At 67.3% G+C, this 57671-nt stretch carries 42 protein-coding genes and 2 pseudogenes (1 of these 44 running past the window's edge); 20 read left to right on the forward strand and 24 right to left on the reverse strand.

Features of this window, described 5'->3' with window-relative positions; all coding sequences use genetic code 11:
- Positions 1-599: 599 nt before the first annotated feature.
- On the forward strand, positions 600-2024 hold the full coding sequence (locus tag DIE12_RS07420; RefSeq protein WP_124488700.1) for a DHA2 family efflux MFS transporter permease subunit: 1425 nt from the start codon (positions 600-602) through the stop codon (positions 2022-2024).
- A gap of 255 nt (positions 2025-2279) precedes the next feature.
- On the opposite strand, the gene DIE12_RS07425 is transcribed toward DIE12_RS07420, so the two are convergent.
- The 3 genes from DIE12_RS07425 to DIE12_RS07435 form a co-directional block, all read right to left on the reverse strand.
- Positions 2280-3023, reverse strand: a complete 744-nt coding sequence (locus DIE12_RS07425; protein ID WP_185500328.1) for a 2OG-Fe(II) oxygenase — start codon at positions 3021-3023, stop codon at positions 2280-2282.
- Between the two features lie 317 nt (positions 3024-3340).
- Positions 3341-4933 (reverse strand): inorganic phosphate transporter, encoded by a 1593-nt coding sequence (locus DIE12_RS07430; protein ID WP_124488698.1) that lies wholly within the window; start codon positions 4931-4933, stop codon positions 3341-3343.
- 220 nt (positions 4934-5153) lie between these two features.
- A complete protein-coding gene (locus DIE12_RS07435) occupies positions 5154-6062 on the reverse strand; it encodes a LysR family transcriptional regulator (RefSeq protein ID WP_124488697.1) in 909 nt (302 codons plus the stop codon).
- A gap of 127 nt (positions 6063-6189) precedes the next feature.
- Between DIE12_RS07435 and metE the strand changes: the two genes are divergently transcribed.
- The gene (gene metE / locus DIE12_RS07440; protein WP_124488696.1) at positions 6190-8484 is read left to right on the forward strand and encodes a 5-methyltetrahydropteroyltriglutamate--homocysteine S-methyltransferase; all 2295 of its coding nucleotides are present in this window, start codon (positions 6190-6192) and stop codon (positions 8482-8484) included.
- Between the two features lie 174 nt (positions 8485-8658).
- Here metE and DIE12_RS07445 read toward each other — a convergent pair whose 3' ends face one another.
- Both DIE12_RS07445 and speB read right to left on the reverse strand, forming a co-directional pair.
- On the reverse strand, positions 8659-9984 hold the full coding sequence (locus DIE12_RS07445; RefSeq protein ID WP_124488695.1) for an MFS transporter: 1326 nt from the start codon (positions 9982-9984) through the stop codon (positions 8659-8661).
- 53 nt (positions 9985-10037) lie between these two features.
- Positions 10038-10994, reverse strand: coding sequence for an agmatinase (speB, locus tag DIE12_RS07450; protein WP_124488694.1), 957 nt, complete (start codon positions 10992-10994; stop codon positions 10038-10040).
- Positions 10995-11144: 150 nt separating this feature from the next.
- Here speB and DIE12_RS07455 point away from each other — a divergent pair, with 150 nt between their 5' ends.
- Positions 11145-12056, forward strand: coding sequence for a LysR family transcriptional regulator (locus DIE12_RS07455; protein ID WP_124488693.1), 912 nt, complete (start codon positions 11145-11147; stop codon positions 12054-12056).
- A 68-nt stretch (positions 12057-12124) separates the two neighbouring features.
- Here the strand turns inward: DIE12_RS07455 and DIE12_RS07460 are convergent, their stop codons facing one another.
- Complete coding sequence (locus DIE12_RS07460) at positions 12125-12589, reverse strand: Lrp/AsnC family transcriptional regulator (RefSeq protein ID WP_044848788.1); 465 nt, start codon at positions 12587-12589, stop codon at positions 12125-12127.
- A 134-nt stretch (positions 12590-12723) separates the two neighbouring features.
- Between DIE12_RS07460 and DIE12_RS07465 the strand changes: the two genes are divergently transcribed.
- The 3 genes from DIE12_RS07465 to DIE12_RS07475 all read left to right on the forward strand — a co-directional run bounded on the left by DIE12_RS07465 (position 12724) and on the right by DIE12_RS07475 (position 16982).
- The gene (locus tag DIE12_RS07465) at positions 12724-13347 is read left to right on the forward strand and encodes a LysE family translocator (RefSeq protein ID WP_124488692.1); all 624 of its coding nucleotides are present in this window, start codon (positions 12724-12726) and stop codon (positions 13345-13347) included.
- Positions 13348-13606: 259 nt separating this feature from the next.
- Positions 13607-15232: a protease pro-enzyme activation domain-containing protein gene (locus DIE12_RS07470; RefSeq protein ID WP_124488691.1), complete on the forward strand. Its 1626-nt coding sequence runs from the start codon at positions 13607-13609 to the stop codon at positions 15230-15232.
- A 73-nt stretch (positions 15233-15305) separates the two neighbouring features.
- On the forward strand, positions 15306-16982 hold the full coding sequence (locus DIE12_RS07475) for a S10 family peptidase (protein ID WP_124488690.1): 1677 nt from the start codon (positions 15306-15308) through the stop codon (positions 16980-16982).
- Positions 16983-17057: 75 nt separating this feature from the next.
- On the opposite strand, the gene nadE is transcribed toward DIE12_RS07475, so the two are convergent.
- The 3 genes from nadE to DIE12_RS07490 all read right to left on the reverse strand — a co-directional run bounded on the left by nadE (position 17058) and on the right by DIE12_RS07490 (position 19493).
- Positions 17058-17906, reverse strand: coding sequence for an ammonia-dependent NAD(+) synthetase (nadE, locus tag DIE12_RS07480; RefSeq protein WP_124488689.1), 849 nt, complete (start codon positions 17904-17906; stop codon positions 17058-17060).
- A 279-nt stretch (positions 17907-18185) separates the two neighbouring features.
- A complete protein-coding gene (locus tag DIE12_RS07485; RefSeq protein ID WP_124488688.1) occupies positions 18186-19055 on the reverse strand; it encodes a DMT family transporter in 870 nt (289 codons plus the stop codon).
- 252 nt (positions 19056-19307) lie between these two features.
- Entirely contained in the window at positions 19308-19493 is a 186-nt protein-coding gene (locus DIE12_RS07490) for a hypothetical protein (protein ID WP_006752380.1), read from the reverse strand.
- Between the two features lie 205 nt (positions 19494-19698).
- Between DIE12_RS07490 and DIE12_RS07495 the strand changes: the two genes are divergently transcribed.
- Together DIE12_RS07495 and DIE12_RS07500 are read left to right on the forward strand one after the other, a co-directional pair.
- Positions 19699-20457 (forward strand): DeoR/GlpR family DNA-binding transcription regulator, encoded by a 759-nt coding sequence (locus DIE12_RS07495; RefSeq protein WP_044848782.1) that lies wholly within the window; start codon positions 19699-19701, stop codon positions 20455-20457.
- Between the two features lie 104 nt (positions 20458-20561).
- A complete protein-coding gene (locus DIE12_RS07500; protein WP_124488687.1) occupies positions 20562-22385 on the forward strand; it encodes a phospholipase D-like domain-containing protein in 1824 nt (607 codons plus the stop codon).
- 139 nt (positions 22386-22524) lie between these two features.
- Here DIE12_RS07500 and DIE12_RS07505 read toward each other — a convergent pair whose 3' ends face one another.
- The 3 genes from DIE12_RS07505 to DIE12_RS07515 form a co-directional block, all read right to left on the reverse strand.
- Entirely contained in the window at positions 22525-23199 is a 675-nt protein-coding gene (locus tag DIE12_RS07505; RefSeq protein ID WP_044848780.1) for a TetR family transcriptional regulator, read from the reverse strand.
- A gap of 115 nt (positions 23200-23314) precedes the next feature.
- Positions 23315-24583 carry an FAD-binding oxidoreductase gene (locus DIE12_RS07510; RefSeq protein WP_124488686.1) on the reverse strand — a complete coding sequence of 423 codons (1269 nt, stop codon included), beginning with the start codon at positions 24581-24583 and terminating at the stop codon, positions 23315-23317.
- Between the two features lie 135 nt (positions 24584-24718).
- On the reverse strand, positions 24719-26299 hold the full coding sequence (locus tag DIE12_RS07515; protein ID WP_124488685.1) for an amino acid permease: 1581 nt from the start codon (positions 26297-26299) through the stop codon (positions 24719-24721).
- Between the two features lie 642 nt (positions 26300-26941).
- Here DIE12_RS07515 and DIE12_RS07520 point away from each other — a divergent pair.
- Positions 26942-28453 (forward strand): aldehyde dehydrogenase family protein, encoded by a 1512-nt coding sequence (locus DIE12_RS07520; protein ID WP_044848776.1) that lies wholly within the window; start codon positions 26942-26944, stop codon positions 28451-28453.
- A gap of 142 nt (positions 28454-28595) precedes the next feature.
- Here DIE12_RS07520 and DIE12_RS07525 read toward each other — a convergent pair whose 3' ends face one another.
- Positions 28596-31055, reverse strand: a complete 2460-nt coding sequence (locus tag DIE12_RS07525; RefSeq protein ID WP_124488684.1) for a DUF3772 domain-containing protein — start codon at positions 31053-31055, stop codon at positions 28596-28598.
- Positions 31056-31477: 422 nt separating this feature from the next.
- Here DIE12_RS07525 and DIE12_RS07530 point away from each other — a divergent pair, with 422 nt between their 5' ends.
- A complete protein-coding gene (locus tag DIE12_RS07530; RefSeq protein WP_124488683.1) occupies positions 31478-32896 on the forward strand; it encodes an MFS transporter in 1419 nt (472 codons plus the stop codon).
- Positions 32897-33230: 334 nt separating this feature from the next.
- Positions 33231-34601 carry a hypothetical protein gene (locus DIE12_RS07535; protein WP_185641005.1) on the forward strand — a complete coding sequence of 457 codons (1371 nt, stop codon included), beginning with the start codon at positions 33231-33233 and terminating at the stop codon, positions 34599-34601.
- Between the two features lie 120 nt (positions 34602-34721).
- Here the strand turns inward: DIE12_RS07535 and DIE12_RS07540 are convergent, their stop codons facing one another.
- From DIE12_RS07540 to DIE12_RS07550, 3 genes are all read right to left on the reverse strand, one after another.
- Positions 34722-35168, reverse strand: a complete 447-nt coding sequence (locus DIE12_RS07540) for a nuclear transport factor 2 family protein (protein WP_124488682.1) — start codon at positions 35166-35168, stop codon at positions 34722-34724.
- Between the two features lie 98 nt (positions 35169-35266).
- A complete protein-coding gene (locus tag DIE12_RS07545; RefSeq protein ID WP_124488681.1) occupies positions 35267-37465 on the reverse strand; it encodes a penicillin-binding protein 1A in 2199 nt (732 codons plus the stop codon).
- Positions 37466-37562: 97 nt separating this feature from the next.
- Positions 37563-39116, reverse strand: a complete 1554-nt coding sequence (locus tag DIE12_RS07550) for a PLP-dependent aminotransferase family protein (RefSeq protein WP_124488680.1) — start codon at positions 39114-39116, stop codon at positions 37563-37565.
- A gap of 126 nt (positions 39117-39242) precedes the next feature.
- On the opposite strand from DIE12_RS07550, the gene DIE12_RS07555 reads away from it, so the two are divergent.
- Positions 39243-39881 carry an FMN-binding negative transcriptional regulator gene (locus tag DIE12_RS07555; protein ID WP_124488679.1) on the forward strand — a complete coding sequence of 213 codons (639 nt, stop codon included), beginning with the start codon at positions 39243-39245 and terminating at the stop codon, positions 39879-39881.
- 49 nt (positions 39882-39930) lie between these two features.
- On the opposite strand, the gene DIE12_RS07560 is transcribed toward DIE12_RS07555, so the two are convergent.
- Positions 39931-40512: a thioredoxin family protein gene (locus tag DIE12_RS07560; protein WP_124488678.1), complete on the reverse strand. Its 582-nt coding sequence runs from the start codon at positions 40510-40512 to the stop codon at positions 39931-39933.
- A 227-nt stretch (positions 40513-40739) separates the two neighbouring features.
- Here DIE12_RS07560 and DIE12_RS07570 point away from each other — a divergent pair, with 227 nt between their 5' ends.
- Both DIE12_RS07570 and DIE12_RS07575 read left to right on the forward strand, forming a co-directional pair.
- Positions 40740-41480, forward strand: coding sequence for a response regulator (locus DIE12_RS07570; RefSeq protein ID WP_044847429.1), 741 nt, complete (start codon positions 40740-40742; stop codon positions 41478-41480).
- Positions 41477-42799, forward strand: coding sequence for an ATP-binding protein (locus DIE12_RS07575; protein WP_124488676.1), 1323 nt, complete (start codon positions 41477-41479; stop codon positions 42797-42799). Before DIE12_RS07570 ends, DIE12_RS07575 begins: the two co-directional genes overlap by 4 nt.
- 61 nt (positions 42800-42860) lie before the next feature.
- On the opposite strand, the gene DIE12_RS07580 is transcribed toward DIE12_RS07575, so the two are convergent.
- From DIE12_RS07580 to DIE12_RS07595, 4 genes are all read right to left on the reverse strand, one after another.
- Complete coding sequence (locus tag DIE12_RS07580; protein WP_044847427.1) at positions 42861-43472, reverse strand: alpha/beta fold hydrolase; 612 nt, start codon at positions 43470-43472, stop codon at positions 42861-42863.
- A 52-nt stretch (positions 43473-43524) separates the two neighbouring features.
- On the reverse strand, positions 43525-44259 hold the full coding sequence (locus DIE12_RS07585) for a metallophosphoesterase (RefSeq protein WP_124488675.1): 735 nt from the start codon (positions 44257-44259) through the stop codon (positions 43525-43527).
- A 106-nt stretch (positions 44260-44365) separates the two neighbouring features.
- Positions 44366-44902, reverse strand: a complete 537-nt coding sequence (locus DIE12_RS07590; RefSeq protein ID WP_124488674.1) for a GNAT family N-acetyltransferase — start codon at positions 44900-44902, stop codon at positions 44366-44368.
- 114 nt (positions 44903-45016) lie between these two features.
- A complete protein-coding gene (locus DIE12_RS07595) occupies positions 45017-45649 on the reverse strand; it encodes a LysE family translocator (RefSeq protein ID WP_124488673.1) in 633 nt (210 codons plus the stop codon).
- A 317-nt stretch (positions 45650-45966) separates the two neighbouring features.
- Here DIE12_RS07595 and DIE12_RS07600 point away from each other — a divergent pair, with 317 nt between their 5' ends.
- From DIE12_RS07600 to DIE12_RS07610, 3 genes and pseudogenes are all read left to right on the forward strand, one after another.
- Positions 45967-47160 (forward strand): porin, encoded by a 1194-nt coding sequence (locus DIE12_RS07600; protein WP_124488672.1) that lies wholly within the window; start codon positions 45967-45969, stop codon positions 47158-47160.
- 53 nt (positions 47161-47213) lie between these two features.
- Positions 47214-47312 (forward strand): annotated as a pseudogene (locus DIE12_RS07605) (aldehyde-activating protein); the annotation flags it as partial.
- Positions 47313-47825: 513 nt separating this feature from the next.
- Positions 47826-49748, forward strand: a complete 1923-nt coding sequence (locus DIE12_RS07610) for an SMP-30/gluconolactonase/LRE family protein (RefSeq protein WP_124488671.1) — start codon at positions 47826-47828, stop codon at positions 49746-49748.
- 34 nt (positions 49749-49782) lie between these two features.
- Here the strand turns inward: DIE12_RS07610 and DIE12_RS07615 are convergent, their stop codons facing one another.
- The 3 genes and pseudogenes from DIE12_RS07615 to DIE12_RS07625 all read right to left on the reverse strand — a co-directional run.
- Entirely contained in the window at positions 49783-50748 is a 966-nt protein-coding gene (locus DIE12_RS07615) for a c-type cytochrome (RefSeq protein WP_124488670.1), read from the reverse strand.
- Positions 50745-51431, reverse strand: a complete 687-nt coding sequence (locus DIE12_RS07620; protein WP_185641004.1) for a c-type cytochrome — start codon at positions 51429-51431, stop codon at positions 50745-50747. The genes DIE12_RS07615 and DIE12_RS07620 overlap by 4 nt, the downstream gene beginning before the upstream one ends.
- Before the next feature lie 46 nt (positions 51432-51477).
- Positions 51478-52218 (reverse strand): annotated as a pseudogene (locus tag DIE12_RS07625) (substrate-binding domain-containing protein); the annotation flags it as partial.
- Positions 52219-52665: 447 nt separating this feature from the next.
- Here DIE12_RS07625 and DIE12_RS07630 point away from each other — a divergent pair.
- The 3 genes in view from DIE12_RS07630 to DIE12_RS07640 are tightly spaced (at most 30 nt apart) and all read left to right on the forward strand, a layout consistent with a single transcriptional unit that may run on beyond the window.
- The gene (locus DIE12_RS07630; protein ID WP_124488668.1) at positions 52666-55218 is read left to right on the forward strand and encodes a type VI secretion system Vgr family protein; all 2553 of its coding nucleotides are present in this window, start codon (positions 52666-52668) and stop codon (positions 55216-55218) included.
- A gap of 10 nt (positions 55219-55228) precedes the next feature.
- The gene (locus DIE12_RS07635; RefSeq protein ID WP_124488667.1) at positions 55229-56032 is read left to right on the forward strand and encodes a DUF4123 domain-containing protein; all 804 of its coding nucleotides are present in this window, start codon (positions 55229-55231) and stop codon (positions 56030-56032) included.
- A gap of 30 nt (positions 56033-56062) precedes the next feature.
- A protein-coding gene (locus DIE12_RS07640) for a T6SS effector BTH_I2691 family protein (RefSeq protein ID WP_124488666.1) crosses the window boundary here: on the forward strand, positions 56063-57671 show its 5' portion. The gene runs 953 nt beyond the window's last position; 1609 of the gene's 2562 nt are visible here — the first part of the coding sequence; it begins with the start codon at positions 56063-56065; its stop codon lies beyond the right edge, outside the window.

The following is a 57671-nucleotide window of genomic DNA, read 5'->3' on the forward strand; positions in this document are numbered from 1 at the left end:
ACGCCGATGATAGTGCGGATTCCCGTGTGAAAGTAGGTAATCGTCAGGCTCCCTAAGCCAGAAACCCCCGCCCGAAAAGGCGGGGGTTTTTGCATTTGCGGCAAAGAAACGCGCGCGCAATGGCGAAGTGCAACGTGGCTGGAACTGGGGCGCCGATGGCGTTAATCCATGTACCCACGGTTCTCGAACCCCCCACCACTTTGCCCACCGAGATCTACCCGGTACATCCTTCTCCAGATCACACCAATCCGCCGTCTGTCAGCACCAGTCAATGTCGCGGCGTATGACGATGACGTCATACTGGCCGACGATGCGTGACGTTGGTCCGCAATTGTCTGGAAATGCCACTTTGCAGCGGAATCCCCCGGCTTGATCCATCCGTCCCTCGAAGTGTCACGTCGACCTGCTTGTGTGCACCATTCGGCCAACGCGGCGCAATATCGTCATAAAAATCTATGCGCATAAAGTCCATTCGCGCGACATGCCCGACAGAGCGGAAAATCAATCCTTCAGGGTAATATCGCCACTCGTCCCGATTACCGGCCTCGTCTGCACCTGCCGGAACTCGGCATCCTCGCATTCCGTCTCCTGTACCGTTCATGACTGACAGCCCTGCCCAAGGTGGTCGGACGACCGACTTCCTGCCGTACCTCGTCGCGGCAACGTTCTTCATGGAGTATCTCGACACGACCGTGATCGCGACCGCGTTGCCGCAGATGGCGCGCTCGTTCGGCGTCGGGCCGAACGCGTTGAGCCTCGGGATGACAGCCTACATGCTGGCGCTCGCGGTGTTCATCCCGATCAGCGGCTGGATCGCGGATCGCTATGGCTCGCGTACGGTGTTCGCCACGGCCATCTTCGTCTTTACCGGTGCGTCGGTGCTGTGCGGGCTGTCCGAGGGCGTGGTGACGTTCACGGCCGCGCGACTGCTGCAGGGTGTCGGCGGGGCGATGATGGTGCCGGTCGGACGGATGATCGTCGTGCGCAGCACTGAGAAGGCCAGGCTGATGCGTGCGATCGCGACGATTACGTGGCCGGGCATCGTCGCGCCGGTCGTCGGGCCGCCGATCGGTGGCTTCATCACGACCTACGCGTCATGGCGATGGATCTTCCTGTTGAATGTCCCGTTCGGCATCGCTGCGCTCGTCTGTACCTGGCTGATCGTCCGGAATACACGGGCCGATGAGCAACGGCCGCTTGACTGGGTCGGGTTCGTGCTGGCCGGCGGAGCGTTGACCTGTCTGCTGATCGGTACCGAAGCGGCCGGCCAGCAGGACGTCGACTTCACGCGCGCGGGCATTCTGGTGGGGGCGAGCGTGCTGTTCGGCATCGCCGCGTGGATGCACGCGCAACGCTGCGCGCACCCGCTGCTCGATTTCACGACGCTGAAGGTGCCGACGTTCTCGGTGACGGTGATCACCGGCTCGATCACGCGGATGGCGATCAACGCCGTGCCTTATCTGCTGCCGCTGCTGTTCCAGATCGGTTTCGGGCTGTCGCCGTTCCAGTCCGGCCTGCTGCTGCTCGCGAGCGCGCTCGGCAATCTCGGGATGAAGGCGGGAACGTCGTGGATCCTCGACCGCTTCGGTTTCCGGCGCGTTGCGCTCGTCGACGTGACGATCGTCGGAATCTTCACGATCGCGTGCGGCTGGCTGACCGCGTCGACGCCGCTGGCGATCACGCTGTTCGTCGTATTCGTCTACGGGCTCACGCGGTCGATGCAGTTCACGACGCTCGCGACGCTGGCGTATGCGGATATCCCGGCCCGGCAGACGAGCGCGGCCAGCACGCTGTGGAGCGCCGCGCAGCAGATGACGATCGGGATGGGGATCGCATTCGGTGCGTTGTCGCTGCGGCTCGCGGCGTTGGTACGTGGCGACGCGGCCGGCATGCACTACGTACTCGACGATTTTCGCTGGGCGTTCGTTGCGGCGGGCGTGCTCGCGCTGCTGACGCTGCCGGGCTATGCGCGGCTGGCTTCCGATGCTGGCGACCGCCTGCGGGCAAATGTGGCCCGAGGGTAGGCCGGATCTCGCGTTGCCTTGGCGTCGCGACAGGTGAGGGCGGCGGCTTTTCGTTGCTCACCTGAAACATCGATCGGTCGAGGCGACGATGGTCCGACGGGCGGCACAACCCGTTATCCGTTACCACGGCCGATGAGCGGACCGTACGGCGACGCCAGGGTACAACGAGCATCGAGCACCGACGTGCGGTGCCGGTTGCACGACCCTGCCCGCGTGCCGAATGGCGCGACAGCGTCATGTTTGTTCCGCGGGCCGTCACTGTGCGTCATGGAAGATGATGCCGACCGTGTGGCGGTGGCCGCTTCGAATTCTGCTCACACCATGGCGCAAGTTGACGCGGTAGACGCCGCGCGTTCCCTGCACGGGCCTGCCGTGCACGGCGAAGATCACCGCGTCGCCTTGCATGAGCGGCACCACTTCCGCGCGTGACTGCATGCGTGGCCGCTGTTCCGTCAGCACGAACTCGCCGCCCGTGAAATCCCGCCCGGGTGCCGACAACAGGATCGCGACCTGGAGCGGAAAGACATGCTCGCCATACAGGTCTTGATGGAGACAGTTGTAGTCGTCCGGCCCGTATTGCAGGATCAGCGGCGTCGGGCGTGTCTGCCCCGCCGCGTGGCAGCGATCGAGGAAGGTCCGGTGCTCTTTCGGATAGCGGACGTCGCTCCCGAGTGCCTGGTTCCAGCGATTCGCGATCGGCGCGAGATGCGGATAGAGCGTCGCACGCAACTCGGCGACGACCGCGGGCAGCGGGTACGCGAAGTATTTGTATTCGCCGCGCCCGAACCCGTGCCGTGCCATCACGACGCGTGAACGGTAGAGTGCATCCCGCGCATAGAGCGAGGCGAGCGCATCGCACTCGCTTGTGGAGATCAGGCCTGGTACCCGCGCACATCCGTAGCGATCGAGCTCGACATCGACGGTCGACCAGTCGATTGCGTCGACGCGTTGCGCGATGTCCGGCGATTCGACGGCAGGTTGCAGATCGGCGATATTCACGGGCATCCCTCGGTTCGTCAGCAGTGTGGCGCCGTACGGTCGCGCGAAATACTCGCCAGCGTCGCGTGCACGGTTGAAGCCACGATGAAAGTCGATGAACCCAGTCTAGCGGCGTCCGCGTGCTGGCGCGCTCCAGATCTTGCGCTTCAATTCGGAAGGGGGAGGGAAAGGTTGGGAATGCGGCACGGGCACATCGGTTGCCGCGATGTGTCGGAGCGCAGAAGCGCAGAAGCGCAGAAGCGCAGAAGCGGAGAAGCGACTGAGGAACCTTCCACGGCAGGCGACCGGTTTTCACCGGCCACGCGCCGCTTCCCCGATCAAGCCACCGACCGGAACAACCAGTAGAGCCCGCCAGCCAGTACGATCGACGCGGGCAGCGTCAGCACCCACGCGAGCGCGAGGCTGCGCACCGTGCTCCACTGCAACCCGGATCCGTTCGCCGCCATCGTGCCCGCGACACCCGACGACAGCACGTGCGTCGTCGACACGGGCAGCCCGTACACGTCGGCGGCGCCGATCGTCAGCATCGCGACGACTTCGGCCGACGCGCCCTGCCCATACGTCAAATGCTGCTTGCCGATTTTCTCGCCGACGGTCACGACGATCCGTTTCCAGCCGACCATCGTGCCGAGGCCCAGTGCGATCGCGACAGCCACCTTCACCCAGGTCGGAATGAACTTGGTCGCGTGGTCGAGCTGCTTGCGATAGTTGTCGATCGCGAGCTTGTCGTCGGCGGCGAACGCGGGCTGCCCCGACTTCTCGATCAGGCGAATGGCTTCGGACACCAGATACATCGTGTTGCGCACGTTGTCGACGTCGCGTTGCGGCACCGCCGCCATCGACCCCGACGCGCCGACCGCGTTCGCGAGCGACGCGGACAACTGCTGCACGGCCGGCAGCACCGCGGGCGTCAGTTCACGATGCTGCACGTAGTGTTCGACGTCGGCACGCGGGTTCGCGGACGGCGCGACGCCGTTCGTGTACTTCCCGAACGTCGCGGCAGCCTGGTTCGCGACGGCGACGAAGGTCTGCGTTTCGGCCGGCGTGACGGCCTTGTTCAGCGCATACGCGGTCGGCACCGTGCCGATCAGTATCAGCATGATGAGGCCCATCCCTTTCTGCCCGTCGTTCGACCCGTGCGCGAACGACACGCCCGTGCAGGTCAGGATCAGCAGGCAGCGAATCCAGAACGGCGGCGGCTGATCCTTCGGCGGCTCCTTGTACAACTCCGGAACCCGCACGAGCGCCTTCAGCACGAGCAGCAGCAGTGCCGCGCACAGGAAGCCGACGATCGGCGAGAACAGCAGCGACTTGCCGACGCCGAGCGCCTGGGCCCAGTCGACACCGCTCGTGCCCGACGGCCCGTGCATCAGCTGGTTCATCAGACCGACGCCGATGATCGACCCGATCAGCGTATGCGAGCTCGACGACGGCAATCCGAAATACCAGGTCGCGAGGTTCCACACGATCGCGGCGATCAGCAGCGCGAACACCATCGCGAAGCCTGCGCCGCTGCCGACCTGCAGGATCAGCTCGACCGGCAGCAACTGCAGGATGCCGAACGCGACGGCGCCGCTCGAGACCATCACGCCGAGGAAGTTCCACATGCCGGACCAGATCACCGCGACGTTCGGCGTCAGCGAGTGCGTATAGATCACGGTGGCGACCGCGTTTGCAGTGTCGTGGAAGCCGTTGACGAATTCGAAGCCGAGCGCGATCAGCAGCGCGGCGCCGAGCATCAGGTACGGAAACAGCGAGCCTTCGCGGACCGGCGACAGGTCGGCGATCAGGTGCGTGGCGATATAGAGGGCGCCGAACGCGAGCACCAGCAGAAAGACGGCATAGCCGACCTGCCTGGTGCGTTCGACGGAACCCGAATTGTTCGGTGCGGACGAAGCAGGTTGATTCATGACGGCATCTCGTAAGGGAACCGCGTCCGATCCTAGCTTTCGCTACCAGTCAGTTTGATGACAGTCGGGACGTCGAATCATCGTCTTACGGATGTGTAAGGGGAGGGCGCCGTGACGTCGAATTGCGACATGTCGTGCCAGCTCGCATCGTCATCCATTTCGTGAACAGGCCCGCGCACCGGCATGCGGGCCGCGGGAAGCGCGCACGGCGCGAGCGCCGCTAGCGCAGCATGCGCGGCGCGCTCCATGTCGATTCGCGCGCCAGCGCGACGAATGCGGCCAGATAGTCGATCGACGCATCCGCCTCGCGGATGCCGAGGAAGATCTGTTTCGCGATCCCTTTCTTGCCGAGCTTGACCGGCACGACCGGCATCCGGTCCGCGTATTCGTCTGCAAGCCATCTTGGCAGCGCGGCCACGCCGCGCCCGCTCGCCACCATCTGCAGCATGATGTCGGTCGTCTCGATCGACTTGTGACGCCGCGGCACGATGCCGGCCGGCGTCAGGAACTGGTTGTAGATGTCGAGCCGGTCGGTCTCGACCGGGTAGGTGATCAGGATCTCGTCGGTCAGCTGCTCGGGCGTCACGTAGTCGGCGTTCGCGAAACGGTGCGCGTCCGCGACCACCAGCACCTGTTCGTAATCGAACACGGGATCGAAGCGCAGGCCCGGCTTGTTCAGCGGGTCGGGCGTCACGAGCACGTCGATGTCATGGCCGAACAGCGCTCCGATGCCGCCGAACTGGAAGCGCTGCTTCACGTCGACGTCGACGTCCGGCCAGCGCGACAGGTACGGCGACACGACCTTCAGCAGCCACTGGTAGCACGGATGGCACTCCATCCCGATGCGCAGCGTGCCGCGCTCGCCCTTCGCGTACTGCTTCATGCGCTCCTCGGCGAGCTCGAACTGCGGCAGCAGCCGGTTCGCCAGCTTCAGCAGATACTGCCCGCCCTGCGTGAGCCGCAGGCCGCGGCCTTCGCGGTCCCAGATCGGCGTGCCGAGTTGCTGCTCGATTTTCCGGACGGTATGGCTGAGCGCCGATTGCGTGAGATGCAGCGCGTTGGCGGCCGCGGTCAACGAGCCCTGGCGCTCGACTTCGCGGATCACGACGAGATGGAATCGTTCCAGCATGGGTATCGCTTGCCCGACAGATACATGAACAGATTTAATGGATGAATGAAATAATGCCATTTTATTTCATGGGATGAAATCCCTATGATGGCTGCCGGATCGACTATTTCTTCAGGACGGCAGCTTCATGGTTACGACCCACAACCTCGGTTTTCCGCGCATCGGCGCGAAGCGCGAACTCAAATTCGGTCTCGAACGCTACTGGAAGGGCGAGTCGTCGCGCGACGCGCTGAAGGCGCTCGGCGCCGAACTCCGCCAGCGCCACTGGAACGACCAGCGCGACCTCGATCTCGTGCCGATCGGCGATTTCGCGTTCTACGACCAGGTGCTCGACATGAGCTTCACGCTCGGCAACCTGCCGAAACGCGTGCAGGACTTCCATGGCGATGCGCTCGACAACTATTTCCGCGTCGCGCGCGGCCGCTCGGCGCAGTCGGCGGAAGAACACGCGGCATGCTGCGGCGGAGTCGCGGCCGGTGAAATGACGAAGTGGTTCGACACGAACTATCACTACATCGTCCCGGAATTCCATGCGGATACGAACTTCTCGCTCGATCCGTCGCGCCTGCTCCAGCAACTGGCGGAATCGCAGGCGCAGGGCGTCGCCGCGAAGCCGGTGATCCTCGGCCCCGTCACGTATCTGTGGCTCGGCAAGGCGAAGGACGATTCCGATCGCCTCGCGCTGCTGCCGAAGCTGCTGCCGGTATATGGCGCGCTGCTCGACACGCTGACCGCGCAAGGCGTCGAATGGGTGCAGCTCGACGAGCCGATCCTCGTGACCGAGCTCGACGCCGCATGGCGCCAGGCGCTGCGCACGGCATACGACGCGCTCGAGACGCGCCGCATCAAGCTACTGCTCGCGACGTATTTCGGCCAGCTGCAGGACAACCTGGCGCTCGCGGCTTCGCTGCCGGTCGACGGGCTGCATGTCGACGCGATCAACGCCCGCGACGAAATCGACGCACTCGTGCGCGAACTGCCGCCCGGGCGCGTGCTGTCGGTCGGCGCGATCAACGGACGCAACATCTGGAAGACGGACCTGAACGCGGCGCTCGATTGGCTCGAGCCGCTCGCGAAGCAACTGGGCGAGCGCCTGTGGCTCGCACCATCGTGCTCGCTGCTGCACGTGCCGGTCGATCTCGCGAGCGAGCAGACGCTCGACGAGGAGATCCGCTCGTGGCTCGCATTCGCGCTGCAGAAGCTCGACGAACTGAAGGTGCTCGCGACCGCGCTGAACGAAGGCCGCGACGAGGTGGCCGACGCGCTCGCCGCGAACGCGGCCGCGATCGGCTCGCGCCGCCGCTCGCCGCGCGTGAACAACCCGGCGGTGAAGGCCGCGATCGCGCGCATCGACGCGCAGCTCGGCAACCGTGCGAGCCCGTACCCGCAGCGTGCGCCGAAGCAGTCGGCGCGCCTGAACCTGCCGGCCTTCCCGACGACGACGATCGGCTCGTTCCCGCAGACTGCCGAGATCCGTCAGGCGCGCAGCCGGTTCAAGGCCGGCGCGCTGGATGAAGCCGGCTACCGCGCGGCGATGCAGGCGGAAATCGCGCGCAGCGTGCGTGAACAGGAATCGCTCGAGCTCGACGTGCTCGTGCACGGCGAAGCCGAACGCAACGACATGGTCGAATACTTCGGCGAGCAGCTCGACGGCTACGCATTCAGCCAGTTCGGCTGGGTGCAGTCGTACGGTTCGCGCTGCGTGAAGCCGCCGATCCTGTTCGGCGACATCAGCCGCCCGAAGGCGATGACGGTCGAATGGATCACGTACGCGCAGTCGCTGACGAACAAGCCGATGAAGGGCATGCTGACCGGCCCGGTGACGATCCTGAACTGGTCGTTCGTGCGCGACGACCAGCCGCGTTCGGTGTCGTGCCATCAGCTCGCGCTCGCGATCCGGGACGAAGTGCTGGATCTCGAGCAGGCCGGCGTGCGCGTGATCCAGATCGACGAGGCCGCGCTGCGCGAAGGGCTGCCGCTGCGTCGCGCGCAATGGGGCGCGTACCTGAAGTGGGCGGTCGAGTCGTTCCGCATCGCCGCGAACGGTGTGCGGGACGATACGCAGATTCATACGCACATGTGCTATTCGGAGTTCAACGACATCATCGCGTCGATCGCCGACATGGATGCGGACGTGATCACGATCGAGACGTCGCGCTCGGACATGGAGCTGCTCGACGCGTTCGACAGCTTCAGGTATCCGAACGAGATCGGGCCGGGCGTGTACGACATCCATTCGCCGAACATCCCGACGCAGGATCACATCGTCGGCCTGATGAAGAAGGCGGCGGAGCGGATTCCGGCGGAGCGCCTGTGGGTGAACCCGGACTGCGGGCTGAAGACGCGTCAGTGGGCGGAAGTGCTTCCGGCGCTGACGAACATGGTCGCCGCGGCGAAGACGCTGCGCAGCCAGGTGCAATGACGCGTGAACGCTGCGCGCCGGCCGTCCCGATCGACGATCGGGCGGCAAGCAAGCGGCCCGCATGTGCGGGCCGTTTGTCGTAATGAATGTTCGGGGCGAGGCGGGGCGTTGCGGCGTACCGCCCGACGCCCGACGCAAACGGGCAGGCGAGGTCGCCTGCCCGTTTGCGTGAGGTTACGCGGTACGCGCACCGCGCGGCAGCGCTTCGTCCGCCCTGCCGGGCGCGCCGGCATCGTCGATGCTGACGCGGCGCGAGATCAGCCACACGCACACCGACGACAGCACGGCGGCGCTCGTGTACTGGATCGCGAGCGGCCACCATTGCGGCGCGGTGTTCTGCGCGATCAGCGTGGCGACGAGTGGCGTGAGACCGCCGGCGAGCGCGCCGCACACCTGGTACGCGATCGAAATCGCCGTGTAGCGGATGCGCGCGATGAAGATGCCGCTGACGAAACCCGCGACCACCGAGTAGTAGCCCGATTCCGCGAGCGTCGCGAGGCCGACGCCGACCGTGATCGACAGCGGCGTGCCCAGGTGCACGAGCGGCAGCATCACGAACGGCACGATCGCGGCCCATGCGCCGGTGATCAGCAGCACGCGCGTCGTGCCGAAGCGCTGCGCGAGGAAAGCGGCGGCGAGTTGCACGACGAACTGCAGCACCGCGACGATCGTCATGCAATGCAGCACCATCGACCGGTCGAGCGACAGGAATTGCGTTGCATAGCTGATCATGAAGATGTTGCTGAAATACACGCCGGCGATGCCGTACACGTTCGCGCCGATCGCGAGCAGCAGCAGCGGCCAGTACTTGAGTGCTTCACGCAGCGGCTTTTGCGCGATGTTGCCGCTCTTCCTGACTTCCTCGAACTCGGGCGACTCGGACACGCTCGCGCGGATCACGAAGCCGACCGCCAGCAGCACGGTGCTCGCGAGGAACGGTACGCGCCAGCCCCAGCTCATCATGTCGTCCTTCGACAGCGTGCTGATCGCCCCGAACGCGAGCATCGACAGGATCAGGCCGCTCGCGCTGCCGAGCTGCGCGAACGACGCGAAGAACGTGCGCTTGCCTTCGGGCGCATGCTCGCCGGCGAGCAGCACCGCGCCGCCCCATTCGCCGCCGACGGCGATGCCTTGCAGCACGCGCATCAGCACCAGCAGGATCGGCGCGATCACGCCGGCCTGCGCATGGGTCGGCAGCAGGCCGATCGCGACCGTCGACACGGCCATCAGCATCAGCGTCGCGAGCAGCGAGCGCTTGCGGCCGAAGCGGTCGCCGAGATAGCCGAACATCACGCCGCCGAGCGGCCGCGCGAAGAAGCCGACCGCGAACGAGCCGAACGACGCGAGCAGGCTGACGAAACGGCTTTCACCGGGGAAGAACAGCGGCCCGAACACGATGGCGGCGGCGGTCGCGTAGCTATAGAAGTCGTACCACTCGATCGTGGTGCCGACGAACGAAGCGAGCGCCGCCCGCTTCGGTTGCTTGATGGCAGTCCCCATCTGTTATGTGCTCCTCTGTAATTCTCTGATTTGGAATGGGTCGCGTGCCGGGATCAGTCGCGATAGGCGACGCCGGGCAGCACGCACAGCAGCTCGTACGCGAGGTTCGCGCCGAGCAGGGCCGTGGTGCCGAACGGGTCGTACGGCGGCGCCACTTCGACGAGATCGCAGCCGACGATGTTCAGCCCCTTCGCGCCGCGGATGATCTCGAGCGCCTGCGGCACCGTGAGGCCCGCGATTTCCGGCGTGCCGGTGCCCGGTGCGTAGGCCGGGTCGATGCCGTCGATGTCGAAGCTGATGTAGACGGGCGTGTCGCCGATGCGCGCGCGCACTTCTTCCATCAGCGGCGCGAGCGACTTGTTCCAGCATTCCTCGGCCTGGACCACGCGGAAGCCCTGCTCGCGGCACCAGTCGAAATCCTCGGCCGCGTAGCCGGTGCCGCGCAGGCCGATTTGCGTGACCTTGTCGCCGTGCAGCAGGCCTTCCTCGACCGCGCGGCGGAACGGCGTGCCGTGCGCGATCTTTTCGCCCATCATCGTGTCGTTCACGTCGGCGTGTGCATCGACGTGGATCAATGCGACCTTGCCGTGCTTGCGGTGGATCGCGCGCAGGATCGGCAGCGCGATCGTATGGTCGCCGCCGAGTGTGACCGGCTTGCAGTCGTGCTCGAGAATCGCGTCGTATGCAGCCTCGATGCGCGCGATCGAATCGTGCAGGTTGTACGGGTTGATCGCGACGTCGCCGATATCGGCAACCTGCAGCGAATCGAAGGGCGCGGCGCGCGTGGCCATGTTGTACGGGCGCAGCAGCACGGATTCCGTGCGGATCTGGCGCGGGCCGAAGCGCGCGCCGGTGCGGTTGGAGGTGCCGAGGTCGAACGGCACGCCGACGAAACAGGCGTCGAGGCCGGCTGCGCTCGCCACGTGCGGCAGGCGCATCATCGTCGCGATGCCGCCGCTGCGCGGCATTTCATTGCCGCCGAGCGGCTGGAAATGGGTGTGGTCGTTCATGGGCTTGTCTCTTCCGATGTGGGGTTGCCGTATCATTCGACGCGGCCTGGCACATAGTTTTACGCGTCCGGCCGGAAAGAAGAATGCGAAGATATCGACGTAAACATCGATTTTCATCGATGTATGGAAGGGGAACAAAAGGGGAATAGCGTGCTGGGGAATCTGTCGACCCTCGATCTGCGGTTGATCCGCGTGTTTCTCGCGGTCACGGACGCGGGCGGCGTGTCGGCCGCGCAAGCGATCCTGAACGTCGGCCAGTCGACGATCAGCGCGCAGCTGTCGTCGCTCGAGACACGGCTCGGCTACCGGCTCTGCGAGCGCGGCCGCAGCGGCTTCCGGCTCACGCCGAAAGGCGAGCGGTTCCACGCGATGAGCCGCAAGCTGCTCGCCGCGCTCGACGAATTCGGGATCGCGGCGCGGCACATGGACCGCCAGCTGGTCGGCACGTTGCACATCGGCCTGATCGGCCATACGCCGGTCAGCCAGAACGCACGGATCGCCGAGGCGATCGCCGCGTTCCGCACGCGCGACGAGGCCGTGCGCTTCTCGATCTCGGTGCGCGCGCCGGGCGATCTCGAGGAAAAGCTGCTGAGCAACGAGATCCAGATCGCGGTCGGCTATTTCTGGCACCGCGTGCCGTCGCTGCACTACACGCCGCTGTTCATCGAGCGGCAGGTGGCGTACTGCGGGCGCGGCCATCCGCTGTTCGAACGCGCCGGCGCGCTGACGCCGGCCGACGTCGCGGGATTCGAATGGGCGTGGCGCTCGTATCCGCTGCCGGAGGCGCAGATGTCGACGACGCCCGATCGCGTGACGGCAACCGCCGACAACATGGAGGCCGTCGCGCTGCTGATCCTGTCAGGCCATCACCTCGGCTACCTGCCGCAGCACTTTGCGGCGCCGTATGTCGCGCAGGGGCTGCTTGCGCCGCTCAATCCGGACCAGCTGCACTACGACGTCACGTTCCACATGGTCGTGGCGCGCGACGGGCGCGGCGATCCGCTCGTCGAAGCGTTTCTCGAGGATCTCGAGCGCGCGCATCAAACGCCCGATGTCGTGTGAGGTCGCGTGAGGTCGCCTGAGGGCGGCAACGTGAACGAATGTCACGCCGGAGCGATCCACTGCCCGCATCACGGCACCGGCAACCCCGCATCGTGCTTCACCTCCCGCAACGACAACGCCGATTCGATCGACGTGACGCCCGGCAGCATCCGCAGCGAGTCGCGCAGGAACGTACCGTAGTCGTCGAGATCGCGCGCGACCACCTGCAGCAGGTAGTCGGCCGTGCCCGCGACGTTGTGGCACGCGAGGATCCGCTCGATGCCGAGCACTTCCCGTTCGAACCGGTCGGCGACCTTGCGGTCGTGCGTCGCGAACCGCACGAGCACGAATGCGACGACGCCGAAGCCGAGCGCCTGGCGCGACAGCTGCGCGCGGTAGCGCTCGATGTAGCCGTCGTTTTCGAGACGCTTCAGGCGCCGTGCGCAGGGCGTCTCGGACAGGCCGACGGAATCGGCGAGACGCGCGATCGGCAGGCGGCCGTCGCGCTGCACCGCGGCGAGGATCGCGCGATCGGTTTTGTCGAGTTCGGTCATGTTGGCGGAATCCTTGTCTAAATTCCGTGATTTTGGCGGATTCCGCTATGTATCGCCAATTTCGAGCCAAAGATGGCCAATAATCGCTCTCCCTTCAGCGGCAACATATCGTCACTGAAGAACGGGGGCAGACCATGATTTCCACGCATTTGCTGTTGATTTATCTCGCCGCGCTGGCGGCCATCTACGCGGTGCCCGGGCCCGACATGGCGCTCGTGCTGCAGACCAGCATCGGCCGCGGCGTGCGCCCGGGAATGGCGGCGGCGGCCGGCCTGTCGCTGTCGCGCACCGCGCACGTGACGCTGTCCGCCTGCGGCGTCGCGGCGCTGATCCGCAGCGCACCGTGGCTGTATGAAGTGATCCGCTACGGCGGCGCGCTTTATCTCGCTTACGTCGCGATCCAGGTGTTCCGCTCGCCGGTGTTCGCGCTCGGCGACGGCGATGGGGCGGCGCCGGGCGAACTGCGGCAGTCGTTCTTCAAGGGGCTGCTGACGAACCTGCTGAATCCGAAGGCACTGCTGTTCTGCTCGGTGCTGCTGCCGCAGTTCGTGCGCCCCGAGGCAGGGCCCGTCGTGTGGCAGATGTTCGAGCTCGGCGCGCTGCTCGTCGCGGCCGGCGTGTGTTTCGACCTCGCATGCGTGTTCGGCGCGTCGCGCATCGCCGCGTGGATGCGCGCGCATCCGCTCGCGCAGACGGTCCAGCGCTGGACGTTTTCCGCGGCGCTGATCGGGTTCGCGTTGCGCCTGTCGATGGATTGAGCTGCTGCATTGCATCACGGCCGCGCGGCTCGACTTGCCGCGCGGCCGCGATGCGCTGCCGAACGCGGGCCGCGCGCCATGCCGGGCTTCGCGCGCATGCGTTGGGGTGGAAGGGCGTGCGCGTAAATCGTCTGACTGATCTAAACTCCCTTCAGCTTCGCGCTTTCGCGAACCGACTGACCGAACGGAACCGACTTCCGCCGGCTATGTCCGATTTCCTGGCTGTTCCGTGCAACGCGGTACCAAGGAGGGTCTGAACATGGCAAGGCATCTTCACGCCGACCGTGAACCCCGGATCGTCGCCGAGTCGAAGTGTCTCGGCCCGTGCGATCCGGCAGAACGTATCCACGTCACGATCATGTTGCGGCGGCAGGAAGAAGGGCAACTCGACACGTTGGTCCAGCAGCTCGCCACCGGCGACGCACAGGCGAAACCGCTGTCGCGCGAAGCGTTCGCGCAGCGTTTCTCCGCCAATCCCGACGACATTCGCAAGACCGAGGACTTCGCGCGCCGTCACCAGCTCACGGTCGATCGCGTCGATCCGGTCGAAAGCGTCGTCGTGCTGTCCGGCTCGATCCAGCAGTTCGAAGCGGCATTCAGCGTGAAGCTCGAGCGTTTCGAGCATCGTTCGATCGGCCAGTACCGCGGCCGCTCGGGCCCGATCGCGCTGCCGGACGAGCTCGGCGATGCCGTCACGGCCGTGCTCGGCCTCGACAGCCGTCCGCAGGCGCGGCCGCACTTCCGGCTGCGTCCGCCGTTCCAGCCCGCGCGCGGCGCGCCCGCCGTCACGTTCACGCCGATCCAGCTCGCGTCGCTGTACGGCTTTCCGGCCGGCGACGGTGCAGGGCAATGCATCGCGATCGTCGAACTCGGCGGCGGCTATCGCGCAGCCGATATCCAGCAGTATTTCCGCGGGCTCGGCATCAAGACGCCGCCGACGCTCGTCGACGTGAACGTCGGTACCGGCCGCAATGCGCCGACCGGCGAGGCGAACGGCCCGGACGGCGAAGTCGCGCTCGACATCGAGATCGCCGGTGCGATCGCGCCCGCCGCGAAGCTCGCCGTCTATTTCGCGCCGAACAGCGACGCGGGCTTCATCCAGGCCGTCAACGCGGCCGTCACCGACAAGACCAACCGGCCGTCGGTGATCTCGATCAGCTGGGGCGGCCCGGAAGCGATCTGGCAGGCGCAGTCGGCGCATGCGTTCAACCGCGTGCTGCAGGCGGCCGCCGCGCAGGGGATCACGGTGTGCGCGGCGTCGGGCGACAGCGGCTCGGGCGACGGGCTGCAGGACGGCACGGATCATGTCGACTTCCCGGCGTCGAGTCCGTACGTGCTCGGCTGCGGCGGCACGCAGCTCGATGCGCTGCCGGGGCAGGGCATTCGCAGCGAAGTCGCGTGGAACGACGAGGCGGCCGGCGGCGGCGCGGGCGGCGGCGGTGTCAGCACGCTGTTCGACCTGCCGGCGTGGCAGCAGGGATTGACCGTCACGCTCGCCGACGGCAGCACCACGCCGCTCACGAAGCGCGGCGTGCCGGACGTCGCCGCCGATGCATCGCCGCAGACGGGCTACGAGGTGTCGGTCGCCGGCACGGTCGCGGTGATGGGCGGCACGAGCGCGGTCGCGCCGTTGTGGGCCGCGCTGATCGCACGGATCAATGCGGCGGCGAGTGCGGCGGCGAGTGCGGCGGCCGGTGCGGCGGCGAGTGCATCGGCCGGCTGGATCAACCCGGCGCTGTACAAGAATCCTGGCGCGTTGCGTGACATCACGAAAGGCTCGAACGGCACGTATGCCGCCGCGTCCGGCTGGGATGCGTGCACGGGCCTCGGCAGCCCCGACGGCGCGAAACTCGCGGCGATCCTCGCGCGCAAGCCGTCGAGCTGACGCGCCGGCACCGGCCTTTCCAAGCGACGCGGGTTTCCTGCCCGCGTCTTTTTTCACCTCGAGGAGCAGCACGATGGGCATCGATTCCGCATCTTCCGGCGGCGTGTATCCGCTGCATCACGGCGACCACAATTCGCATGGCGTGCCGCCGACCATCAGTCCGGTCGCGCTGAGCCACGGCCGCGACCAGCCGTTCTTCGATCCGGTCGCGTACGGCAACGGTCCCGACGACTCGGTGACCGACACGACCGAAGCGGCCGCGATCACGCATCACACGATCCTGATCGATGGCAAGCGCATCGCGTACACGGCGACGGCCGGCCACCTCGTGACGGTCGACCCGAGCAGCTCGCTGCCGGCCGCGAAGCTCTTCTACGTCGCGTTCACGGCCGACGGCGCGAAGGAGGAAACGCGGCCCGTCACGTTCTTCTACAACGGCGGACCCGGGTCGTCGTCGGTGTTCGTGCTGCTCGGCTCGTTCGCGCCGAAGCGCATCAGGACGTCGATGCCGGGGTTCACGCCGCCCGCGCCGTATCAGATGGAAGACAATCCGGACAGCATGATCGACCACAGCGACCTGGTGTTCATCAACCCGGTCGGCACCGGTTATTCGGCGGCCGTCGCGCCGAACAAGAACCGCGATTTCTGGGGCGTCGACCAGGATGCGGATTCGCTGAAGCAGTTCATCAAGCGCTACCTGACGAAGAACAACCGCTGGAATTCGCCGAAGTACCTGTTCGGCGAGTCGTACGGCACCGCGCGCAGCTGCGTGCTCGCGTACAAGCTGCACGAGGACGGCGTCGACCTGAACGGCGTCACGCTGCAGTCGTCGATCCTCGACTACCGGCAGGCCGGCAACCCGGTCGGCGCGCTGCCGACCGCGGCGGCCGACGCGTGGTATCACAAGAAGCTCGGCGTCACGCCCGCGCCGACCGATCTCGGCGCGTTCGTCGAGGAAGTCGCGCAATTCGCGCGCACCGACTACCTGAAGGCGCTGCGCACGGTTCCGCATGCGGACCCGGCCGCCGTGCAGAAGCTGTCGCGATACACGGGTATCGATACCGCGACGCTGCAGTCGTGGAGCCTCGACATCGCGGGTTACGACACGCGCGGCAATTCGCTGTTCCTGACGACGCTGCTGCACGCGCAGGGGCTCGCGCTCGGGTCGTACGACGGCCGCGTGACCGGGATCTCGTCGGGCATCGCCGGCAAGATCGACCCGAACTCGGGCGGCAACGATCCGACGATGACGGCCGTGACGGGCGTCTACACGGCGATGTGGAACAGCTACCTGAACGAGCAGCTGAAGTTCACGTCGAATTCCGCGTTCACGGACCTGAACGACCAGGCGTTCCGGAACTGGGACTTCAGCCACATCGACCCGACCGGCGCGCAGCAGGGCATCGATGCGAAGGGGAACCTGATCCTCTACACGGCGGGCGATCTCGCCGCGGTGATGGCGCTGAACGTCGACCTGAAGGTGCTGTCGGCGAACGGCCTCTACGACTTCGTCACGCCGTTCTACCAGACCGTGATCGACCTGCAGCAGATGCCGCTCGAGGATCCGAAGGTGCGGCAGAACCTGTCCGCGCGTTTCTATCCGTCCGGGCACATGGTGTATCTCGACGGCGGTTCGCGCACCGCGCTCAAGCGCGATCTCGCGACGATGTACGACGCGACGGTCAGCGATACGGGCGCGCGGCTGCGGATTCGCGCGCTGCAGGCGAAGAAGGCGGGCGGGCACGCGTAGCGCTGCCCGTCGCGCAGGCGCCGCGCGTAACCGCCAGGGTTCGCGCGGCGCGGTGTTGCGGCTGAACGAGCCGGCTTACGCGGCCGGCCAGTCGAACGGCGTGTACGGCAGCGCGCGCTTGTGGCGCGAACCGTCGTAGAAGCGCAGCACCGTTTCGTACACGTTGTCGGCGACGGGTTTGCCTTCGAGGAAATCGTCGATTTCGTCGTAGGTGACGCCGTAGGCGTGCTCGTCGGGGCGCAGCGGACGCAGTTCCTCGAGGTCGGCCGTCGGCACCTTCATCACGATCAGTTCGTCGCCGCCGAGCGCGCGGGCGACCGCACGCACGCGGCGCTTGCTCAGGCCGGCGAGCGGCAGCACGTCCGCGCCGCCGTCGCCGAATTTCGTGAAGAAGCCCATCAGCGATTCGGCCGCGTGGTCGGTGCCGATCACGATGCCGCGCCGCGCGCCGGCCACCGCGTATTGCGCGATCATGCGCTCGCGCGCCTTGATGTTGCCGTGCACGAAGTCCTGCTGGGCCGGGTTTTCGAATGCGTGGCCGGACGCGACGAGCGATGCGAGCATCGCGTCGGCGGCGGGCTTGACGTCGACCGTGAACGTTTCGTCCGCGCGCACGAACGCGAGCGCGCGTTGCGCATCGGCTTCGTCGTTCTGCACGCCGTTCGGCAAGCGCATCGCGATGAAGCGGGCGTCGTAGCCGCCGGCACGCAGCTGTTCGACCGCCAGCTGCGCGAGCCGTCCGGCCGTCGACGAATCGACGCCGCCGCTGATGCCGAGCACGTAGGTCCGCAGGCCGGTCGAACGAAGGTACTGCGCGAGGAAATCGACGCGGCGGGCGATTTCGGCGTCGGCGTCGAAGTGCGGCGTGACGTTCAGTTCGGCAATGATCGCGCGTTGGCGGCTGGCGTAATCGGCGGATGTCATGAAGGTGGTTCCGGAACGAAATGCAAGGCGCCCATCATAAGCGCAATCGCGGCCCGGCGCCGCGCCGGGCATGCGATCCGGCGGCCGCGCGTTGCATCGGCGAGACGCGATGCATCGTCATGGTGCGGCGCGCGGAGCGGCGTCCCCCGGCGTGCGCGCGGATGCTTCGTTTCGAGGCATGGCGGGGCGCGCCACGACGAACCACGAGGCGCGGCACCCGGCGGCGGCGCGACGCCGCGCATGGCGGGGCGCGGTGACGAACCCGCGCGCTCGCCCGCGTCAGCGCCGCGCGAGCACGACGCCCGCCAGCGCGAGCGCGAAGCCGGCGAGCTGGACGGTCGCGAGCGTTTCGCCGAACAGCAGGTAGCCCTGCAGCGCGGCGAGCGGCGGCGCGAGGAACAGCAACGACGTCGCGCGCGCGGCGTTGCCTCGCCGCAGCATCCACATCAGCATCGTGACCGCGCCGCCGGACAGGAACACGACGCCCCACACGAGCGAGATCCACAGCGCCGGTGCGCCGATCCAGCGCGTTTCGTGCAGCAGCACGACGAAGACGGCCGCGACGATCGCCGCGCCGAGGTTCTGCACGGCGACGGCCGTACGCAGGTCGTTCTGCGCGAGCTTGCCCTTCTGGTACAGCGAGCCCGCGGTGATCGAGCCGACCGACAGGATCGACACGGTCACGACGAACCACGCGGGCGCGGCGCCCGCCGGCGGCGCGACGCCGCCCGCGACCTTCGGTGCGAGGACGAGCGCGACGCCGGCGAGCCCGAGCGCCATCCCGAGCCAGCCGCGCGCGGGCAGCCGCTCGTTGAACAGCGGCACCGCGAGCACGGCGGTGGCAAGCGGCTGCAATGCGCCGAGCAGCGCCATCACGCCGGCGTTCAGCCCTTGCGCGACGGCCCAGTAGCTGGCGCCGAGATAGACGCCCTGAAGCAGCGCGCCCGCGATCAGGTGGCGCGGCCATTCGCGGCGCGCCGGCCACGGCGCGCGCGCGGCGAGCGCCACCGCGCCGAACAGCACGGCCGTGCCCGCGAAACGCGCGAGCAGGAACAGGTTCGGGTCGGCGTAGGGCTTGATTGCCCGGGCGACGATGAAGCCGGTGGACCACAGCGCGACGAAAGCCGCGGCGACGAGCGAGGTAAACATGCGTGGCGGGCCGCGATACGGCCGGACGAATCGTGAGCCGGCCAGTATCGGGTGAAGCGGCGCGGCCGTCTTGTCGGATTCTGCATTCGCGCGTGGCGCGTGCGGAACGCATGCAGCAGCGGTGCGCGGCACGTTGGCCGCGGGCGTGATCCGCCACGAGCGCGGCAGCACGCCGGCCGTCCGGTTAGCGGCCGTCCGGGCGAAGGCGCCGCGGCATGAAGGCGCGCCGTGGCGCGCGCAGAGGAACGGGGATCAGTCGAGCGAGAACGTGTCGAGCGGCTGGTTCGCGCGCGCATCGGTCGCGAAGCGTGCGGCGAGCTGTTCGTACAGCCGGCGGGCCTCGTCGAGCGTCAGGTCGATCCAGTACGGATCGCCGGCCCCGTCGTTGAGCCGTTCCGGCGAAAACTGGATTTCGAGCACACTGCCTTTGCGGTACATGACGCAAGCCCCTTGATGGTCTGTCGTTCGGCGAAACGCAGAGTGTAGCAACCGCTTGCCACGCCGATTCGCGCGCATCGGGCAATACAGAATTTCGCTTTCGTGAAACGTGGCCGCGGCCGGACGCACCGCCGTCAAATGGCGGTCAAACGGCCGTAATACAATGGTCGGCCTACCCATTACCAGTCGCCTCGGGCGCATTGCGATGCTGGCGGAACAACGTCATCAATACATTCTGTCGGAGCTCGGACGATCGGGCGCGCTGTCGGTCGCCGAACTCGTGCGCTCGCTCGACGTGTCGCGCGAGACGGTACGGCGCGACCTGAACGCGCTCGCGGCGCGCGGCCTGCTCGTGATGACGCACGGCGGCGCGCTGGCGGCGGATCGCCGCGAGCCGAGCCTGTCCGAGCGTGAGGCGGCGAATGCCGAAGCGAAGCGCACGATCGGGCGACGCGCGGCCGAATTCGTGCCCGACGACGCCTCGGTGCTGATCGACTCGGGCAGCACGCCGCATGCGGTCGCGCTCGCGCTGGCCGACCGGCACCGGCTGTCGATCTACACGAACGACTGGCGCACCGCGTTCGTGCTCGCGCGGCGCAACGGCAATCGCGTGACGCTGCTCGGCGGCGAACTGTCCGACGACGAGGATGCGACGTTCGGGCTCGATACGATCCAGCAGCTCGCGCAGTACCACGTCGATTTCGCGTTCGTCGGCGCGGGCGGCATCACGGCCGATGGCGACTGCACCGACTACTCGCGGCTCGCCGCCGAAGTGCGCAGCCGGATGATCGCGGCGGCCGGCACCGCGATCATCGTCGCCGACCATTCGAAGTTCGGCCGCGTGACGCCGGTGCGGATCAACGGCGCCTCGGCCGCGCGCTATCTCGTCACCGAACGCACGCCGGACAAGGCCGTGCGCCGAGCGCTGACCGCGCGCGGCATCGAGCTGCTCGTGTGCGACTGACGCGGCTCCGACATACAAGGTTCATCGAACGGTCATCGCACGGGAAGATGCGCCTTCGACACTGACTCATTCCTTTCGACCGGCCGCCGCGGCAGGAGCAAAGAATGACCGTCAGCGTACGCAGCTATCTTTCCCCGACCCTGGCTCTCCTCGCTTTCGACTGGCCCGACGCGGCCTCGCGCACCGACTTCCTCGGCTTCGCGATCCGGCGCACGCCGGGCTTCTGGTCGGCCGACGGCAAGACGCGCGCGCCGAACAGCTGGCTGCCGAACCGGCTCACGTTCGACGGCCCGGCCGCCGGCACGCAGGGCGACGCGCCGACCGACCAGGCACCGATCCAGAAATTCATGTGGTGGGACGCGCGCATCGATCCGCAGGATCGCGATGCGTCGTTCCGCTATGACGTCTATCCGGTCGTCGGCACGCCGGAGAACCTGAAGGTGCTCGATGCGCAGGCCGGCGTGTGCGATGTCGTGCTGCCCGCGCACATCGTGGACGGCGTCGGCACGTGGTTCAATCGCGCGGTGGTCAGTTCGCAGGCGTTCGCGAAGCAGGTCGCGGCGCTGGGTCTTGCGCCGAATGCGGCGCCGAGCGCGGACCAGGCGTTGAAGCTGCGCACGTGGCTCGCGAACGACATGGAACAGGTGTTCGCGGAGATGCTCGACCCCGCGTCGCGCGCGGTCTCGGCCGTCTATCACCTGACGGACACGCTGTGGGCGTTGCCCGCATTCGAGGCGTTCGGACGGCAGCACGGCGAAGCGTCGCTTGCGATCGTCTACGACGCGCACGTGACCGCCCGCAAGGGCAAGCCGCCGCTGCCGTCGCCGAACCAGCCGGCCGTCGACGCGCTGCAGGGCCTCGCGACGCGCGCGCCGCGCGACAGGACGCACATCATGCACGACAAGTTCATCGTGACCGACGCACCGGCGAACGGGGCGACTGCGCCGACGCCCGCGCGTGTGCTGACCGGTTCCGCGAACTTCACGACCGAAGGGCTGACTGAGCAGGCGAACGTGCTGCACGCATTCGATTCGCCGGCGCTCGCGGCGCTGTACAACGCGCGTGCGCAGGCGCTGGCCGCGAATCCGCCGATCGCGGAGACGGCGAGGTTGTCGCCGGGCTGGTCCGAGCCGCTGACGATCGGCAGCGCGCAGGTGCGTGTCGCGTTTTCGCCGGAGCCGGCGGGGCAGCGCACCGAGATCGATACGATCGTCGCCGCGATCGCGGCCGCGCAGCATTCGGTGTCGTTCTGCCTGTTCATGCCGACCGACGCGGCGCTGCGCGACGCATGCTTTGCCGCCGGCGACCGCGGCCTGATGATGTTCGGCCTGGTGAACCGCATCAACGCCGGCAGCGCGACGCAGGCCGATGCCGCGCAGCACGACGGCCGGCCGCTCGATGCGGCGACGCTCGCGAACCTCGAGCTTTACCATCGCCGGCGCGATCATCGCGACGTGATCGACGCCGCGTATTTTTCACCGGCGACGGTGCCGCAGGGTTTCGAGCCGGAACTGCGCCTCTTTCCGGGCGAGCCGGCGCCGGCCTATCCGCCGGTCGTGATCCACCACAAGTTCATCGTGATCGATGCGGAAGGCGCGAACCCGATCGTCTATACGGGTTCGGCGAACATGAGCCGCAATTCCGAGCAGTACAACGACGAGAACCTGCTGGAGATTCGCGACGCGCGGATCGCGGCGATCTATCTCGCGGAATTCCTGCGGCTCTACGAGCACTACCGCGCGCGGGCGCTGTCGATCGAGTCGCAACGGCAGGGCGCCGGTGCGCATCGGCACCTCGCGCTCGCACCGGATTCGAGCTGGGCGAAGAAGTATTACGTGGCGGGCAGCCCGGAAGAGAAGGCGCGGATCGCATTGGCGTCGGCGCCGACGGACTGGCACGAGGCGGAAGTTCGGCCTGAGGCGGCCTGAGCGGCCTGAGCGGCTTGAAGGAACGCGCCGCGTGAATCCGGCTCATGCCGGTTGCAAGCGTCGTAGTGTCAGTCGGGAGAGGGCCGGGCGGCGGGTTCAGCGCTCGTCGCCGGCCTTCGGATGAAACCGCGCGATGCGCTTACGCGGCGACGTAGCGCAGCACGGAATCGGCGATCGTCTCGCGATGCCGCGCGCGCAGCCGCGGCGCCGACGGATCGCGGCCGAACGCGGCGCCGAACGTATAGCGGTTCGACACGCGGTGGAAGCAGAACGAGCTGATCAGCAGATGCAGGTCGAACGCGTCGATGTCCTTGCGGAACGCGCCGCTCGCCGCGCCGCGCTCGAGCAGTTCCTCGAGCGTCTTGATGATGCTGACGTTGCGGTTCTTGAACGACTTCAGCTGTTCGAGATACTTCGCGCCGTGGATGTTCTCGATCGACACGAGGCGGACGAAGTCGCGATGCTTGTCGTGATAGTCGAACGTGAATTCGACGAGCCGGCGCATGCCTTCGCGCGGCTCCATGTCGCCGACGTGCAGTTCCTGCTCGAGCGCGCGGATGTCGCCGTACACCTTCTCCAGCACGGCCTCGTACAGGCCTTCCTTGCTTTCGAAGTAGTAGTAGAGCATCCGCTTCGTCGTGTTGGTACGCTCGGCGATCGCGTCGACGCGCGCGCCGGCGAGGCCCATCGCGGAAAACTCCTGCGTGGCGACGTCGAGGATGTTGCGCTTGGTTTGCTCGGGATCGTATTTGCGCCGCGCATCGGTCGCAAGCGCGCGGCTTTCGGACGTGGCGGCCTTGCTTCCAGCTTTCATGTGACTTTGTTGTGGGTTCGCGGCGGCATGAAGAAATCATTCTAGCATGCGGGAAATCGCCGCCCGGCCGACCTTCTGCTCTAATCGGCCGCGCGGTTTCGGCGGCCGTCGCCGCTCAGCGCCGGCACGACGCGAGCGCGTCGCGGGCCTGGTACGCGGTGTACGTGAGCTGCGCGGCCGCGAGGCCGGCGAGCCCGAACGTGCGCGTGAGCCCGAACGCGGCGAAGCCTTCCGGCACCGGCTGCTCCCCGGCCAGCGCGGCGGCGAGCGCTTCGCCGGCGACGGTGGTGGGCGCCATCCCGTGACCGCCGAATGCGATCGCGTGCCACACGCCGTCCGCGTCGCGGCCGATCTGCGGCATCTTGTGCCGCGCGTAGCTCATCAGCCCGCCCCATGCATACTCGACCTTCACGCCGTCGAGCTGCGGATACACGCGCAGCAGGTCGCGCCGCAGCAGCCGCGCGATCGCGTCGGGGCCGCGGTCGAGCACCGAGATCCGGCCGCCCCACAGAATCCGCGTGTCCTTCAGCGGCCGGTAGTAGTCGAACGCGAAACGCGTGTCGTAGATCGCGTACGGCGCGTCGATCGCGTCCGGCAGCCGCGTGCCGAGCGGCTCGGTCGCGATCACGTAGGTCGCGATCGGCAGCACCGCGCGCTCGATGCGCGGCGACACGCCGCGCGCATAGCCGCCGCCGGCGAACACGACGTCCTTCGCGCGCACCGTGCCCTGCGCCGTGCGCACGACGTAGCCGGCGCCCTCGCGCGCGATGCCGAGCGCGGCCGAGCGTTCGTACACGCGTGCGCCGCCGCGCGAGGCGGCCGCCGCGACGCCGAGCACGTACTTGAGCGGATGGAAGTGGAACGCGTTCGGCTCGAACAGGCCGCCGTAATAGCGCTGCGTCTTCAGCCGCGCGCGCAGCGCGTCGGTCGCAACCGGTTCCCAGTCGACGTCGAATTCCTGCTTCATCAGCGTGCGCACGCCATCGAGCCGCGACGGATCGTCGAACCAGTTGGCGAGCATCACGCCCTCGTCGACGATGTCGCAGTCGATGCCGTAGCGGGCAATCCGCGCGCGGATCAGGTCGACCGCATCGACGGTGAGCCGGTACAGGCGGCGGCCTTCGTCGCGGCCGAGCGTGCGCAGCAGGTCCGCGTTGTCGAGGCTGTAGCCGCCGAACACGAAGCCGCCGTTGCGGCCGGACGCGCCGAAGCCGACCCGTTCGCCGTCGAGCACGACGACATCCCGCACGCCGCGCTCGACGAGGCCGAGCGCCGTGCACAGGCCGGCGAGGCCGCCGCCGACGATGCAGACCTGCGTGTCGATCGTGCCGGTCAGTTGCGGGTAGGGCTGGCGGGTAACGGTGGCTTCGTAGAAGTTCTGCATGCGTTTTCGATGACTCGTGACGACGGAAAAACGGACGGCGCGCGTCGATCTTGCCTGAACGCGCGCGCCGCGTCGAATGGGGTGTTCAGCGCACCGGCCGCCGCGGTCGGGCGGCGGCTGGCGCGCGGCCGGGCATCATGCGCCCGGCGTCGGGTTGACCGGAGCGGCGATGTAGGCCGGATAACCGGCGTCGGTCTTGACCGTGGCGTCGGGCGCCGCGTTGCGCTCGATCCACGGCGCGATCTCCATGTCCTCGTAGCGGACGAGGCGGCATTTGCGCACCAGCGCGTAGCCGAGCCAGATCGCGAGGAAGAACGGCAGGCCGATGTAGGTCGCGGCGATGCCGGCCCAGTCGATCCTGTCGGCGAGGAACGCCTGGTAGTCCTGGCCGAGCGCGACGATCGCGCACAGCGCGAACGCGAACAGCGGCCCGAACGGGAACCACTTCGACCGGTACGGCAGCTGGTCGAGCCGGTAGCCCTGCTTCAGGAAGCCCTTGCGGAACCGGTAGTGGCTGACCGCGATGCCGAGCCAGGTGATGAAGCCGGCCATGCCCGACGTGTTCAGCAGCCACAGGTAGACGGTCTTATCGCCATACAGCGACGTGAGGAAGCACAGCGCGCCGACGGCGGTCGTCGCGTACAGCGCGTTGCGCGGCACGCCGCCCGGCGACAGCTTCGCGAACAGCTTCGGCGCGCGGCCCTCGACCGCGAGGTTGTAGAGCATCCGGGTCGACGCGTACATGCCCGAGTTGCCGGCCGACAGCACGGCCGTCAGGATCACCGCGTTCATCACGCCGGCCGCGAACGCGAGGCCCGCGTGGCGGAACACGAGCGTAAACGGGCTCACGCCGACGTCGGTCACGTCGCTCTTCAGCAGGCTCGGGTCGGTGTACGGAATCAGCACGCCGATCACGAAGATCGCGAACACGTAGAAGAGCAGGATGCGCCAGAAGATCTGGCTGACCGCGCGCGGGATCGTCGTGCGCGGGTTCTCCGATTCGCCGGCCGCGACGCCGATCATTTCGGTGCCCTGGAACGAGAAGCCCGCGATCATCGCGACGCCGAGCATCGTGGCCCACCCGCCCGCGAACGGCGCGTCGCCGATCGTGAAGTTGCCCCAGCCCGCGCTCGGGCCGCCCTGCATGATCCCGAAGATCATCAGCAGGCCGACGCCGACGAACGCGAGCACCGTCAGCACCTTGATCAGCGCGAACCAGTATTCGGCTTCGCCGAAGCCGCGCACCGACAGCGCGTTGAGCGCGAAGATCAAGGTGAGGAAGATCGCGCTCCACCAGACGCCCGGCACGTGCGGGAACCAGTAGTGCATCACGAGCTGCGCGGCGACGAGTTCCACCGCGAGCGTCACGGCCCAGCTGTACCAGTAGTTCCAGCCGAGTGCGAAGCCGAAGCCTTCGTCGACGAATTTCGCGCCGTAGGTCGCGAACGAGCCCGACACCGGCATGAACGCGGCCATTTCGCCGAGGCTCGTCATCAGGAAATAGACCATCAGGCCGATCAGCATGTACGCGACCAGCGCGCCGCCGGGGCCGGCCTGCGAGATCGACGCGCCGGACGCGACGAACAGGCCGGTGCCGATCGAGCCGCCGATCGCGATCATCCGCAGATGGCGCGCCTGCAGGCTGCGGTGGAGGGACGGCTGCGCGGGCGGCGAGCCGGACGGACGGGGCGAGTCGGGGCGGGCATCTGAATGCATGGCGGGTGCTGGGCGCTGTCTCCGGGATTGTTTTTTGGTTACGAAGGGCGGCGCGTTGCCGGCCGCCGGCCGGGCGGCGGCGCTGCTTCGCGGGGCTGGTCCGGATCGACCGGGACCGCCGGGCCGCGACGCGTGTTGCCTTCGTCTGTCGTCGGCCGCCCGTTGGGCGGCCGTCGGCGCTCCGGGTGCGGTGCACCTCGACGCCGCCCCGATTGTGGGTGCCGGCCGCAAGCGCCGCAAACGATATTTCCGCACAGGGTGATGCAACTTTGTCATCAACTTGCCGCGCATCGAAACCGCCCCGGCGGCCCGGCCATCGGCCTTGGATACGTCCCATGCCGGTGCCGAAGCGGGCGGATTCGTCCCGCTGGGTTGTTGCGTTTTGGGAATGAAGTCGTGAGTTAATATCAATAGCGGCCGGACTTGTGGCCATCGACAATGTGTCTCATGGATCGTGCCTCGCGAGGCGGGGGCGCGCCGCCCGGCCGGGTTTCCGGCGGCGGCGCTGCGCGATGCGCCGTGCGGCGCACCGGGCCTGCCGAGCTGCGCATCCGCTTGCACAGGGCGCACGAACGCGCTCCAATCGAATCACGCGGGCGGCGTCGCCGCCGCACCGATCAATCTGTCCCTGAAGAGGAAGTGATGCAATTCAACGACATTCTTGCTGCGCTCGACATCGATCTCGCCCAGTGGAAAGGCAATGCGCTGACCGCGCGTTCGCCGCTCGACGGCGCGACGCTCGCGACGCTGGCGGTCGACTCGCCCGCCGACGCCGAGCGCAAGATCGACGCCGCGCACGACGCATTCCTCAAGTGGCGCACGGTGCCGGCGCCGGTGCGCGGCGAGCTCGTGCGCGTGTTCGGCAACGTGCTGCGCGAGCACAAGGCCGAGCTCGGCCGCCTCGTCACGCTCGAGGCCGGCAAGATCACGTCGGAAGGCCTTGGCGAAGTGCAGGAAATGATCGACATCTGCGATTTCGCGGTCGGCCTGTCGCGCCAGCTTTACGGCCTGACGATCGCGTCCGAGCGCCCGGGCCACCGGATGATGGAAACGTGGCACCCGATCGGCGTGTGCGGCGTGATCTCGGCGTTCAACTTCCCGGTCGCGGTGTGGGCGTGGAATGCCGCGCTGGCGTTCGTGTGCGGCGATTCGGTCGTGTGGAAGCCGTCCGAGAAGACGCCACTCACGGCAATCGCGTGCCACGTGCTGCTCCAGAAGGCGATCCGCGAATTCGACAAGACGCATCCGGGTGTCGCGCCGGCGGAGCTGAGCCAGCTGGTGCTCGGCATGCGCGATGTCGGCGAGGTGCTGACGGCGTCGAAGAAGGTGCCGGTCGTCAGCGCGACGGGCAGCGTGCGGATGGGCCAGGAAGTCGCGAAGGTGCTGAGCCAGCGTCTCGCGCGCGGCATCCTCGAACTCGGCGGCAACAACGGGATGATCGTCGCGCCGAGCGCGGATCTGGATCTCGTCGTGCGTGCAGTTACGTTCGCGGCGGTCGGCACGGCCGGCCAGCGCTGCACGACGCTGCGCCGCCTGATCGTGCATCGCAGCCTGGTCGAGCAATTGCTGCCGCGCATCGAGAAGGCCTACGCGTCGGTGAAGGTCGGCAACCCGCTTGAAGAAGGCACGCTGGTCGGCCCGCTGGTCGATCGCGCGTCGTTCGATGCGATGCAGAAGGCGCTGGGCGACGCACGCGAGCAGGGCGGCGAGGTGAAGGGCGGCGAGCGCGTCGACGTCGGTCACGCGGATGCGTACTACGTGCGCCCGGCCATCGTACGGATGCCGAAGCAATCGGCCGTGGTCGAGCGCGAGACGTTCGCGCCGATCCTGTACGTGATGGTCTACGACAACTTCGACGATGCGATCGAACTGCACAACGCGGTGCCGCAAGGCCTGTCGTCGGCGATCTTCACGAACGACATGCGCGAGGCCGAGCAGTTCATGTCGGCAGCGGGCAGCGACTGCGGGATCGTCAACGTGAACATCGGCACGAGCGGCGCGGAGATCGGCGGCGCGTTCGGCGGCGAGAAGGAAACGGGCGGCGGCCGCGAGTCGGGTTCGGATGCGTGGAAGGCGTATATGCGCCGGGCGACGAACACGATCAACTACAGCCGTCAGTTGCCGCTGGCGCAGGGCGTGAAGTTCGACGTCTGACGGAGCGCGTCCGGGAGGGCGCCGCGACGGTCGAATCGATCGAATGACAAGGGCCGGTTGCCGCGAAAGCGGTAACCGGCCCTTGTCGCTTGCGGCGATGCGTGCGCGCCGATGCCCGATCGGCGCATGCCCGCTCGATCGCTTACTCGTGCGGGGCGGAAGCGTCGCTTGCCGGCATGTTCTGCACGACCAGCATCTGCGGCGTCGACAGCGTGATCTGCGCCGCCCGCAACTGCTTGAGGATCTCGAACAGCAGGTCGCTCTTCGTCGAGCTGGCGATCCGCGGGCTCGCCACGTAGCCCGTGACGCTCAGCGTGATCCCGTCCGGCGCGAGCTGGCTGAACGTGACCGACGGCGCCGGCTTGTCGAGAATCGCCGGGTGCTCGCGATACGCGTCGAGCAGCAGGTCGCGCACCTGCTCGGGGTCGGTGTTCAGCGGGAACGTGAGCATCAGCGTCGCGACGCCCTGCGTGCTGTTGCCCATCGTCACGTTGCGCACGTTCTGCGAGATCAGTTGCGAGTTCGGCACGATGACGGTCGAGCGGTCGCTGAGCTGGATCTCGGTCGCGCGCACGTTGATGCGGCGGATGTCGCCTTCGACGCCCGCGATGCTGACCATGTCGCCCACCTTCACCGGCCGCTCGGTCAGCAGGATCAGCCCCGACACGAAGTTCTTCACGATCTCCTGCAGGCCGAAACCGATACCGACCGACAGCGCGCTGACGATCCACGCGAGGTTGCTCCACCTGACGCCGAGCAGCCCCAGCGTCATCAGCACGAGCAGCACGTAGCCGACGTTGGTGAACAGCGTGATCAGCGACACGCGCATCCCCGCGTCCATGCCGAGCGCCGGCATGAACTCGCCGTCGAGCCAGCGGCGCACCGAGCGCAGCAGGTAGAAGCCGATCGCGAACCCGATCACCGCGTTGAGGATCCGGTCGGGCATGATGTTCAGGCTCTGCAGCCGCTGGCCGCCGATCATCGCGACCGCGCTGTCGAGCAGGTCGCTCGGCGTCGTGCCGAAGCCGCCCGTCAGCAGCGCGATCGCCGCGATCAGCATCAGCAGGCTCGTGCCGAGGCCGGACACGACGGTGTGGGCCTGGTCGAGATGCCGGTCGTCGAGCGCGAACAGGTGCTTGATCTGCTTGCCGGTCGACAGGTTCGCGGAGAACAGGCTTTCGCTCGCGTCGCGCGTCAGCTGCGTCAGGATGTAGACGCTGCACACCACGATCTCGAACCAGACGAGCTCGTACGTGATGAAGCGCGCGACCGTGATGTAGCCGATCAGCAGCGCGACCAGCGACACGACGATCGCCAGCGTGACGCCGGCGTGAATCAGCCCGGCGAGCGTCGAGCGTTGCTCGGGCGCCTCGCCGGATGCCGCCAGCGCGGTGCGGACGCGATTCGCGCGCAGGATCGACGCGCCGACGGTCAGCGCGACGACGAGCGAGACGATGCCGCGGCCGAACAGCGTGACGGACAGGCTGGTATCGACGATCCGGTTGATCGACTCGAGCGTGCCGGACATCAGCAGCAGCGCGGCCAGCACGCCGGGGAACGGCTTCATCGCGAGCGCGACGGGATCGGCGAGCGCCGGCAGCCGCCATGACGGATGCTTCGTGCAGAGCAGCGCGCGGCCGAGGCCGGCGATCAGCGCGCAGGTCACGGCGAGCTTCGCGAACTGGTCCCACAGATCGGTCATCGAAGACGTGAGTTCGGAGTGGCGGGCGAGCGCGAGATAGAGGATCTGTACGGCGACCGCGGTCGCGAGCAGTGTCGAGAACGCCGTCGCCAGCGCCAGCGCGCTGCGGCGCAGCCGGGTGGGCGGCAGGCGGTTCAGGCAGAACCACGCGAGCCCGCGTTCGACGACGCGGCGGCCGCCGAGCCAGGCAGCGAGCGCGGCGATCAGCAGCAGCGTGGTGATGGCGCGCTGGCCGGGTGTCCAGGACGAGCGCAGCATGTCGCGCAGTTCGTCGTTGAAGTCCTCGAGCCGCTGGACGTCGTCCGGCGACAGGTGGAACAGCGGCAGCCAGAACTGCGCGCCGAAGATGCTGCCCGAACGGAACGCGAGCTGGTTCTTCAGCAGGCTGCGGTGCAGCTTCGCGAACTGGTCGTTCAGGTTCGCGAGGTTGGTCTTCTGGTCGGCGGCCTGTTTCAGCGCCGCGTCGATCTGCGCCTTGCGCGCGTTCAGCGTCTCCCGCTGCTGTTCGACGGCAGGTGTTTCGGGCGATGCGCCCGGCGCCGGCGGCGGGCCGAGGACGTCGAGCTGCGCCTGGACTTGCGTGCGCTGCGGCGCGAGCTGGCTCTGCAGCTTGTCGACGTCGGCGCTCAGTTCCTGGGTCGCGTCGCCGAGCTCGTCGAGCTCCTTGCTGTTGGTCGCGTTCGATGTCTGCTGCTTGATGCGGTCCTGTTGCACCTGCATCTGCTTGAGCCGCGCAACCGCGTCGTTCAGCGAAATGGTCGGCACGGGGACGCCGACGCCGCTCGCGCCCGGTGCGGACGCAGCCGTCGGAAACGCCGACGCGGTCGCGATCGCCGCGAACTGCAGCAGTGCGAACAGCGCGATCCGGCGTGCGTACGTGGAGAGTCGTTGTATGAACATGGAATGCTTACGTTTTGCCGACAATGCCGGGTGCCGAAAGGCGCCCGGAAGCCGGGAGTTGGCCCGGTAGCATGTTACCGGGGCGTGGCGGCGGCGGCGCTGCCGGTTGCGCACGTTGCCTGGCGTGTCTCGCGGTGCCGGCGCGAGCGCGCGACGGCCCGGCAGCCCCTTGCAGACGGGGCCGTGCCGGTTTCGGATGCGCGCGAGTGGCAGACGATCGCGATGCCTTCGAACCTTACGGATTCGACAGACGGTTACGCAAGTTACACATGGTCCGGCGCGAAAGTGGGGTGTCGGAACCGGTTCGCCACGCGACGCGGCGCGCGCGGCGTGCCGGTACAATGCGACGAATCGCCCGACGGCGGCCGGGCCGATCGGCCGCCGGACAACAACACACGACACGATCAGGAGACACGACCCAGATGGTCTCAACGGACAGCTTTCCCCAGGCAGCCACCTCGTCCTCTTCCATCGACGCCGGCTCGATTTCAGCCCGCCTCGACCGCCTGCCGCCGACCCGCAGCGTCTGGAAGCTCGTCGTGCTGCTGAGCCTCGGCTTCTTCTTCGAACTCTACGATCTGCTGTACAGCGGCTACGTTGCGCCGGGCCTCGTGAAAAGCGGGATCCTGTCCGCGACGACGCACGGCCTGTTCGGCACCACGGGCGTCGCGAGTTTCATCGCCGCGCTGTTCTCCGGCCTCTTCATCGGCACGATCGCATGCGGCTTCCTCGCGGACCGCTTCGGCCGCCGCGCGATCTTCACGTGGTCGCTGCTGTGGTACACGGCCGCCAACGTCGTGATGGCGTTCCAGGACACGGCAGGCGGGCTGAACTTCTGGCGTTTCGTCGTCGGCCTAGGGCTCGGCGTCGAGATGGTGACGATCGGCACGTACATCTCCGAACTCGTGCCGAAGCAGATCCGCGGCCGCGCGTTCGCGTGCGAGCAGGCGGTCGGGTTCGTCGCGGTGCCGGTGGTCGCGTTCCTCGCGTACCTGCTCGTGCCGCACGCACCGTTCGGCCTCGACGGCTGGCGCTGGGTCGTGCTGATCGGCGCGCACGGCGCGCTGTTCGTGTGGTGGATTCGCCGCGAATTGCCGGAAAGCCCGCGCTGGCTCGCGCAGCAGGGCCGCGTCGACGAAGCCGACCGCATCATGCGCGCGCTCGAGGCGAAGGTCGAAGCCGAATACGGCCGGCCGCTGCCGCCGCCCGCGCCGGCCGAGCCGGTGCCGCCGCGCGGCAGCTTCCGCGACATGTGGGTGCCGCCGTATCGCAGCCGCACGATCATGATGACGATCTTCAACGTGTTCCAGACGGTCGGCTTCTACGGCTTCGCGAACTGGGTGCCGACGCTGCTGATCAAGCAGGGCATCACGATCACGTCGAGTCTCATGTATTCGAGCGTGATCGCGCTCGCGGCGCCGCTCGGCCCGCTGATCGGCCTCGTGATCGCCGACCGCTTCGAGCGCAAGTCGGTGATCGTCGCGATGGCGGCGGCGATCGTCGTCTGCGGGCTGCTGTTCAGCCAGACGACGGTGGGCGCGTTCCTGATCGTGCTCGGCATCGGCCTCACGCTCGCGAGCAACATCATGTCGTACAGCTTCCACGCGTATCAGGCCGAGCTGTTCCCGACGTCGATCCGCGCGCGCGCGGTGGGCTTCGTCTACTCGTGGAGCCGCTTCTCGGCGATCTTCTCGTCGTTCGTGATCGCGGCCGTGCTGAAGGGTTTCGGCACGTTCGGCGTGTTCGCGTTCATCGCCGGCGCGATGGTGATCGTGATGGCCGCGATCGGGTTCATGGGGCCGCGTACCAGGGGCATCGCGCTCGAAACCATTTCGAAGTAGACGGGGGTTGCGCGCTCGCGTGTCGTATGCAGCATGCGAGTGAATTTCCGGGCGTTTCGGTTTTGTATTGCCGGACACGCCCGGCGAAGCAACCTGCCGTGCAGCGGCGCATCAAGCGGCAATGAGTTGAAACAAAGTGTGACGAAGCGCAAAACCGCGGCGAAACCGGGGAAGCGGCCCTGCCGATTCGTGTCCGCGCGGGTAGAATGAAAGACCTGACGACTCATTAGCCGCCATTGGACCGAACGCGTTGTACTGCGAACGACTCCACCGCGAAGAGGCGTCGGCGCCGGGCACATGCGTGCGGCCGGCGTGTCGATGGCTCGCGCGGGAGATGCGCCGTTCGCAACGTGCGGCGGCCGGTTCGGCCGATGGTTTCGATCGCATGATGCTCTCCGACCTGACGCGGCGGTTGTACAAGCCGCGTTGCCGTACTCTCGCGGTCGCCACCCATGTGTGGCTCGCGGCCGTTCTCCCGATCTCCGTGCTTGTCGCGCGGCCCGCCTTTGCCGCGTCCGACGTGCCGTCGGCAACTGCTACGTCATCCTCATCAACGGCTTCGGCCGCGCATTCGGCTTCGCCGGCGCATGTGTCGTCGGGCGTCGCGTCGTCATCCGCGGCTTCGGCCGCGCGTTCGGCTTCGCCGGCGCATGTGTCGTCGGGCGTCGCGTCGTCATCCACGGCTTCGGCCGCGCATCCGGCTTCGCCGGCGCATGTGTCGTCCGGAGTCGCTCCGTCATCCGCGGCATCCGCCGCGCATCATGCGTCGCCCGCCAGCGGGGCATCCCCGGCTTCCGCCGCATCGGCAGCATCCGCGGCATCGGCAGCGTCGCCTGCATCGGCAGCATCCGGCACGCCGGCAAGCGAGGCCGAAGCACCCGCACCGACGCCGCCGCGCCGGCACCCGCCGCTGTCGGCCGACGAAGCGAAGAGCGCAACCGCGCGTGCGATCGACATGCGCAAGCGCTTCACGCAGGAAGTCACGCGACGCCTGAACGTGCCCGCGAGCGAGCAGCGCGCGTATGGCGTCCGCCTTCAGCAGGCGCTCGCCGATGCGGACCTCGGCGACCTGGCCGGCGAATACGTCGCGATCGTCGACCGCGCGCCGAACGTGCAGGCGCTGTTCATCTACTTCCGCGCGACGCCGACCAATGCGTGGCTGATGATCGGCGCGTCGCCGGTCGGCACCGGCTGGCCCGGCAAATACGATCACTTCCTGACGCCGCTCGGCGTGTTCCACCACTCGCCCGACAACATGGACTTCCGCGCGGAAGGCACGACGAACGACAACGGTATTCGCGGCTACGGCAAGCGCGACATGCGCATCTACGACTTCGGCTGGGTGGACGGCGAGCGCGGCTGGGGCAAGGGCGGCAAGTCGCCGATGCGCTTCCAGATGCACGCGACCGATCCCGATCGCCTCGAACCGCTGCTCGGCATCCGGCACTCGAAAGGCTGCGTGCGGATTCCTGCTTCGCTGAATGCGTTCCTGGACCAGCACGGCATCCTCGACGACGACTACGAGGCGCGCGTCGAGGACGGCAAGTCGTTGTGGGTGCTGCGCCGCGATCGCGACGTCACGCCGATCGCCGGGCGCTACCTGGTCGTGATCGACAGCGCGCGCAAGACACGTCCGGCATGGTCGCCGGCGCCGGGACGCAACGCATGGTCGAAGCTGCCGAAGAGCGGCGACACGGCGGACTGACGACAGCCGGTCCGCCGGCGCGACGAAGGCCGCGCGGCGTGGGCGCCGCAGTTCGACGCACTGGCCGCGACGCTCGCGGCGGCCTGAGCGCGTTGCCGGCCGTGTTCGCCGGCCGGCGCGTCAAGCGGCCGGCGCATCGTTCAGGTGGCGACGCAGGTCGCCCGCGAAATCGAACAGCGTGTAGTCGCGGAACGCGAAACGCCATGCGCCGTCGACGCGCTCGAACGCGTCGTGATAGCGGCCCGCCGCGATCGGCTGCAGCGCAAGGCCGTCGACGGCCTGCAGCACCGTGTAGTACGAGCGAGCCGTCGCGCGATGCGCGGCTTCGTCGATCTCGATGAGCGGATTCGTGATTACATGCTTCGTGCGCGGCGTGCCGCACGCGTAGCGCTTCACGCGCGCGTCGAACAGCGCGAGCAATTCATCGGCGCTGATCGTCGGCGCCGCTTCCTCGACCTTGATCTGCGCATGCCGGAACAGCGCGGCCATCCCCGGCAGGTCGCCGGCGTCGAGCAGCTCCGCGTACCGGTACAGCAGGTTCGCGATTTGGACAGCGCTGTGGGTCATGCGGCCTCCGGCATCGATGGACGGGCTGCGTCGATGATGCGCGGTGCGGGCCGGGATCGCTTCGTCCAGGTGGACGAAGCGTCTTAGTCGTGCCGCACTCAGCGGAAAATCTTCAGCCAGTCGAACAGGCCCGGATGCGGACGCCGCCTCGGTGCCGGCGCCGGCGCGCTGCGCGGCCGGAAGTCGGGCGAGAACTGCACATGCGGGTCGATCGCACGCGCACGCAGCGCCGCATCGTAGAACGAGCCGACGATCGGCAGCGCGCTGTGCGCGCCCGCGCCCCAATAGTCGCTGCGCAGCGTCACGTTGCCGTCGTCGAAGCCGACCCACGCGCCGGCCACCAGTTGCGGATGCATCAGGATGAACCAGCCGTCCGTGTTGTCCTGCGTCGTGCCGGTCTTGCCCGCGACGTCGATGCGAATCCCGTAGCGCGAGCGGATGTCGGCACCGGTCCCGTAATCGACGACGCCGCGCATCACGTCGACCAGCGTCTGTGCCGCGGCCACCGGCATCGCGCGTTCGGGCGGCGCGCTGCCGAACGCGGCGAGCACCTTGCCGTCGCGATCCTCGATGCGCGTGATCATCTGCGGCGCGACGTACACGCCGCGGTTCGCGATCGTCCCGTACGCGGACACCATTTCCTTCAGCGTGACGGGGCTCGTACCGAGCGCGAGCGACGGCACCGCGTCGAGCGGGCTTTCGCGCACGCCCATCGCACGTGCGAGCTGTGCGACCCTGGCCGCGCCTTCGCGCTGCATCACCTGCGCGGTGATGCGATTGCGCGACAGGGCGAGCGCGTCGCGCAGCGTCATCGGCGCGTCCGTCGGCGGTTCGGCATCGGTCGGGCGCCACACCGCGTGCGCGCCGATCGGAATCGCCACCGGGCGATCGACGAACGTATCGTCCGGCCGCATGCCGTCCGCGAACGCGGCGCCATAGACGAACGGCTTGAACGTCGAGCCCGGCTGGCGCCGCGCCTGCACGACGTGATCGAACGGCTCGTTGCCGAAATCGGGGCTGCCGACCCACGCGCGAATCGCGCCGTTGCGCGGATCGAGCGCGACGAAGCCGGCCTGTACCTGCGTCTTGCGCTCGCACAACGCGCGCACGAACGCGCGATTCGCGCCGAGCTGCTTCAGCGCCGCCGCGTCGGCGAGCCCGGCGGCGCGCGCGTCGCGATAGTCGGGCGTCTGCCGGATGAAGCCGCGGAACAGGTCATTGCGCAGCCCGCAGCCGGACGGGTTGTGCCACGCGTCATCGGCGATCGCCTGCAGGCGATCGGTTTGCTGCGTCAGCGCTTGCGTCGCCATGTCCTGCAGCTGCGCATCGAGCGTCGTGCGCACGACGAGGCCGTCCGAGTAGAGGTCGTAGTTGTTGCGGTCGGCCCAGGCGATCAGCCACTTGCGCAGCTGCACCGCGAAGTGCGGGGCGGGGCCGGGTTGCGCGGTTTGCGGCTCGAAGTCGACGCGCAGCGGCCGGCGCTGCAACTGCGCGAGCTGCCGCGGCGACAGCATGCCCATGGCCGCCATCCGCGCGAGCACGATGTTGCGGCGCTGGACCGCGCGCTCCGGATTCAGCACCGGGTTGTAGTAGCTGTTGCCCTTCAGCATCCCGACGAGCGTCGCGCTTTCGACGATGTCGAGCTGGTCCGCCGATTTGCCGAAATAGGTGCGCGCGGCCATTTCGACGCCGTACGCGTTGTACAGGAACGGCACGGTGTTCAGGTAAGTCTCGAGAATCTCGTCCTTGCTGTACACCGCCTCGATCTTGAACGCGGTGATCAGCTCCTTCACCTTGCGCGTGAGCGTCGGCGCGCGGCCGACTTCGTCCGGATACAGGTTGCGGGCGAGCTGCTGCGTGATCGTCGAGCCGCCCTGGCGGCTGCCCGAGAATGTATGTAGCCCCGCCGCGAGCGTGCGGCGCCAGTCGATGCCGTGATGTGCGTAGAAGCGGTGGTCCTCGGTCGCGATCAGCGCATCGACCATGTGCGGCGAGATCTGCTTGAGCGGCACCCATTCGCGGTTCACGGGCCGGAACTCGGCGATCAGCTGGCCGTCGGCCGACAGCACGCGCGCCGGACGGTCGATGCGCGCCTTGCGGATGTCGCCGATGCTCGGCGTGAACGGCACGAACGCGAGCAGGACCAGCAGGCCGAGCACGGGGATCGCGGCGAGCGTCAGCGCGACGCCGCGGCGCGTCGGATGGCGCAGGCGATGCCACGCGCCGGCGCCGAGCGCGCGGGCGCCGGTACGGCAGCGAAGCCACAGATCTCGAAGATACGGCACGAAGCGATTCACGGCGGCAGGAGCGCGAGCGGAAAAGGCGCGATCCTAGCAAACCGCGCAGCGTCACCTGTGGCCAAAACGCCGGTTTTCCTGCAGGCGTTACAGACGATTACGTTTGTTGCCCGCGGACAACCTTTGGTCGCGTGCGCCGCCGCAATTCATCCGACGAATCGACGCCGGCGGCTTCGCCGACCACGTCCGCGAGCCGCTGCGCGGCCGCTTCCATCCGTGCGCGATCGAACCCGCCGAAGCCGAGCACGAGGCCCGGACGCGCGGTGCCCGGCGCGAACATCGGCGACACCGCGCGCACGGCCACGCCCGCCTGCGCGGCGCGCGCCACCACGTCGAGATCGTCGATCCCCTCCGCGAGCCACAGCACGACGTGCATCCCCTGATCGCCCGGCTGCACCCAGGCGCGCTCGCGCGGCAGCCGCGCGCCGAGCGTGTCGATCAGCAGCGCGCGCTGTTCCGCGTAGACGCCGCGCACGCGGCGGATGTGGCGGTCGAGATGGCCTTCCGCGATGAAGGCGGCGAGCACGTGCTGATCGGCGGTCGGCGCGTGGCGATCCATCAGCACGCGCGCGCCGCAGAACGCGGGCACGAGCTCGGCGGGCGCGATCACGTAGCCGAGCCGCAGCGACGGGAACAGGATCTTGCTGAACGTGCCGAGATAGATCACGTGTTCCGGATCCAGGCCTTGCAGCGACGGGAACGGATAGCCTTCGTAGCGCAGCTCGCTGTCGTAGTCGTCCTCGACCACCCATGCGCGATGTGCGCGCGCCCAGCCGAGCAGCGCGTTGCGGCGCGCCATGCTCATCGGCATCCCGAGCGGATACTGGTGCGACGGCGTGACGAACGCCGCGCGCGCGTCCGGCGCGAGACGGATGCCGGCCTCGACGTCGATGCCGTCCGCGTCGACCGGCACGCGGACCATCGCGTCGCGCCGCCCGGTGCTCTCGAGCAGCGCGGTGATGCCGCGATAGGCGGGATTCTCGACCCACGCGCGATCGTTCGGGCCGAGCAGGATCTGGCTCGCGAGGTGTAGGCCCTGTTGCGTGCCGCTCGTGATGACGACCTGCTCGGCGCTGCAGCGCACCGAGCGCGAGCGGCGCACGTAATCGGCGATCGCTTCGCGCAGCGGCAGCGCGCCTTGCGGATCCGCATAACCTGACGGCGCGCCGGCGCCGCGGGCGCGCAGGCGGTTGCCGAGCCGGCGCCAGATCTCGTCGGGCGCGGTGAGCCCGACCGGCACCGAGATCGCGAACGGCGCGGCCGGCAGCGGACGGAATTCGCGGGCGATCCGCGCAAACGTCGCGGCCGGTTCGGGCAGGCCGGCATGGGCGGCGCGCTGGCGGGCGGCGGGCGGTGCGCCAGCCGGCGGCGACGGCTCGGCCAGCGCGTTCGCGACCCGCGTGCCGGCGCCGCCGCGCGACTCCAGAAAGCCTTCGGCGACGAGTTGCGCATACGCGTCGACGACGGTGCCGCGCGCGACCTGGAGCGATGCCGCCAGCAGCCGCGTGGACGGCAGCGTGTCGCCGGGCAGCACGTCGCCGCGGCGCACCGCGTCCCGCAGCGCCTGCGCGAGCTGGCGGCTCAGGTCGCCTGCCGCGCGCTCGAGCGCGCCGAGCGACGGGATTTCGACGATCCGGGCGGTCCTGGCCATGATTCTGGTCTGCTGAAAATGTTCTAAACCGGCTCTACAGCATAAACCAGTTAGCGATCACAATCGGGGCATGACGGGCCGGTTCCGACCCGTTCCCTCCCAACCCTGTCCGACCGTGGAGCCGCCATGTATGTCCCCGCCGATTTCGCCGAATCCCGTCCCGACGTGCTGCGCGAACTGATCGTCCAGCATCCGTTCGGCACCCTGGTCACGCGCGGGAACAGCGGGCTCGACGCGAACCACCTTCCGTTCGAACTGCTGCCGGGCGACGGCGGCCTCGGCGAATTGCATGCGCACGTCGCGCGCGCGAATCCGGTCTGGCAGGACGTCGCGGACGGCGACGAGGTGCTCGTGATCTTCCGCGCCGGCGACGCGTACATCTCGCCGAACTGGTACCCGAGCAAGCACGTCGCGCATCGGCAGGTGCCGACGTGGAACTACGTGGTCGTGCATGCGCACGGCCGCATCACCGTGCGCGACGACGAGAAGTTCGTGCGCGGCGTGGTCGCGCGGCTGACGCGCACGCACGAGGCGTCGCAGCCGGCGCCGTGGAAGATGGCCGACGCGCCGAAGGACTATCTCGACACGATGCTGCAGTCGATCGTCGGGCTGCAGATCGAGATCACGCGGCTCGTCGGCAAGCGCAAGCTCGGGCAGAACAAGGCGGTCGGCGATATTCGCGGCGCGGGCGACGCGCTGATCGCGGACGGGAATCTCGCGATCGGGGAGGCGATGCTGGCGGAAGCCGACGCGAAGCGCAGGTGAGTCACGGTGAATCGCACGGGGGCGCATGTGGCGCCCCCGCCGGCGCACGCTACTGCGTACGCGTCGCGCCCTTCGCCACTTCCCCCGCCTGCGCCAGCGCCCCCCGAATCGCCGCTTCCGTCTTGTCATACCCGCCCTCGCCATACCGCGTATAGACGACCTTGCCGTTCGCGTCGATCAGGTACAGCGCGGGCCAGTACTGGTTGCCGTACGCGCGCCACGTGTCGTAACGGTTGTCCTGCGCGACCGGATACTGGATGCCGAAGCGCTTGACCGCATCGGCGACGTTCTTCGCATCGCGTTCGAACGGATACTCGGGCGTATGAACGCCGACCACGACGAGCCCCTGGTCGCGATACTTCCGGTACCAGTCGTTCACGTACGGAATCGTATGAATGCAGTTGATGCACGAGTACGTCCAGAAATCGACCAGCACGACCTTGCCGCGCAGCTGGTCGAGCTTGAGCGGCGCGCTGTTGTGCCAGCGCTCGATGCCGGTGAAGTCGGGCGCCGGCGTGCCGGCCAGCGAGGCGGGCATGCCCGCGTCGTCGCGGGTGCCGGCGAACGCGGCGAGCCCGGCCGTGGCGGCGAGGGCGATCACGAGGGCGGCGGTCTTGAGTCTGGTCGGCATGGCGGTTCTCCGGTTCGGCCGGCCGCCGCGCGGGGGCGGCGGCCGGACAGGTTTCGACAGCCCTCATTGGGCCGCGCCGACGTATCTGCGATGTGTCCGGCAAGCCGCGCGTGTGCAATGTTGTGTGTCGTCACGGCGGCGCGATACATTGGGATACAAACGGGTGCCCGCGGTGGGGTATAAAAGCGGACATCGCCAGCCGGAACATCACGCCAACGACACCGCCCATGGACAAGATCGACCACGTACTGATCGTCGACGACGATCGCGCGATCCGCGAACTGATCGCGGACTACCTGGAGAAGAACGGCATGCGCGTGTCGCTCGCCGCGAACGGCCGCGAGATGCGCAACGCGCTCGACGACGGCGCGCCCGACCTGATCGTGCTCGACCTGATGATGCCCGGCGAGGACGGCCTCACGCTGTGCCGCGATCTGCGCGCGGGCAAGTTCCGGACGGTGCCGGTGCTGATGCTGACCGCGCGTGGCGAGGAAACCGACCGCATCATCGGTCTGGAGATGGGCGCCGACGACTATCTCGCAAAGCCGTTCGCGGTGCGCGAGCTGCTCGCGCGGATCCGCTCGGTGCTGCGCCGCGCGCGCATGCTACCGCCCGGCATGCAGGTGACGGAGTCGGCCGCGATGCTCGCGTTCGGCGAATGGCGGCTCGACACGACGGGGCGTCACCTGCTCGACGCCGAAGGCACGCTGGTCGCGTTGAGCGGCGCCGAATACCGGCTGTTGCGCGTGTTCCTCGACAATCCGCAGCGCGTGCTGACGCGCGACCAGTTGCTCAACCTCACGCAGGGCCGGCAGTCCGATCCGTTCGACCGGTCGATCGACCTGCTCGTGAGCCGGCTGCGCCAGCGCCTGCGCGACGGCGCGCGCGAGCCGCGCTACATCAAGACGCTGCGCAACGAGGGCTACGTGTTCTCGTCGGCGGTGACCGCGGTCGAAGGCGACGCATGAGCGCGCGCACCCCGTGGCACTGGCCGCGCTCGCTGTTCGCGCGGCTCGCGCTGATCCTGTGCGTGGGCCTCGCGCTCGCGCAGACGCTGTCGTTCTGGCTCACCGTCACCGAGCGCGACCAGGCGACCACCAACCTGATGATGGACTACATCGAACGCGAGGTCGCGAGTTCGGTCGCGCTGCTCGATCACCTGCCGCCCGACCAGCGTGCCGCGTGGCTGCCGCGTCTCGCACGGCGCAGCTACGCGTTCATCCTCGGGCCCGGCGAGACGGGCACGCCGCCGGAGGCGCGGCTCTCGGCGCGCGTCGAGCGCTCGATCTCGGACGGCATCGGCGGCGACTATCCGCTGACGGCGAACGCGATCCCCGGCGATCGCGAGCATCTGCAGGTGCATCTGCGCCTGACCGACGGCTCGCCACTGACGATCGACATCCACCCGATGTCCACGGTGCCGCTGTCGGGCTGGCTGCCCGTCGTGCTCGCGCTGCAGCTCGCGGTGCTGGCCGGGTGCTGCTGGCTCGCGGTGCGGCTCGCGACGCGGCCGCTGAAGCAGCTCGCGCAGGCGGCCGACGCGCTCGGCCCCGATCTGAAGGGCGAACGCCTGAACGAGGACGGGCCATCCGAAGTCGCGCGTGCCGCGAGGGCGTTCAACGCGATGCAGGACCGCATCGCGCAGTACATGGCCGAGCGCATGCAGATCCTCGCGTCGATCTCGCACGACCTGCAGACGCCGATCACGCGGATGCGGCTGCGCGTCGACGTGATGGACGACGACGCGCAGGGCGCGAAGCTGCGCCAGGACCTGCTCGAGATGGAGCATCTGGTGAAGGAAGGCGTCGCGTATGCGCGCACGCTGCACGGCACGGAAGAGGCCGCGCGCCGCATCGATCTCGATGCGCTGCTCGACAGCATCGTGTGCGACTACATGGATGCGGGGCAGGACGTCGCGCTGCATGGCGGCGGCCCGCTCGCGCTCGTCACGCGGCCGAAGGCGCTGCGCCGGATCGTCGGCAACCTCGTCGACAACGCGCTGAAGTTCGCGGGCGCGGCCGAGATCGACGTACAGGCGGCGCCGGGCGGCGGCGCGGTCATCGCGGTGCTCGATCGCGGGCCGGGCATTCCGGACGATCAGCTCGATGCGGTGTTCGAACCGTTCCGGCGCGTGGAGACGTCGCGCAATCGCGAGACGGGCGGCACGGGGCTCGGCCTCGCGATCGCGCGGCAGCTTGCGCTCGCGATGGGCGGCACGCTCACGTTGCGCAACCGGCCGGACGGCGGCGGACTCGAAGCGCGGTTGACGCTGGTGAACGCGACCTGACGGGGCGCCCCGAGATGCGGCGTCGAGCGCGTCGCGGGCTTCTGGGTCGAAGCGGGCTGCGTCACACGCGCTGCAGATGCGCGTCGACGAGCGGCGCGAGCGTTTCGGCATGCACGGCCGCGAGATCGTGCCGGCCGCCCGGCACCACGTGCAGCCGTGCATCGGGCAGCCGTTCGAGCAGGCGTTTGCCGGCCGCGACCGGGCTGATCGGATCGTCGTCGCCCCACAGCAGCAGCGTCGGCTGCGCGATGCGGCCGATGCCCTGCGACAGGTCGGCGCGCAACGTCAGGAACCAGTCGGGCAATTGCGGGTTCGCTTGCGCGAAGCCGGCGCGCCAGTCCTGCGCGCCGAGCCCCTGCATGTCGAGGCCGCCCGACGTGACCGTCAGCACCAGGTGCGTGACGAGCGGTGCACGTTCGAGTGCCGCGCGCATCGCGATCACGCCGCCCATCGATTGCGCGATCACGGCGGTCGGCCGGTCGATCGCGCTCAGCACATGGCGCACGAGACCGTCGAAGTCGTCGACGGCCGGATCGCGCGGCGTGTCGCCGAAGCCCGGATAGCCGACGATCCGACGCTCGGCCGGATGCGCGAGGCGGCTCGCGAGCGGTTGCCAGAAGGCGGTGCTGCCCGACGCGCCGGGCAGGAACAGCAGTTGTGACGGAACGGGCATGACGGATCGGCTTTCTGGTGAACGAAGCGGGTGAATGGAAGGCGGCGATGCGTCAGCACCGGCCGGTGCGCAGCGCGACGGTCCAGTCGTCGCGGCCGCGCGATGCCGCGGTGGCGGCGGCCGTATGCCAGTCGTATTCGACCGCATGGAATTCGGCGTGCCAGCCGGCCGGCGTGCGCGACACCATCGCGTAGCGCGCATGCGGCGAACCCGTTTCGATCCGGTGCGGGTGCGGTAGATCGTCCGCGTACGCTTGCAGCCCGACACTGCCCGGGTTGACGATCAGCCGGCCGTCGTCGAGTTTCGCGAGGCGCGGCACATGCGTATGGCCGCACAGAATCAGCGAGGCCGTCTCGTCGCCCGCGCGCTGCGCGATTTCATCGGGCGTCGCCGCACGGCAGCCGTCGGGCGTGACCGTTTCGAGGAAGTAGACGAGGTCGCTGGCGGGCGTGCCGTGCACCATCAGTACATCGTCGCCGAGCGTCAGGCGCTCGGGCAGCGCGGCGATCCATGCGCGATGGTCGTCGCGCAGCGTGTCGTGCGCCCAGCGGTCGGACAGCCGCATCGTGTCGCGATCGCCGGTCAGCAGTTGCCGTTCGTGATTGCCCTTGATGGTCGGCAGGTCGAGCGCGATCAGGCGGTCGGCCGTTGCGGCAGGATGGAGCGCGCCCGACACGATGTCGCCGAGGTTGACGATCACGTCGGCGCCGCGGCGGCGCACGTCGTCGAGCACCGCGTCGAGCGCGGCGAGGTTGCCGTGGATGTCGGACAGCGCGGCGATTTTCATGGCGAAGGAGTCGAGGCGGGGAACGGCGATTGTCGCGAATTCGCCGCGGGTCGTCCATTCGCGTCGACGGCGTGCGGATCGGCGCGTCGCGCGTCGCGTCGGCCCGTCAGTCGGTCGCGAGGCGCGCGTACAGCGCGAAATCGCCCGGCATGCCGCGCACCATCCGGTATGCGCGCAGCAATCCTTCGTACCGGTAGCCGCATTTCTGCAGCACGCGCGCGGAGCCGGCATTGCTGGTCAGCACGACGCCCTGGATCCGCATGAAGCCGCCTTCGGCGAACGCCCATGCGGTGACGCTCGCGCACAGCGCGCTCGCGATGCCGCGCCCCCAGTGCGACGGCGCGAGGTCGTACGCGATCTCGGCCGAGCGGTTCGCGGTGGATACCGTATGCAGCCCGATGGTCCCGGCGAGCGCGCCCGACGCGTCGTCGACGATCGCGAGGCGGCGGATCGAATCCGGATGAGCCGATTCGATGCCGTCGAACAGCGGCAGCAGATCGTCGCGCGCATGCAGGTTCCAGCTCGTGTGGCGGACGACGTCGGGATTCGACAGGTATGCGTACCACGTGTCGAGATCCGCGCGGTCGAGCTGGCGCAGCGACAGGCCGGGGAAACCGGAGCGGGGCGGGACGTCGATTCTCATCGCGAGCCCGTTGAGAACGTTGCGGGTAATGCGACCCGCGCGAACGGCGCGCCTGAAGCGCTCGAAGCGCCCGAAGCGCCCGAAGCGCCCGAAGCACCGCGCATGCCGATGCTCCTACGCAGCATGCCGCCGATACAGCGCGAGCGATCCCGCCAGCGCGAGCAGCATCGCGCCGCACGTGCGTTCGAGCCACAGCGCGCCCGAGCGCTTCAGCAGCCGCATAGCGCGCGCGCCGAGCAGCGCGTAGCCGAACATCACGGCGCCGTCGAGCAGCGCGAACGTGACCGCGAGCGCAACGTATTGCGGTGCCAGCGGGGCGGCCGGATCGAGGAACTGCGGCAGGAACGCGGAGAAGAACAGATAGCCCTTCGGATTCGTCACCGCGGTCAGGAAGCTCTTCGCGAAGATCGACGCGTTGCGTTCGTACGCCGCGCCGCCATGCGCGACGGCGACGTCGAGCGAGCCCTTCGACGTGAGCAGCCGGATGCCGACGTACGCGAGATAGGCGGCGCCGAGCCATTTCACCACCGAGAACCAGAACGCCGAGGCCATCAGCAGCGCGCCGAGGCCGAGCGCGACCGCGACGATCAGCACGAAGTCGGACAGCATCGCGCCGGCGAAGCCGTAGGCCGCGCGGCGCGCGCCGTAGCGCGAGCCGTTGGTCAGTGCGAGCAGCACGGTCGGGCCGGGCGTCGCGATCCCGACGAACGCGACGGCGGCGAAGATCAGCAGGGTCGATTGATGCATGCCGAAGACTCCCGGTGGAAGGCGGGTGCCCGATTATCGGGCGCGCGGCCTCGCGCTGTACAGGGACGTCCGCCGCGCGGCTGATTATCTCGATTTTGGCAAGAAGCTGTTTTCATTATTGCGCTATCGACCGGAACCGGTTCCAACTACCATGGCGGCCGCGGCGGGCATGCTGGCCGCGACGTCGCGCGCGCGTTTCGCATGCGCGCGTTCCCGTGTGCGGACGCTGCCGGCCTCGCCATGCCGGCGCATCTCGCCGACCGCACGCGCTACTCGCATAGAACAACGGGCTCACCGCCCGGAGACGCTAAAAAATCATGAACAAGCAACTGATCGCAGCACCGCTGCTGCTCTCGCTCGCGGGCATCGCCTCCGCGCAAAGCTCCGTCACGCTGTACGGCATCGTCGATGCGGGCGTGACCTATCGCAGCAACGAACGGGTCGGCTCGCCGGGCGCCTATACGGGGCGCTCGGACGTCGCCCTGACTACCGGCAACCTGTCCGGCAGCCGCTGGGGCATCAAGGGCGCCGAGGATCTCGGCGGCGGGATGCGCGCGCTGTTCGTGCTCGAGAACGGCTTCGACATCACCAACGGCACGTCGGGCCAGGGCGGCCGCCAGTTCGGCCGGCAGGCGTTCGTCGGCGTCGGCAGCGACCGCTACGGCACGGTCACGCTCGGCCGCCAGTACACGTCGCTCGACGACTTCGTGAGCCCGGTCGGCCCGTCGTCGTTCATCGGCGGCTTCGGCGCGCATCCGGGCGACATCGACGACCTCGACCAGACCGCGCGCGTCGACAGCTCGATCAAGTACACGAGCGCGAACTACGCGGGCTTCACGTTCGGCGCGCTGTACGGCTTCGGCAGCCAGCCGGGCAGCATGAAGCAGCGCAACACGTGGAGCGTCGGCGCGGCGTACGCGGCAGGGCCGCTGCGCGTGGGCGTCGGCTACGAGCGTTCGGACAACAGCAAGACGGGCGCGACCGACCCGACCGCCGGCAAATGGCGGAGCACCGACGACGGCCTGTTCAACTCGTCGATCAACGAAGGCTATGCGAGCGCGCAGTCGCAGCAGATCATCGCGACCGGCGCGACGTACGACTTCGGCCCGGCCGTGGTCGGCGTGAACTACAGCAACGTGCAGTACCGCAGCGGTGCCCAGTCGCTGTTCAGCGGCCATGCGACGTTCAACGTCGCGGGCGTGTTCACGCGCTGGAACGTGCAGCCGCAGACGCAACTGTTCGCGGGCTACAGCTACACGCGCGGCAGCGAAGTCGACGGCATCGACAACCGTGCGCAGTATCACAACGTCACGCTCGGTGCGGTCTACGACCTGTCGAAGCGCACCAGCGTGTACCTGCTCGGTGCGTACCAGCATGCGTCGGGCACGACGCTCGACGCGCTCGGCCGGCCGGTGGCGGCGACCGCGTCGGTGTCGGACAAGGCGAACGGCCACTCGTCCGACTCGCGATCGCAGGCGATCGTCAGCCTCGGGCTGCGTCAGAAGTTCTGATGGCATGCGCATGACCGGGGGCTCGCGTTCGATGCGGGCCGCCGGTTACGTGGATGCATCTGTTCCACCGGCAGCGCGTGATTGACGTCGTCGATGCGCTGCCCAAGTACCTCGACGGCCGGGACGGCCCGACGCTCGACAGCGCGAGCTAACCTTAACCGGCCGCCCCCCGCTGGCGTGCGGCCGTGCTCATTCACCGCTGCCCACTTCCCTTCGCCGCACGCGCGGTACATCCCGGTCCTCGTCCGCATCTTCATCGGCAACGGCATTCCGCCGCACACTGCCTTATTTCATATATTCACGATTTACCCGGCAAGGCTGCGTGCGCCGGATAATATTTTTTCTCTTTCATTTCTATTTCGATTTGTAATAATCGAATCGGTTTCCTGGAAATGAAAATCAATGCTCGCATGTCAGAAAAAATGACGTGCGAGCATTAGGAAATCCGGAACAAAGTGCCGGTAATGACGGATCGCAACGGCGTTGGTTGACGGGTTTCACGGTGGTGACCCCGGCATGCCCCATCGCTGGTCAATTCGCGTCGTGCGGTAAGGGAACGTAATGAATCGTTTGCACGGTAATTGAACCGGTTCTTGAAAAAATCACCGATATTTCATACGCGGCGGATTAGAGTGTCGAACAACGATCGTCCGGGAGCATCATTCATGTTATCGAAACAAATTCGCGCGGCATTGCTTGGATTGTGCATGGCAATGCTGGCGCCGGTCAGTCACGCACAAGCGCAATACACGACGGACTGGCTCGCGAACACGTTCGGCACGCTCGCCGCGCACGTCGGCAACGGCGCGCGCTCGCTGTGGGTCGCCCCCGAGGGCGTGATTTATACGGCTTCGCGCTGGGACGAGAACGCGGGCGGCGTCGCGATCTACCAGAACGGGCAGACGCTCGGCACGATCGGCATCCATGACGAATTCCAGGGCGGCGCGATCACCGGCAATGCGAACGCGCTGTTCGTCGCGCTCGGCTACAACCGCACGTTCGGCAGCGGCTCGGTCGGCCGTTACAACCGCAGCACGAACCAGCGCGACCTGCGCATTCCGGTCAGCACGTGGACGGGCATCCAGTACGCGGACGTGATCACGGGCCTCGCGACGGCCGGCAACCTGCTGTACGTGAGCGACTTCTATGGCAATCGCGTGCGCGTCTACACGACGGACGGCGTGTGGCAGCGCGACATCGGCGTATCGGGGCCCGGCGCGCTGGCGCTCGACGCGGCCGGCAACCTGTGGGTCGCGCGCAAGAGCGCGGGCGTCGTCGCGCAGTTCAGCCCGACGGGCACGGCGATGAGCACGATCCAGATGGCGGCCCGTGCGCGGCCGGCATCGCTGTATTTCGATGCGCCGCGCGGGCAGTTGCTGGTGGGCGACGAAGGCCCCGACATGAACATCAAGATCTACGCGCTCGTGGGCCAGCCCGTGCAGCTCGGCACGTTCGGCGTGCAGGGCGGCTATCTCGACACGACGTCGGGCATCAAGGGGCAGGTCGGCGACAAGCGCTTCACGCGCGTCGCAGGCATCGGCAAGGACGCGGCCGGCAACCTGTACGTGCTGAACAACGCGTGGGGCGGCGGCTGGGATCTCGGGCGCAACGGCAGCACCGACCTGCATTCGTACAACCCGACGGGCGCGCTGCAATGGAAGCTGCAGGCGCTGAACTTCGAGGGTGCCGCCGCGCCCGATCCGGCGACCGACGGCGCGTTCTTCTACAGCGGCAACAACGTGTACACCGGCACCGCGGGCGGCACGTTCGTCGCGAACACGATCGATCCGTTCAGCTATCCGAAGGACCCGCGCCTCGACATGAACGACTACCAGCGCGGCCAGCATTTCGGCCAGCTGGCGCTGGTAAAGGGCACCCGGATGCTCGTCGCGACCGGGCAGAACCCGGGCAACTACAACCTCTATCACTTCAACGGCGCGAGCGGCTACATCGCGATTCCGGACGGCTCGATTCCCGGCAAGCCGTTCAACACGACGCTGCAGGTAACGGCAGGTTTCTCGCTCGACGACAACGGCGACGTGTGGGCCGGGCTCGATCGCACCAACAACATCTCCCACTATCCGATGACGGGTTTCGACGCGGCCGGGAAGCCGACATGGGGCAAGCCGGTGCAGATTCCGATTCCGCGCACCGTGCTGCCGCTCACGCGGATCATCTACCAGGCCGACAGCGACACGATGATCCTCGCGCAGGGCATCTCGGGCAGCTGGGACTGGACCGCGATGAACGGGCACATCGAGGTCTATCGCGGCTGGATGGCCGGCAACACGAGCACGCCGAACGTGGCGATCAACCTGACGAGCGCGAATCCGAAATCGATGGCGGCGGCCGGCCACTACCTGTTCGTCGGCTACGTGCACACGGTGCCGAACGTCGACGTGTTCGACCTGAACACCGGCAGCCTCGTCACCACGCTGACGAACTCGAACACGTCGGCGATGGACGTCGGCAACGACGTCGACTCGATGTACGGCATCCGTGCGTACCTGCGCTCGACCGGCGAATACGTGATCACGAAGGACAACTACAACGGGTCGAGCCTCGTCGTGTATCGCTGGCGTCCGTGATGGTGCAAGCGGCGCCGCCCGGGCCGGCCAGGTCTCATGGCGCGCCGGGCACGCGGCCGTTCACCTCGCGTCCGTACATCGAGTCGGGCGTGTCGTGGAATTTCGCGCGGGTGTCCTGCACCGAGCCGGTGAAGCGCGGGTCCTGCGGGCGTTCGTGGCTGTCCATGAAGGTCGCGACGTCCCACGCTTCCTGATCGGTCAGCGTGCCGCCGAGCCCGAGCGGCATGTTGGCCTTCACGAAGCCGGCCGCGTTGCGGATGTCGCCCATCCCCGCGCCCCAGTTGAACGAGCGTGCGCCCCAGAGCGCCGGAAAGACCGGCTTGCCGCCGCTCGATTGTCCCTGGCCGTCCGCGCCGTGACACAGCGCGCAGTGCTGCGTGTAGACGGCGGCGCCGCGCGCGTAGTCGGCTTTTTGTGCGGGCGGCGGCAGTTTCGGGAAACCCTGGCCGGGCAGTTTCGTGCCGACTGGCGCGCCCTTCGCGAGCCAGTACGAATAGGTTTCGAGCGCAACGAGAATCGGATCGCCGGCCGGCGGCGCCTTGCCGTTCATGCTGTATCTGAAGCAACCCTGCAGGCGTTCGGCGAACGTGTTCACGTGGCCGTTCTTGATGCGGTAGGCCGGGTACAGCAGGTAGGCGGCCCACATTGGGCTCGAATCGGGCCGGCGGCCCGCGTCGAGGTGGCAGCTCGCGCAGGTCAGCTTGTTGCCGACGTACTTGCCCGCGAGCTCGGGTGTGTGCAGGAAGATCTGCTCGCCGAGCTTCACGGTCTTGCCGAAGTCGTCGGCGGGTATCGCGGATTCGGGCGGCGGCGTGAACGGCTTCGCCGTCGTCGTCGTCGCGGGAACGGTGGCTGTGGCGGAGGCGGAAGCGGCGGAGGCGGAAGCGGAAGCGGCGGCCGGGGCGTCCTGCGGCGCGGCCGCGCACGCGAGCGCGGGCAGCCAGGCCGTACCGAGCAGCGCGGCACGCGCGCCGCGGACCACCACCGAGCGGTCGATCATCGTTGTTCTCCGTTCGCGGCGCCGCCGCGCGCATAGTAGGCGGCCACCGCGTCGATATCGGCGTCGGACAGCTTGCCGGCAATCATCGGCATCAGCGCCATCGGGCCGGGCGCGCGCGTGCCGCGCTTCCAGCCGTTCAACTGGCCCGCGATGTACGCGGCCGGCTGGCCGGCGAGCGGCGGAAACGCGGTGCCTACGCCGAGGCCGCCCGCGCCGTGGCATTGCGCACAGGCGGGCAGGCCCTGCGACCAGCGTCCGCGCGTCGCGAGCCACGCGCCGGTGTTCGCCGGGTCGATCGACGCGGCGTCGGAAGCGGCAATGGCGGGCGGCACGGGCAGGCTCGCGAAGTACGCGGAGACCGCGTCGCGATCGCGCGGCGACAGCAGTTTCGCGAGCGGCTGCATGACCGGATTCTGGCGGCTGCCGTCGGCGAACGCGGCGAGTTGAGCCGAAAGATAGGCGGCATGTGTGCCGGCGAGCCGCGGAAAGCCGGCGGCCGCGTTGCCTTCGCCCTGGGCACCGTGGCAGCCGATGCATGCAGCCACGCCCGTCGTCGTGCCCCGGGTGGCGATGGTCTTGCCGAGCGCGACGTCGTCCGCGCGCGCGTTGCCGGCCAGGAGCGCTGCCGCGGCGAGCAGCAGCGGCGCGAACCGGCGTCGCGGTGTGTCGCCCGAATCGTTCACGGGTCCCCTCCTCATTGTCTGTCTTGTGGCGTGCGCAATTGCGCGATCAACCCGCGTCGGGCCGGTCCTGCCGTGGCGCAAGCTGCGGTGTCGGTGCCGTCGCGTCATATTGCCCGAAGCCGTAGCGCGCGAAAATCCGGAACGCCTCGGGCGACTGGATGTACGCGAGCCACGCGCGTGCGGCGTCCGGATGCGGCGCGTGCTTCACCATCGCGCCTGCATAGATCGCCGTCGTATTGTGCGCGGCCGGAATGTCGATGTGCATCAGCGGATGCCCGACCTGTTCCTGGAACGCCGCTTCCGATTGCCACAGCACGCCGGCGTCGGCGCGTCCCTGCATCAGGAACAGCGCGGTTTCCCGATGATGAATGTGCGTGAGTTCGGTCGTGCCGGCGCGCGCCTTGTCGTCGTAGACGGTGCGCGCGAGCGTATCGCCGCCGCCGGCTTTCACGAGCGATGCGCGGATCTGCCGCGCGACGCCTTCGAACGCCGGGTTCGGCATCGCGAGCTTCACGTCGGGCCGCGCGAGATCGCTCAGCGACGCGATGTGCTTCGGATTGCCCGCGCGCACCATGATCGTCAACTGGTTGGTCACGTAGGGTACGGCCGGACCGTCGGGCGTGCCGTCCGCGATCAGTTCGTCGATCTTGCCGAGCCCGGCGAAATACGCTTCGGGCTCGACCGTCCACGTCATGTTGCCGACGGTGATCGTACCGCCCGCGTGAATCTGCTTCACGAGCAGGCCGGGCGGGGTCGTTTCCGAGTAGATGCGGCCGCGGTATTCCGGAATCAACTTTTGGAATGGAGTTCAATCACGTCGCCGGGGCAGGGCGGCGACACATGACGAAATTTGCGTGACCAGTAATTTCTGACAGTTGCTTATTTTTCGCCGTTATATTTTTCGAAAAATTGAATAACTCAACGCGATTGTGCGGAGGTCCATTTGGTGCGCATTTTTTAGAATGTGAGCGCCCTCACGCCATGAAGGACGATACGCGCGGGAACTGTTCGCTTTTATCACAGATGGTACTGGGCGATTGCTGTACGTTGGGGTGATGTAAAAAATACCAATGCTCCCGAGGAGAGAGATTGCGGTGCATTGACTCGGAAAATATTGCAGGCTTGCTGTTTTTACGTTTGTTATCAAATCGGGAAGGTCGTTGTGTCAAAATCTCGTCTGACCTTTTGTCCTTTCGATTTATGTGCATGTTAATTTCCCGAGGAGATATTCGATATGGGTAGGTTGCCCAACGCGTTGATGCTCGACGCGGGTATCGAGCAGACGAACCGGACGCTCATCCTGGACACTCCTCTCGGGGCAAGAGTGCTTTTGCCGCAGCGCGTTATCGGTGAATCTCGCGTGGGCCGGGATTTCGAGCTCACAGTCGACGTCGTTTCCCGGGAGCAAGCGCTCCAGTTGAAGAACCTGATGGCGCAACCTGTCACGTTATGGGTGCGTCAAGCCGACGAGTCTTACCTGCCCTGGCACGGCTACGTTTATGCCACGCGACGCCTCGGCGCGGACGGGGGACTCGTTTACTACCAGCTTTCCTTTTCATCGTGGATGCGCTTTCTGCAGTACCGCAAGGATGCGCGCATCTTCCAGGACCTGACGACTGCCGACATCCTGACTGAAGTGTTCAGCGGCCACATGCAGGCAAAGGGCCACTTCCGTGTTGACACGAAAGACCCGGGCGCAGTGCGGTCTTATTGCACCCAGTACGAAACCGACCACAATTTCGTCCATCGGCTGATGGAGTCAGAGGGGTGGTTCACGTACGTGGAGTATGCCGAGGACGGTAAGTCCCATACGGTTGTCGTGACCGACGACCTCTTCAATTGCAAGGCGCTCGCTACCCAGCGAGTACCGTTCTACCGCGGCGACCAAGACGGTCAGGCCGGCACACTCGTCGAATGGAGCGGCGAGCGTACGACGCAAAGCGTCGGATATGCGTTCAGCACGGCGGATTACAAACGTCCAACGCGCGCTTTGCAGCGGGCGGACCGGTCTACGGTCGACCAAGGCGATATCCCGCAGCAGTTGGAAGTCTACGAATATGCGGGCCACTATAGCTTTCCGGTTACCGGCGAGTCCTACGACCGTGGCGAGCGCGCTATGCGAATTCGACTTGAAGAGATGGCCTCGCGCAGCAAACGGTTTTTCGGGGTGGGCAGTGTGCCGTGCATGGACGCCGGTCGATGGTTCACGCTCGAAGACCATCCCGAGCACGAAGCAGACAAGCCTGAGGACCGCGAGTTCGCGATTCTCGGCGTGCGTTGGGCTATCCAGAACAATCTGCCGCTGGGCAACAGCCGTCCCTTCCCGGGTAGCCTGCAGCGGCGCCTGTCGCGTCTGCGTGCCGAATACAAGGACCGGCAGGCCGCATTCGTGTCCAAAGACCCGTTAGGTAATGAAAGCTTCGTGCTGGCCGAAATCGAGGTCCAGCGCCGCTCGGTGCCATTCCGCAGCCCGTTCGAGCACAGAAAGCCGGTCATGCACATGCAGACGGCCACTATCGTGGGACCGGCGGGTGAGGAGGTGTACACGGACGAGTTGAACCGGGTGAAGGCGCAGATGCACTGGGACCGTCTGGGTAGCAATAACGAGACGTCATCGTGCTGGATGCGGGTGATACTGCCGCACGCCGGCAAAGGGTTCGGCGGTGTGTTTGTTCCGCGAATCGGGCAGGAAGTGGCCGTCAATTACCTCGACGGGGATTGCGACCGCCCGGTCGTCAGCGGAGTGCTCTTTCACGCTGTCAACACGCCACATTGGCATTCGAACGGCCTGCTGTCCGGTTTCAAGTCGCAGGAGTACAGCGGGCAGGGTTTCAATCAACTCGTCTTCGACGATTCCACGTCGCAGAACCGGGCGCAGCTTTTCAGCTCGACGGCGAATTCGTATCTGCACATCGGCTATCTCATCGACCACAGCGGCAATACGCGCGGCAACTACCTTGGAGCGGGATTCGAACTGAAGACCGAGGCGTCAGGCGCACTGCGGGCCGGACGCGGGCTCTACGTGTCGACCTACGCCCGCGGCGGTACGTCGAGTCAGCCGCTGGATGTGAAGGAAGCCACGCAACACCTTATCGATTCGAGCGGCGTGATTCAGCATCGCTCACTCGCGGCAGCTGACGGCAAGGCCGAGACCCTGGACGACGCACAGGACGCCATCAAGGACTTCGCTGCGACGACGCAGAGCGATGCGCAGGGCTCTATGGCGGGCGGCAGGACAGCGGGTGGCGGCACCGGAAGCGCCAATGCATTTTCGCAACCCGTCATGCTGCTCGCGAGCCCGGCTGACATGGGACTGTCGACGCAGAAATCACTCCACGCAGCAGCCACCCAGCACGTCAATCTGGTCAGCGGCGAGAGCACCTATGTGTCGGCGGCCAAGTCATGGATTGCCAGCATTGGCGAGAAACTGAGCTTCTTTGTGCAGAACGCCGGTATCAAGCTGTTTGCCGGCAAAGGCAAGGTCGAAGTGCAGGCGCAGTCGGACAACATCGAACTTACGGCAGACAAAACCGTGAAGGTCGTGTCCACGTCCGATTCGGTGAATGTTACGGCCCAGAAGGAAATCACCCTCACCGCCGGCGGCGCAACGATTCGCATCGCCGACGGCAAAATCTTCATCCATGCGCCGGGATTGGTCGAGGTCAAGGGCAGTCCACTCGTCTTCGATGGCCCGGGGGGCGATAACGCATCGGCGCAGCTTGCGCCTTCAAAGTCGTGCGCCCAGCAGTTCGCAGCCGCAGCGCAGGCCGGCTCGGCACTCGTGTAGGGCGGTCAGCATGGTTCACTACGTTATCGTTGAAGTCGTCAACGGGAAGCTCGAGCTGCTTGGCGTGCCGCCGGTCTATGAAGTCGGTGAGTTGGTTCCCGCGGCTCGTCCCGAGCTCGAGGGCGTGGCTCCCGTGCTGTACTGCGCCGAGCATCCCGAACTGCAATTGCCAGCGTTGAGAGAGCGCGCCGAATCGGACCTGGAGAATGGCTTGCCGCCGGTCGTTTGCGCCATTGTCGAATGCGGCAAGGCGACGGGCCGGCTACAGCACCATCTGGCGGACCGGTTGATACTGCGGGCGCCAACTTCGGGCGATGCGGTCTTCCGCTACTACGACCCGCGCGTGTTTCCGCACTTGGGTCGCATCTTGAAGGCTGAGCAGATGGGTGCTCTTCTGGGGCCGGTTGCATCGTGGACGTACCTCGACCCCATGAGCGGTTGGACGGTGGTCAACGGCGCCGCCGAACTGGACGCAGCCTTCGCTGTTACGGCGGACCAGCACGCACGAATCGCGCGCATCGAGCTGGTTCAGCGCACGCTTGACTTGCTCCGGCGCAATGGTACGGCGCCGCGTCCCGAAATTCCGGCACTGCTCGATGCGCAGCTTGCAAAAGGCGAAGCTCATGGACTCGCTGGCGGGGACCTGCTTGCTTTTGCACTTCACGGCACACTCGTCTCCCCGTACTTCGACCGTCACCCGCGTGTTCGGGCCGTTCTGCAGGCGCCGCGGAAAGGCCCGTATGCTGAAGCGGTGGCGAACTGGAGCGCAGCAGACTGGGAAGCGATTGCGCGCGAGAGCATCCAATATCAATAAGCCCGAGTGGGGGCACGAGAGAGATACAGAATGGCACTCGACACGAACTTTGCGAGTATTTCCCAGCTCACGCAGTCCGCGATGCAGACAAGCTCGCGCGCGCCCAATTCATGCAATATGTGCAAGAAGAAGGGATTGCCGATTCTGCCCGTCCGCTACGGGGCCGTGGCCAACTCGAAGGCCCACAGCTCTGCTGGCGCGATGTCGCTCATGGGCGGCAAGTTTGGCGACGGCGTTGTCAGCATTGCGCTCAAGAAGGCAAAGTACACGCTGCGCACTTTGCGCTATGGCTACGTGTATATCTTCTATCCGAAAACACAGCGGTGGCAGATATATGCCGTTACGGCGGAAGGATACTTGTACGACTATCCGGTCGGCATCAAGCTCGACCGTAGTTTCGAGAAGCCGTTCAGCTGTCATCAACCCGGGCATGCGCAACTGGCCCAATGCATCACCATTGAAGACGCTGAACATGCCGGAGCCGTGTATCTGGCGTTCAGCGATGAGCTTTGGACGCAGAAGGTCCGCGACACCTATGCGAAGAATTTCATGGGCTGTCGTGACAAGCGGATGCAGAAGTTCGATGCGACCGCCTGGTATAACGGCAGCATGAACCAGCCGCACGCGGATAGCCTGGACCATCTCGAGGGGCTGCTGAGCGAATACCAGGGCGGCCGTCCCGATGCGCTCGTTACCGGTTGCTTTCCGTACCATGACCGTGCCGGGCAGCAGCCGGCCCTGAAAAAGGCGATGGATACCATCCTGCCGGACAAGGGGCTGTTCTTCGCATTGTGGGACCCGGTCGGTATCACGCAGGAGCTCAACTTCGAGCAGCGCGTCGCTTTCGGCGCTGCGCTTGCACCGTATGAACACGGCATCTGGGCCGCCAGCGCAATCGGTGCGCTGCAAAAAGCGGTCGCGGTATCGGCGAAAGAGGACGTTGAACGTGGCGCCAGTATGTTAGAAGCCAATGCCTATGAGGGTATGAGCCTCGGAGCGCTGTTCGATGGTGGCAAGGCGCTTGAGAAGCAACTCAAAAGCATTGAGGCGAAGAAGACGGCGGAGCTTGCAACGGCCGGACCGGAGGCATGGAAGCCCTATACGACCCACTATCGGCAGCAGGCCATCGTCGACTTTCGGCAAAAGATGGCAAACGACATGAGGCAGGAGCAAACTAGTACGCTTGTGCCGCTATCGCAAGACCATCAGGTATGGCTTTCCAGTCCCGCGCTTCTCAATGTGTTCGAATTCGACTACGAGTCGGGAAGCTGGCGTTGCGGGCTGAACTATACCAACACATTTACTCGGTGCATCGAAGGCTCGGCGGACCGCAAAGAAACCATTGACGTGCTCGTCAAGTGGGCCCAAGGAAGCGTATCCGATACCCGCAACCCGCTGCTGCGCGCGTTCGTCTTAAATAGCCCGGTGCTGGCCGAGAAGGTCAAGGAAGCGTCCAGTTACCCGTACATGGAACTGAGGGAGTTTGTGGCGAAGCTCATCGAGTCCTACAGCAAGATAGAGCAGGTGGAGGATTCGAAGGACAAGGGCATTAAGGTTGCCGTCGCGAAATCCCTGGCGCGACTGTTGCACGAGACCGGTGGGCCAGTCGTTCAAGCGGTCAGTACGGGCGTGGAGACTG

The organism is Burkholderia sp. Bp9015 (assembly GCF_003853505.1).
GTDB lineage: Bacteria > Pseudomonadota > Gammaproteobacteria > Burkholderiales > Burkholderiaceae > Burkholderia.

Bases quoted from the DNA above. Each gene is read 5' to 3' on its own strand.
- DIE12_RS07420 (WP_124488700.1), top strand. From the start codon at position 600: ATGACTGACAGCCCTGCCCAAGGTGGTCGGACGACCGACTTCCTGCCG.
- DIE12_RS07430 (WP_124488698.1), bottom strand. From the start codon at position 4,933: ATGAATCAACCTGCTTCGTCCGCACCGAACAATTCGGGTTCCGTCGAA.
- DIE12_RS07435 (WP_124488697.1), bottom strand. From the start codon at position 6,062: ATGCTGGAACGATTCCATCTCGTCGTGATCCGCGAAGTCGAGCGCCAG.
- metE (WP_124488696.1), top strand. From the start codon at position 6,190: ATGGTTACGACCCACAACCTCGGTTTTCCGCGCATCGGCGCGAAGCGC.
- DIE12_RS07445 (WP_124488695.1), bottom strand. From the start codon at position 9,984: ATGGGGACTGCCATCAAGCAACCGAAGCGGGCGGCGCTCGCTTCGTTC.
- speB (WP_124488694.1), bottom strand. From the start codon at position 10,994: ATGAACGACCACACCCATTTCCAGCCGCTCGGCGGCAATGAAATGCCG.
- DIE12_RS07460 (WP_044848788.1), bottom strand. From the start codon at position 12,589: ATGACCGAACTCGACAAAACCGATCGCGCGATCCTCGCCGCGGTGCAG.
- DIE12_RS07465 (WP_124488692.1), top strand. From the start codon at position 12,724: ATGATTTCCACGCATTTGCTGTTGATTTATCTCGCCGCGCTGGCGGCC.
- DIE12_RS07470 (WP_124488691.1), top strand. From the start codon at position 13,607: ATGGCAAGGCATCTTCACGCCGACCGTGAACCCCGGATCGTCGCCGAG.
- DIE12_RS07475 (WP_124488690.1), top strand. From the start codon at position 15,306: ATGGGCATCGATTCCGCATCTTCCGGCGGCGTGTATCCGCTGCATCAC.
- nadE (WP_124488689.1), bottom strand. From the start codon at position 17,906: ATGACATCCGCCGATTACGCCAGCCGCCAACGCGCGATCATTGCCGAA.
- DIE12_RS07485 (WP_124488688.1), bottom strand. From the start codon at position 19,055: ATGTTTACCTCGCTCGTCGCCGCGGCTTTCGTCGCGCTGTGGTCCACC.
- DIE12_RS07490 (WP_006752380.1), bottom strand. From the start codon at position 19,493: ATGTACCGCAAAGGCAGTGTGCTCGAAATCCAGTTTTCGCCGGAACGG.
- DIE12_RS07495 (WP_044848782.1), top strand. From the start codon at position 19,699: ATGCTGGCGGAACAACGTCATCAATACATTCTGTCGGAGCTCGGACGA.
- DIE12_RS07500 (WP_124488687.1), top strand. From the start codon at position 20,562: ATGACCGTCAGCGTACGCAGCTATCTTTCCCCGACCCTGGCTCTCCTC.
- DIE12_RS07505 (WP_044848780.1), bottom strand. From the start codon at position 23,199: ATGAAAGCTGGAAGCAAGGCCGCCACGTCCGAAAGCCGCGCGCTTGCG.
- DIE12_RS07510 (WP_124488686.1), bottom strand. From the start codon at position 24,583: ATGCAGAACTTCTACGAAGCCACCGTTACCCGCCAGCCCTACCCGCAA.
- DIE12_RS07515 (WP_124488685.1), bottom strand. From the start codon at position 26,299: ATGCATTCAGATGCCCGCCCCGACTCGCCCCGTCCGTCCGGCTCGCCG.
- DIE12_RS07520 (WP_044848776.1), top strand. From the start codon at position 26,942: ATGCAATTCAACGACATTCTTGCTGCGCTCGACATCGATCTCGCCCAG.
- DIE12_RS07525 (WP_124488684.1), bottom strand. From the start codon at position 31,055: ATGTTCATACAACGACTCTCCACGTACGCACGCCGGATCGCGCTGTTC.
- DIE12_RS07530 (WP_124488683.1), top strand. From the start codon at position 31,478: ATGGTCTCAACGGACAGCTTTCCCCAGGCAGCCACCTCGTCCTCTTCC.
- DIE12_RS07535 (WP_185641005.1), top strand. From the start codon at position 33,231: ATGCGCCGTTCGCAACGTGCGGCGGCCGGTTCGGCCGATGGTTTCGAT.
- DIE12_RS07540 (WP_124488682.1), bottom strand. From the start codon at position 35,168: ATGACCCACAGCGCTGTCCAAATCGCGAACCTGCTGTACCGGTACGCG.
- DIE12_RS07550 (WP_124488680.1), bottom strand. From the start codon at position 39,116: ATGGCCAGGACCGCCCGGATCGTCGAAATCCCGTCGCTCGGCGCGCTC.
- DIE12_RS07555 (WP_124488679.1), top strand. From the start codon at position 39,243: ATGTATGTCCCCGCCGATTTCGCCGAATCCCGTCCCGACGTGCTGCGC.
- DIE12_RS07560 (WP_124488678.1), bottom strand. From the start codon at position 40,512: ATGCCGACCAGACTCAAGACCGCCGCCCTCGTGATCGCCCTCGCCGCC.
- DIE12_RS07570 (WP_044847429.1), top strand. From the start codon at position 40,740: ATGGACAAGATCGACCACGTACTGATCGTCGACGACGATCGCGCGATC.
- DIE12_RS07575 (WP_124488676.1), top strand. From the start codon at position 41,477: ATGAGCGCGCGCACCCCGTGGCACTGGCCGCGCTCGCTGTTCGCGCGG.
- DIE12_RS07580 (WP_044847427.1), bottom strand. From the start codon at position 43,472: ATGCCCGTTCCGTCACAACTGCTGTTCCTGCCCGGCGCGTCGGGCAGC.
- DIE12_RS07585 (WP_124488675.1), bottom strand. From the start codon at position 44,259: ATGAAAATCGCCGCGCTGTCCGACATCCACGGCAACCTCGCCGCGCTC.
- DIE12_RS07590 (WP_124488674.1), bottom strand. From the start codon at position 44,902: ATGAGAATCGACGTCCCGCCCCGCTCCGGTTTCCCCGGCCTGTCGCTG.
- DIE12_RS07595 (WP_124488673.1), bottom strand. From the start codon at position 45,649: ATGCATCAATCGACCCTGCTGATCTTCGCCGCCGTCGCGTTCGTCGGG.
- DIE12_RS07600 (WP_124488672.1), top strand. From the start codon at position 45,967: ATGAACAAGCAACTGATCGCAGCACCGCTGCTGCTCTCGCTCGCGGGC.
- DIE12_RS07610 (WP_124488671.1), top strand. From the start codon at position 47,826: ATGTTATCGAAACAAATTCGCGCGGCATTGCTTGGATTGTGCATGGCA.
- DIE12_RS07615 (WP_124488670.1), bottom strand. From the start codon at position 50,748: ATGATCGACCGCTCGGTGGTGGTCCGCGGCGCGCGTGCCGCGCTGCTC.
- DIE12_RS07630 (WP_124488668.1), top strand. From the start codon at position 52,666: ATGGGTAGGTTGCCCAACGCGTTGATGCTCGACGCGGGTATCGAGCAG.
- DIE12_RS07635 (WP_124488667.1), top strand. From the start codon at position 55,229: ATGGTTCACTACGTTATCGTTGAAGTCGTCAACGGGAAGCTCGAGCTG.